General features: G+C 67.3%; 52 protein-coding genes and 2 tRNA genes (2 of these 54 running past the window's edge). 28 read left to right on the plus strand and 26 right to left on the minus strand.

The genetic code is table 11. From position 1 onward, the window contains the following. The 3 genes in view from hemB to ASE67_RS02810 are tightly spaced (each overlapping or abutting the next) and all read left to right on the plus strand, a layout consistent with a single transcriptional unit that may run on beyond the window. On the plus strand, positions 1 to 93 hold the end of the coding sequence (hemB, locus tag ASE67_RS02800; protein WP_055756558.1) for a porphobilinogen synthase. It extends 894 nt beyond the left edge of the window; the window shows 93 of its 987 coding nt (coding positions 895–987); its start codon lies beyond the left edge, outside the window; its stop codon occupies positions 91 to 93. Further along, positions 90 to 620 carry a GNAT family N-acetyltransferase gene (locus tag ASE67_RS02805; RefSeq protein WP_055756559.1) on the plus strand — a complete coding sequence of 177 codons (531 nt, stop codon included), beginning with the start codon at positions 90 to 92 and terminating at the stop codon, positions 618 to 620. The genes hemB and ASE67_RS02805 overlap by 4 nt, the downstream gene beginning before the upstream one ends. Next, positions 617 to 2,812 (plus strand): fused MFS/spermidine synthase, encoded by a 2,196-nt coding sequence (locus tag ASE67_RS02810; RefSeq protein WP_082456938.1) that lies wholly within the window; start codon positions 617 to 619, stop codon positions 2,810 to 2,812. Before ASE67_RS02805 ends, ASE67_RS02810 begins: the two co-directional genes overlap by 4 nt. A gap of 4 nt (positions 2,813 to 2,816) precedes the next feature. On the opposite strand, the gene ASE67_RS02815 is transcribed toward ASE67_RS02810, so the two are convergent. Next, the gene (locus tag ASE67_RS02815; protein ID WP_055756561.1) at positions 2,817 to 3,311 is read right to left on the minus strand and encodes a hypothetical protein; all 495 of its coding nucleotides are present in this window, start codon (positions 3,309 to 3,311) and stop codon (positions 2,817 to 2,819) included. Positions 3,312 to 3,394: 83 nt separating this feature from the next. Between ASE67_RS02815 and ASE67_RS02820 the strand changes: the two genes are divergently transcribed. After that, positions 3,395 to 3,471 (plus strand) — tRNA-Arg (locus ASE67_RS02820). A gap of 136 nt (positions 3,472 to 3,607) precedes the next feature. After that, positions 3,608 to 3,684, plus strand: a tRNA-Arg gene (locus tag ASE67_RS02825). A gap of 59 nt (positions 3,685 to 3,743) precedes the next feature. Here the strand turns inward: ASE67_RS02825 and ASE67_RS02830 are convergent. From ASE67_RS02830 to ASE67_RS02840, 3 genes are read right to left on the minus strand one after another with little or no spacing between them, the layout of a single operon-like run. Beyond that, complete coding sequence (locus ASE67_RS02830) at positions 3,744 to 5,384, minus strand: glycoside hydrolase family 43 protein (RefSeq protein WP_055756925.1); 1,641 nt, start codon at positions 5,382 to 5,384, stop codon at positions 3,744 to 3,746. A gap of 31 nt (positions 5,385 to 5,415) precedes the next feature. After that, positions 5,416 to 6,765, minus strand: coding sequence for a glycoside hydrolase family 27 protein (locus ASE67_RS02835; protein WP_055756563.1), 1,350 nt, complete (start codon positions 6,763 to 6,765; stop codon positions 5,416 to 5,418). A 1-nt stretch (position 6,766) separates the two neighbouring features. Further along, positions 6,767 to 8,350 carry a glycoside hydrolase family 43 protein gene (locus ASE67_RS02840; protein ID WP_082456904.1) on the minus strand — a complete coding sequence of 528 codons (1,584 nt, stop codon included), beginning with the start codon at positions 8,348 to 8,350 and terminating at the stop codon, positions 6,767 to 6,769. A gap of 330 nt (positions 8,351 to 8,680) precedes the next feature. Between ASE67_RS02840 and ASE67_RS02845 the strand changes: the two genes are divergently transcribed. Next, positions 8,681 to 9,421: a FadR/GntR family transcriptional regulator gene (locus ASE67_RS02845; RefSeq protein ID WP_055756928.1), complete on the plus strand. Its 741-nt coding sequence runs from the start codon at positions 8,681 to 8,683 to the stop codon at positions 9,419 to 9,421. A gap of 88 nt (positions 9,422 to 9,509) precedes the next feature. Beyond that, on the plus strand, positions 9,510 to 11,468 hold the full coding sequence (locus ASE67_RS02850; RefSeq protein ID WP_055756565.1) for a sialate O-acetylesterase: 1,959 nt from the start codon (positions 9,510 to 9,512) through the stop codon (positions 11,466 to 11,468). Positions 11,469 to 11,508: 40 nt separating this feature from the next. On the opposite strand, the gene ASE67_RS02855 is transcribed toward ASE67_RS02850, so the two are convergent. After that, positions 11,509 to 12,135, minus strand: a complete 627-nt coding sequence (locus ASE67_RS02855; protein WP_055756567.1) for a hypothetical protein — start codon at positions 12,133 to 12,135, stop codon at positions 11,509 to 11,511. A gap of 125 nt (positions 12,136 to 12,260) precedes the next feature. Between ASE67_RS02855 and ASE67_RS02860 the strand changes: the two genes are divergently transcribed. The 4 genes from ASE67_RS02860 to ASE67_RS02875 are packed head-to-tail and all read left to right on the plus strand — an operon-like array spanning position 12,261 to position 16,628. Continuing rightward, entirely contained in the window at positions 12,261 to 14,486 is a 2,226-nt protein-coding gene (locus ASE67_RS02860) for a TonB-dependent siderophore receptor (RefSeq protein ID WP_235511755.1), read from the plus strand. Continuing rightward, positions 14,483 to 14,797: a hypothetical protein gene (locus ASE67_RS02865; protein ID WP_055756571.1), complete on the plus strand. Its 315-nt coding sequence runs from the start codon at positions 14,483 to 14,485 to the stop codon at positions 14,795 to 14,797. Before ASE67_RS02860 ends, ASE67_RS02865 begins: the two co-directional genes overlap by 4 nt. After that, positions 14,794 to 16,380 carry a PepSY-associated TM helix domain-containing protein gene (locus ASE67_RS02870; RefSeq protein WP_055756573.1) on the plus strand — a complete coding sequence of 529 codons (1,587 nt, stop codon included), beginning with the start codon at positions 14,794 to 14,796 and terminating at the stop codon, positions 16,378 to 16,380. Before ASE67_RS02865 ends, ASE67_RS02870 begins: the two co-directional genes overlap by 4 nt. Then, positions 16,377 to 16,628, plus strand: coding sequence for a DUF3325 family protein (locus tag ASE67_RS02875; protein ID WP_055756575.1), 252 nt, complete (start codon positions 16,377 to 16,379; stop codon positions 16,626 to 16,628). The genes ASE67_RS02870 and ASE67_RS02875 overlap by 4 nt, the downstream gene beginning before the upstream one ends. Here the strand turns inward: ASE67_RS02875 and trmFO are convergent. Further along, positions 16,625 to 17,944, minus strand: coding sequence for a methylenetetrahydrofolate--tRNA-(uracil(54)-C(5))-methyltransferase (FADH(2)-oxidizing) TrmFO (gene trmFO / locus ASE67_RS02880; RefSeq protein ID WP_055756577.1), 1,320 nt, complete (start codon positions 17,942 to 17,944; stop codon positions 16,625 to 16,627). The genes ASE67_RS02875 and trmFO overlap by 4 nt on opposite strands. A 95-nt stretch (positions 17,945 to 18,039) precedes the next feature. Between trmFO and ASE67_RS02885 the strand changes: the two genes are divergently transcribed. Beyond that, positions 18,040 to 18,471 carry a DUF488 domain-containing protein gene (locus tag ASE67_RS02885; RefSeq protein WP_156348489.1) on the plus strand — a complete coding sequence of 144 codons (432 nt, stop codon included), beginning with the start codon at positions 18,040 to 18,042 and terminating at the stop codon, positions 18,469 to 18,471. A 25-nt stretch (positions 18,472 to 18,496) separates the two neighbouring features. Here ASE67_RS02885 and ASE67_RS02890 read toward each other — a convergent pair whose 3' ends face one another. Next, a complete protein-coding gene (locus ASE67_RS02890) occupies positions 18,497 to 18,802 on the minus strand; it encodes a DUF952 domain-containing protein (RefSeq protein WP_055756930.1) in 306 nt (101 codons plus the stop codon). A 38-nt stretch (positions 18,803 to 18,840) separates the two neighbouring features. Continuing rightward, positions 18,841 to 21,624, minus strand: a complete 2,784-nt coding sequence (gene gyrA, locus ASE67_RS02895; RefSeq protein WP_055756580.1) for a DNA gyrase subunit A — start codon at positions 21,622 to 21,624, stop codon at positions 18,841 to 18,843. 99 nt (positions 21,625 to 21,723) lie between these two features. Here gyrA and ASE67_RS02900 point away from each other — a divergent pair, with 99 nt between their 5' ends. After that, complete coding sequence (locus ASE67_RS02900) at positions 21,724 to 22,830, plus strand: mechanosensitive ion channel family protein (RefSeq protein WP_235511756.1); 1,107 nt, start codon at positions 21,724 to 21,726, stop codon at positions 22,828 to 22,830. Positions 22,831 to 22,869: 39 nt separating this feature from the next. On the opposite strand, the gene ASE67_RS02905 is transcribed toward ASE67_RS02900, so the two are convergent. Genes ASE67_RS02905 through ASE67_RS02915 form a run of 3 tightly spaced genes read right to left on the minus strand, consistent with a single transcriptional unit; the run spans position 22,870 to position 26,155 of the window. After that, positions 22,870 to 24,690: a DUF885 domain-containing protein gene (locus ASE67_RS02905; RefSeq protein ID WP_055756582.1), complete on the minus strand. Its 1,821-nt coding sequence runs from the start codon at positions 24,688 to 24,690 to the stop codon at positions 22,870 to 22,872. Between the two features lie 56 nt (positions 24,691 to 24,746). Then, the gene (locus tag ASE67_RS02910) at positions 24,747 to 25,181 is read right to left on the minus strand and encodes an NfeD family protein (protein ID WP_055756584.1); all 435 of its coding nucleotides are present in this window, start codon (positions 25,179 to 25,181) and stop codon (positions 24,747 to 24,749) included. After that, positions 25,178 to 26,155 (minus strand): SPFH domain-containing protein, encoded by a 978-nt coding sequence (locus tag ASE67_RS02915; RefSeq protein WP_055756586.1) that lies wholly within the window; start codon positions 26,153 to 26,155, stop codon positions 25,178 to 25,180. The genes ASE67_RS02910 and ASE67_RS02915 overlap by 4 nt, the downstream gene beginning before the upstream one ends. A gap of 51 nt (positions 26,156 to 26,206) precedes the next feature. Here ASE67_RS02915 and ASE67_RS02920 point away from each other — a divergent pair, with 51 nt between their 5' ends. The 3 genes from ASE67_RS02920 to guaB are packed head-to-tail and all read left to right on the plus strand — an operon-like array spanning position 26,207 to position 29,972. Continuing rightward, positions 26,207 to 27,007: an HpcH/HpaI aldolase/citrate lyase family protein gene (locus ASE67_RS02920; RefSeq protein WP_055756588.1), complete on the plus strand. Its 801-nt coding sequence runs from the start codon at positions 26,207 to 26,209 to the stop codon at positions 27,005 to 27,007. Between the two features lie 37 nt (positions 27,008 to 27,044). Next, positions 27,045 to 28,496, plus strand: a complete 1,452-nt coding sequence (locus tag ASE67_RS02925) for a M28 family peptidase (RefSeq protein WP_055756590.1) — start codon at positions 27,045 to 27,047, stop codon at positions 28,494 to 28,496. Between the two features lie 18 nt (positions 28,497 to 28,514). Further along, positions 28,515 to 29,972 carry an IMP dehydrogenase gene (gene guaB, locus ASE67_RS02930; RefSeq protein WP_055756592.1) on the plus strand — a complete coding sequence of 486 codons (1,458 nt, stop codon included), beginning with the start codon at positions 28,515 to 28,517 and terminating at the stop codon, positions 29,970 to 29,972. Here the strand turns inward: guaB and ASE67_RS18710 are convergent. Beyond that, on the minus strand, positions 29,957 to 30,079 hold the full coding sequence (locus ASE67_RS18710) for a hypothetical protein (protein WP_268795345.1): 123 nt from the start codon (positions 30,077 to 30,079) through the stop codon (positions 29,957 to 29,959). The two genes, guaB and ASE67_RS18710, sit on opposite strands and share 16 nt — an antisense overlap. Positions 30,080 to 30,100: 21 nt before the next feature. Here ASE67_RS18710 and ASE67_RS02935 point away from each other — a divergent pair, with 21 nt between their 5' ends. Together ASE67_RS02935 and ASE67_RS02940 are read left to right on the plus strand one after the other, a co-directional pair. Further along, positions 30,101 to 31,282, plus strand: a complete 1,182-nt coding sequence (locus tag ASE67_RS02935) for an RsmB/NOP family class I SAM-dependent RNA methyltransferase (RefSeq protein WP_055756594.1) — start codon at positions 30,101 to 30,103, stop codon at positions 31,280 to 31,282. A gap of 29 nt (positions 31,283 to 31,311) precedes the next feature. Continuing rightward, positions 31,312 to 31,833: a tetratricopeptide repeat protein gene (locus ASE67_RS02940; RefSeq protein ID WP_055756934.1), complete on the plus strand. Its 522-nt coding sequence runs from the start codon at positions 31,312 to 31,314 to the stop codon at positions 31,831 to 31,833. 27 nt (positions 31,834 to 31,860) lie between these two features. On the opposite strand, the gene rsmA is transcribed toward ASE67_RS02940, so the two are convergent. The 4 genes from rsmA to ASE67_RS02960 all read right to left on the minus strand — a co-directional run bounded on the left by rsmA (position 31,861) and on the right by ASE67_RS02960 (position 37,388). Beyond that, on the minus strand, positions 31,861 to 32,694 hold the full coding sequence (gene rsmA / locus ASE67_RS02945; RefSeq protein ID WP_055756596.1) for a 16S rRNA (adenine(1518)-N(6)/adenine(1519)-N(6))-dimethyltransferase RsmA: 834 nt from the start codon (positions 32,692 to 32,694) through the stop codon (positions 31,861 to 31,863). After that, positions 32,691 to 33,689, minus strand: coding sequence for a 4-hydroxythreonine-4-phosphate dehydrogenase PdxA (pdxA, locus tag ASE67_RS02950; RefSeq protein ID WP_235511758.1), 999 nt, complete (start codon positions 33,687 to 33,689; stop codon positions 32,691 to 32,693). The genes rsmA and pdxA overlap by 4 nt, the downstream gene beginning before the upstream one ends. 13 nt (positions 33,690 to 33,702) lie before the next feature. Then, a complete protein-coding gene (locus tag ASE67_RS02955) occupies positions 33,703 to 35,064 on the minus strand; it encodes a peptidylprolyl isomerase (RefSeq protein WP_235511759.1) in 1,362 nt (453 codons plus the stop codon). A gap of 86 nt (positions 35,065 to 35,150) precedes the next feature. After that, entirely contained in the window at positions 35,151 to 37,388 is a 2,238-nt protein-coding gene (locus ASE67_RS02960; RefSeq protein ID WP_055756600.1) for an LPS-assembly protein LptD, read from the minus strand. Between the two features lie 170 nt (positions 37,389 to 37,558). Between ASE67_RS02960 and ASE67_RS02965 the strand changes: the two genes are divergently transcribed. The 3 genes from ASE67_RS02965 to ndk all read left to right on the plus strand — a co-directional run bounded on the left by ASE67_RS02965 (position 37,559) and on the right by ndk (position 40,028). Further along, complete coding sequence (locus ASE67_RS02965; protein WP_055756938.1) at positions 37,559 to 39,028, plus strand: leucyl aminopeptidase; 1,470 nt, start codon at positions 37,559 to 37,561, stop codon at positions 39,026 to 39,028. 58 nt (positions 39,029 to 39,086) lie between these two features. Then, the gene (locus ASE67_RS02970) at positions 39,087 to 39,524 is read left to right on the plus strand and encodes a DNA polymerase III subunit chi (RefSeq protein WP_055756602.1); all 438 of its coding nucleotides are present in this window, start codon (positions 39,087 to 39,089) and stop codon (positions 39,522 to 39,524) included. 81 nt (positions 39,525 to 39,605) lie between these two features. Next, complete coding sequence (gene ndk / locus ASE67_RS02975) at positions 39,606 to 40,028, plus strand: nucleoside-diphosphate kinase (RefSeq protein ID WP_055756604.1); 423 nt, start codon at positions 39,606 to 39,608, stop codon at positions 40,026 to 40,028. 240 nt (positions 40,029 to 40,268) lie between these two features. Here ndk and ASE67_RS02980 read toward each other — a convergent pair whose 3' ends face one another. From ASE67_RS02980 to purM, 4 genes are read right to left on the minus strand one after another with little or no spacing between them, the layout of a single operon-like run. Beyond that, complete coding sequence (locus ASE67_RS02980) at positions 40,269 to 40,871, minus strand: hypothetical protein (protein ID WP_055756607.1); 603 nt, start codon at positions 40,869 to 40,871, stop codon at positions 40,269 to 40,271. Further along, positions 40,868 to 41,119, minus strand: a complete 252-nt coding sequence (locus ASE67_RS02985) for a hypothetical protein (protein ID WP_156348491.1) — start codon at positions 41,117 to 41,119, stop codon at positions 40,868 to 40,870. The genes ASE67_RS02980 and ASE67_RS02985 overlap by 4 nt, the downstream gene beginning before the upstream one ends. Positions 41,120 to 41,124: 5 nt before the next feature. After that, positions 41,125 to 41,694 carry a phosphoribosylglycinamide formyltransferase gene (gene purN / locus ASE67_RS02990; RefSeq protein WP_443025515.1) on the minus strand — a complete coding sequence of 190 codons (570 nt, stop codon included), beginning with the start codon at positions 41,692 to 41,694 and terminating at the stop codon, positions 41,125 to 41,127. Continuing rightward, positions 41,687 to 42,793 carry a phosphoribosylformylglycinamidine cyclo-ligase gene (purM, locus tag ASE67_RS02995; protein ID WP_055756613.1) on the minus strand — a complete coding sequence of 369 codons (1,107 nt, stop codon included), beginning with the start codon at positions 42,791 to 42,793 and terminating at the stop codon, positions 41,687 to 41,689. The genes purN and purM overlap by 8 nt, the downstream gene beginning before the upstream one ends. A gap of 59 nt (positions 42,794 to 42,852) precedes the next feature. Between purM and ASE67_RS03000 the strand changes: the two genes are divergently transcribed. The 4 genes from ASE67_RS03000 to ASE67_RS03015 are packed head-to-tail and all read left to right on the plus strand — an operon-like array spanning position 42,853 to position 48,390. Further along, a complete protein-coding gene (locus tag ASE67_RS03000) occupies positions 42,853 to 44,091 on the plus strand; it encodes a hypothetical protein (protein WP_055756616.1) in 1,239 nt (412 codons plus the stop codon). Further along, positions 44,088 to 44,726, plus strand: coding sequence for a hypothetical protein (locus ASE67_RS03005; protein ID WP_055756618.1), 639 nt, complete (start codon positions 44,088 to 44,090; stop codon positions 44,724 to 44,726). The genes ASE67_RS03000 and ASE67_RS03005 overlap by 4 nt, the downstream gene beginning before the upstream one ends. After that, a complete protein-coding gene (locus tag ASE67_RS03010; protein ID WP_055756620.1) occupies positions 44,723 to 46,897 on the plus strand; it encodes an RNA degradosome polyphosphate kinase in 2,175 nt (724 codons plus the stop codon). Before ASE67_RS03005 ends, ASE67_RS03010 begins: the two co-directional genes overlap by 4 nt. Next, positions 46,894 to 48,390 carry a Ppx/GppA family phosphatase gene (locus ASE67_RS03015; protein ID WP_235511760.1) on the plus strand — a complete coding sequence of 499 codons (1,497 nt, stop codon included), beginning with the start codon at positions 46,894 to 46,896 and terminating at the stop codon, positions 48,388 to 48,390. Before ASE67_RS03010 ends, ASE67_RS03015 begins: the two co-directional genes overlap by 4 nt. A 135-nt stretch (positions 48,391 to 48,525) precedes the next feature. Here ASE67_RS03015 and ASE67_RS03020 read toward each other — a convergent pair whose 3' ends face one another. Both ASE67_RS03020 and rnd read right to left on the minus strand, forming a co-directional pair. Then, the gene (locus ASE67_RS03020) at positions 48,526 to 48,813 is read right to left on the minus strand and encodes an I78 family peptidase inhibitor (RefSeq protein WP_055756621.1); all 288 of its coding nucleotides are present in this window, start codon (positions 48,811 to 48,813) and stop codon (positions 48,526 to 48,528) included. Beyond that, positions 48,810 to 49,985: a ribonuclease D gene (gene rnd, locus ASE67_RS03025; RefSeq protein WP_055756624.1), complete on the minus strand. Its 1,176-nt coding sequence runs from the start codon at positions 49,983 to 49,985 to the stop codon at positions 48,810 to 48,812. Before rnd ends, ASE67_RS03020 begins: the two co-directional genes overlap by 4 nt. A gap of 113 nt (positions 49,986 to 50,098) precedes the next feature. On the opposite strand from rnd, the gene aspS reads away from it, so the two are divergent. Continuing rightward, a complete protein-coding gene (gene aspS / locus ASE67_RS03030) occupies positions 50,099 to 51,895 on the plus strand; it encodes an aspartate--tRNA ligase (protein ID WP_055756941.1) in 1,797 nt (598 codons plus the stop codon). Positions 51,896 to 51,939: 44 nt separating this feature from the next. On the opposite strand, the gene ASE67_RS03035 is transcribed toward aspS, so the two are convergent. Beyond that, positions 51,940 to 52,566, minus strand: coding sequence for a carbonic anhydrase (locus tag ASE67_RS03035; RefSeq protein ID WP_156348492.1), 627 nt, complete (start codon positions 52,564 to 52,566; stop codon positions 51,940 to 51,942). Between the two features lie 107 nt (positions 52,567 to 52,673). On the opposite strand from ASE67_RS03035, the gene lipA reads away from it, so the two are divergent. Beyond that, positions 52,674 to 53,600, plus strand: coding sequence for a lipoyl synthase (lipA, locus tag ASE67_RS03040; RefSeq protein WP_055756943.1), 927 nt, complete (start codon positions 52,674 to 52,676; stop codon positions 53,598 to 53,600). Continuing rightward, positions 53,600 to 54,100 carry a type II toxin-antitoxin system RatA family toxin gene (locus ASE67_RS03045; protein WP_055756628.1) on the plus strand — a complete coding sequence of 167 codons (501 nt, stop codon included), beginning with the start codon at positions 53,600 to 53,602 and terminating at the stop codon, positions 54,098 to 54,100. Before lipA ends, ASE67_RS03045 begins: the two co-directional genes overlap by 1 nt. Here ASE67_RS03045 and ASE67_RS03050 read toward each other — a convergent pair. The 3 genes in view from ASE67_RS03050 to ASE67_RS03060 are tightly spaced (at most 4 nt apart) and all read right to left on the minus strand, a layout consistent with a single transcriptional unit that may run on beyond the window. Then, positions 54,022 to 54,561 carry a CinA family protein gene (locus ASE67_RS03050; RefSeq protein WP_055756945.1) on the minus strand — a complete coding sequence of 180 codons (540 nt, stop codon included), beginning with the start codon at positions 54,559 to 54,561 and terminating at the stop codon, positions 54,022 to 54,024. The two genes, ASE67_RS03045 and ASE67_RS03050, sit on opposite strands and share 79 nt — an antisense overlap. Positions 54,562 to 54,565: 4 nt before the next feature. Further along, a complete protein-coding gene (locus ASE67_RS03055; protein WP_055756630.1) occupies positions 54,566 to 55,081 on the minus strand; it encodes a hypothetical protein in 516 nt (171 codons plus the stop codon). Further along, positions 55,078 to 56,127, minus strand: partial view of a bifunctional 2-C-methyl-D-erythritol 4-phosphate cytidylyltransferase/2-C-methyl-D-erythritol 2,4-cyclodiphosphate synthase gene (locus tag ASE67_RS03060; protein ID WP_055756632.1) — the 3' portion only. The gene runs 93 nt beyond the window's last position; 1,050 of the gene's 1,143 nt are visible here — the last part of the coding sequence; the start codon falls outside the window, past its right edge; it ends in the stop codon at positions 55,078 to 55,080. The genes ASE67_RS03055 and ASE67_RS03060 overlap by 4 nt, the downstream gene beginning before the upstream one ends.

Below are 56,127 nucleotides of genomic sequence, written 5' to 3' on the forward strand. Positions count from 1 at the left end.
GTGCTGGAAACGCTGCTGGCGTTCAAGCGCGCGGGCTGTTCGGGGGTGCTGACCTATCACGCCGCCCACGCCGCGCGGTTGCTGGGCGCATGATCGATACCGAGCGGCTGGTCCTTCGCCCCTACGAGGTACGCGATCGTCCGGCGATCCTGTCGCATGTCGCCGATGCGGAGGTCATGCGGTTTCTGGTCGCACTGCCGACCGAAGCGGATGTCGACGCCGCGATCGCCCGGCAGAACGGGTATCAGCGCGATCACGGCTATTGTTTCTGGAGCGTCGAGGAGCGGACGAGCGGTGCGTTCGTCGGCGTGTGCGGGCTGAAGCCCGGCGCGCTTGGCACCCCGGTCGAAGGGGCGGTCGAAATCGGCTGGCGGTTCGGGCGTGACCATTGGGGATGCGGTTTCGCGCGCGAAGCGGCGGCGGCAACGCTGGACTGGGGGTTCGCCAACCTGCCGGTCGATCGGATCGGTGCGATCACCATTCTGCCCAACACCCGCAGCTGGGGGCTGATGGAGCGGATCGGCATGCTCCGCGATCACGCCGCCGATTTCGATCATCCGATCCTGCCCGACGACAGCCCGTTCAAACGCCACATCACCTATTGGAAAACACGTTCGTGACGACGCCCGACCGGACTGCCGGCTGGCCGATCCGCTGGATCTTCATCACCACGATCCTGGCCGGATCGTTCCTGCTGTTCCTTGTCCAGCCGATGGTGGCGCGCATGGCGCTGCCGCAGCTGGGCGGGGCGCCGGCGGTGTGGAACTCGGCGATGCTCGTCTATCAGGCGCTGCTGCTCGGTGGCTATGCGTACGCCCATCTGCTGGGCAAGCTGATGCCGAAGGCGCAGGCGGCGGTCCATATCCTGCTGCTGCTCTGTGCGGCGGTGTGGCTGCCGATCGGGGTCAATACGACGCCGACGCCCGCCGCGATCGATCCGGCGCTGTGGACGCCGTGGTTGCTCGCCGCATCGATCGGGCCGCTGTTCTTCGCCGTGTCGGCACATGCGCCGCTGCTCCAGCGCTGGTTCGCCTTCGTCTGTCCGGGGCGCGACCCCTACGCGCTCTATGCCGCATCGAATGTCGGCAGCTTTGCCGGCCTGCTCGCCTATCCGCTGCTCGTTGAACCGCTCCTGCCGCTGCGGGTGCAAAGCTGGGGGTGGAGCATCGGTTATGCGCTGCTGTTCCTGCTGGTGATCGGCTGCGGCTGGCTGCTCCCGCATCGCCGGGAACAGGCGGTTCCGCTGGAAAAGGGCGATGCGCCGGGTAGACGCCGCGTCCTGCACTGGATCGTGCTGGCGCTGGTGCCGTCGGGGCTGATGCTGGCGACGTCGACCTTCCTGACGACGGATATCGTCGCCGTGCCGCTGCTCTGGGTATTGCCGCTGGGGCTGTATCTATTGAGCTTCACCGTGGCGTTTGCGGCGCGGCGTGGCCTGGCCGATGCGATCACCCGCTATGCGCCGATCACGATCCTTGTCTTTGGCGGCATGATGATCGGCGGCAATCATGCATTTCCGCTGCTGAGCGCGCTGGCCGCGCTCCTGTTGCTGTTTGCGGTGTCGGTGACGCTCCATGCGCACATGTACGCGTTGCGGCCGGCGCCGGGGCGATTGACGGGCTTCTATCTTGCGATGTCGGTCGGCGGGGCGTTGGGCGGGGCATTTGCCGGGCTGGTCGCGCCGGTGCTGTTCGACTGGACCTATGAATATCCGCTGCTGATCCTGGCGGCGGGCATGCTGGCGCCGCTTCCGTTCCTGTTGCCGGCGACCCGGCAATTATGGGTCGCGGGCGGCGTGAAGCTGCGCGTGGCGACGATCCTCGTCATCGGTGCGCTGGTCGCAGTCGCGATGGCCAACCCCGGTGGCATGTTGGGGGCCAAGCCCGACGCCGCCGCCTTCTTTGCAATCGTCGCGGTCGGGCTGTTCGCGATCGGTGCGCGTGCGCCGTTCGTCTTTGCGCTGGCGTCGGCGCTGTTCGTATTTGGCGGCTATCGCGCGATCAGCCTGTCGCTGGAGCCGGGCGCCCGGACGCGAAGCTACTTTGGGGTCTACACGATCATGCGGGGGCAGGGCGTCAACGAACTGCAGCACGGCACGACGCTGCACGGCATTCAACTGACCGGCACGCCCGCGCGCGAGCGTACGCCCACGACCTATTACGTCCCGAACTCCGGCGTGGGGGAGGCATTGCGCGCCGCGCCTTCGCTTTATGGTCGTTCGGCACGGATCGGGATCGTCGGTCTGGGGACAGGGACGCTCGCCTGCTATGCCCGACCGGGACAGCATTGGCGCTTTTACGAGATCGATCCGGTCGTGGTACGGATCGCGCGCGATTCGGGTGCCTTCACCTTCCTGCGCCGCTGTGCCCCCGATGCGCAGATCGCGGTCGGCGATGCCCGGCTCACGTTGTCGGAGGAGCCGGCGGGCAGTCTCGACCTGCTCGCGCTCGACGCCTTTTCCTCGGACGCGGTGCCGATGCACCTGATGACGCGTGAGGCGTTCGACACCTATGGCCGGGTGCTCGGGCGGCGCGGGCTGCTGCTGGTGCATGTCTCGAACCGCTATCTGGACCTGGGACCGGTCGTGGCGCGGACGGCGGTGGGGTGGACCGGGGCGCAGCTTGCTTATCAATCGAAGTCTACGGACCCGAACGACACCGGTTCGCTGTGGATCGCGCTGACGCGCGACCCGGCGGTGTTGAGTGCGTTGCTGGCATCGGGCGGGCAGTGGGAATCGCTGCCCGCGACCGACGCCGCACCATGGACCGACGATTATGCGTCGATCCTCCCGGTGCTGCGCGCGCTGCGCTAAAGTCTCAGCGGAGTCGTTTGGTCAGGGTCGCGATCGTCTTGCGCTGGGCGGTGGCGTCAGCGTTCGCCTTGGCCAGTGCAGCGTCGAGCGCGGGGTAGGGCGGGGCACCTGCCGCCGCGCGATCGACCGCCAGCCGTTCCAGCTCGGCCAAGGGCACGTCGATCGCGGTTCGGGCGACGTCGAGTTCGGCCAGCGCCACCTGCGCGCCCAGCCAGCGTTCGCTACCCTCCGCACTGCCCGTGGCAGCACCGACCGTCTTGCCGACGCGCGTGGCCGCCGTGTCGAACGATGCCTTCGCGGCCGTGGCCTCGCGCGCCAGCGTCGCGATCTTCGCGTCGAGCGCCGCGTCGGGGGTTGCCACCGGGACCGGGCGCACCGGTTCGGCCAGGCTGATCTTTTCGATCGGTCGCGGCAGCAACGAGGGATAATCCCCCGCCGGCGCGGCGCAGGCCGACAGCAGGGCGGCGGACAGGACGAACGGGAATGCGAAGCGGGTCATGGCCCACCGATACCCACGCAAAAAAATTGGCACAACGGGGTTGCCAGCCGTAAGGTCGGACTGTAGCAGGCGACCTCCACCGGGCACCCGTAGCTCAGCTGGATAGAGCATCAGACTACGAATCTGAGGGTCGGACGTTCGAATCGTTCCGGGTGCGCCATGGAAAGCCCCGTCAAGTCAGTCGACTTGGCGGGGTTTTCTTTGTCCGGATCGGGACGATCGACGGCGGTGCAAATTTCCCTGCCGAAACGACTTGCCAGACCGACAAAGCCTCTCTAACAGGCGGCCTCCACCGGGCACCCGTAGCTCAGCTGGATAGAGCATCAGACTACGAATCTGAGGGTCGGACGTTCGAATCGTTCCGGGTGCGCCATGGAAAACCCCGCCAGGTCAGTCGACTTGGCGGGGTTTTCTTTGTCTGCGTGCGGCCGATCAGCGTTGATAGGCGTAGGGGCCGACGACGGTGCCGGTGAAGCCGCCGGCCATCCGGGTGCTGAGGAAGCGGATATCGACATCCTTGGCCAGCGTGCGGGTCTGGCCGCCGACCGCATAGTCGACCGCCATCGTCCCGCGATCTGCGCGGAGCGTCAGCGTGACCGGCGCGGTGCCGCCTAATGGAGTGCTGGCCACCAGCTGCTCGGCGCCCCTGGCACGGGTGTAGAGCGCGACGACCGGCTTGCCCGCGATCCGGGTAAGGCCGAAGAACAGGTAACTTTCGTCGCTCTGCAACGCGACCAGCCCGGCGCGGTCGCCGTCACTCCGGGGGGTGAAGCGGACGGTCGTCGCCATGGTCACGATGTGATGCTGCTGCCGTCGCCCGACGAACCCCGGCACGCCGGTCTGGTCGCCGATCGCCGCACCGCCGTCGATCAGCAATTCGCCCTTCGCCAAACGATAGACCGGCGTCTTCGGGGTCCGCACGCCGATCCACTGCATCGCGAGCGTGCCGCCGTCGAATTCGTCGGCATAGCGGAAATCGCCGCTGGTCGGCAGCTTCGGCGCCGGCTGGCGTGGCAGGTTCGGGCGCTTGCCGACGAACGGCACGCGCTGTCCGGCGGGCAGGATCGTCGGCCAGCCATCCTTCCATGTCACCGGCAGCAGAAACGTCTCGCGCCCGATATTGTAGTAATCGTCGCCATAGGGACGGACGGCCAGGAAGGTCGCCCACCAGTCGCCATTCTGGGTCTGGACCAGTTCGGCATGCCCCGCCGCCGAGATCGGATCGGCACGGTCGTTGGGCAGATCGCGCTGCGTCAGGATAGGGTTACCGGACCAGGGCACGAACGGCCCGCGCAAATTCTTCGACCGGAACACCACCTGCGAATGGTTGACGCTGGTGCCCCCTTCGGCGGCGGTCAGATAATACCAGCCATCCTTGCGGAAGATATGCGGCCCCTCGATCCACACCGGCTTTTTCGACAGGTCGACGCCGCCGTTGATAAGCTGCGTCGATTCGCCGACCATCTTGCCTGCGCGCCAGTCATATTCCTGCACCCATATCGCGCGGTGCCCGTCATAGCGCGGAGGTTCGTCGGGCGCGCGGTTATTGACGATATAGGCCCGGTCGCCCTCCCAATAGATCGACGGGTCGATCCCCTCGAACGGCAGCCAGATCGGGTTCGACCACGGGCCCTTCGGGTCCTTGGCGGTGATGACGAAGTTCCCGCGGCATTGAACGCAGGTGTTGACGATGTAAAAGGTGCCGTCGTGAAAGCTGATGTCGGGGGCGAACACCGCCTCCGATACCCGCCGTCCGCTGAAATCGAGCTGTTCGGGCCGGTCGATCGCATTCGCGATCTGGATCCAGTTCACCAGATCCTTCGAATGAAAGATCGGCAGCCCCGGATAATGGGCGAAGGACGACAGCGCGAGATAATAGTCCTCCCCCACCCGAATGACCGACGGGTCGGGATAATAGCCCGACAGGATCGGGTTGCGATATTGGTCGGGACCCGGCGTCGCCCGCTCGACGCTGCGCCCGTCATAGGTGAAGCGGCTGAACCGCGCCGGTTCGGCCTGCGCCGCGCCGATACTGGCAGTCAGGAGCAGGCCGGTCATCAGGGTACGCAGCATCGGCAGGTCTTTCGGCTGGATCGGGAAGGGATCAGGCGGTCGCACCGTCGAGGCGGAGCAGCGCGGCGCCATGGGGCGGTACATCGGCCTCGACCCGGCTGGCGGCGGTCCCGACATCGCGACGCGCCCACAGGTCGCGTACCCGGACGGGACCGCGCAGGTTCAGCCAGCGCAGGTCGACGCCCGGCCGCGACGGCTTGTCGCCCGGATTGAACAGCGCGAGATAGGTCGAGCCGGTCGGGCTGCGCGCGGTCCAGGCGCGCATGCCGTCCTGCACATGCAACGGGCGGTTGGCGGAACTGGCCTGGTTGACCGCGATCACCTCCGGATTGGTCAGCAGGTCGAGCGTCGGCGCGTCGAGATGGCGCAGGTCACCCCCCATGATGAGCGGCGACCGCGCGATCGACCAGAGCGTCATCAGCGTACGCTGTTCGGCGGGCGTAAACTTCGTATCGCGCTGGCCCAGCGCCAGCCGGCCGAGCGGCAGCATGTCGGCATCGGGCCACCCGCCGGGACCGGCGAAGCGCTGCCAGTTTTCCAGCCGGACGAACTGCGCGTCGAGCAGCGGCCATTCGTCCCAGAAATCGTCGCTGATCCGCCACATCTGCGCATGCGCCCGCACATGGTCGGCGCTGGAAAGCGGGGTTTCACCGGGCGACAGGCTCAGCAGGATCGGGCGGCCGGATCGGGCGATCGCCTTGCTCGCCGCCTCGATCTCCGGGGCGTGTGCGTCATAGGGGCGGCTCATATCGTCCATCTTGACCAGGTCGACGCCCCAGTCGGCATATTGCGCGAACACGCTGTCGTAATAGGCCTGCGCGGCGGGATGGCGCATGTCGACGCCGTACATGTCGCTGTTCCACGAACAGATGCTGGTCCGGTCGGCAATGTCCTGCGCACGATAGCGGGTGCCGAGGATGGGCAGGTTCCGGCGCACCGCCTCACGCGGGATGCCGCGCATCAGGTGGATGCCGAATTGCAGGCCCATCGCATGCACCCGGTCGGCGATGGCACGAAAGCCCCTGCCATCGGCGGCGGAGGGAAAGCGCTTCGGATCGGGTTGCAGCCGGCCATGGGCGTCCAGCACCGGCACCGCATCGGCGCGGTAGGCATAGCCGGTCGCGCCCGGTTCGTACCACTGGATATCGATGGTGAAGATCGAATAGCCCGCCGGCAATAACCGATCGCGCATGATCGTCGCGGTTTCCAGCGCCTGCGCTTCGGTGATCGTGGTGGCGAAGCTGTTCCAGCTGTTCCAGCCCATCGGCGGCGTCTGCGCCAGGCGCGGCTTCGCACGCGGCGCGGCGATCGCGGCGTGGGCAGCGGCCGGCGCAATGGCGGCACCGGCGATCAGGGTGCGGCGGGTAATATCTGCGGTCACGTCACTTGCTCCGTGGGGTGTCGGCCGGCGGCGCGTGCAGCGTGAAGCTGTCCACGTCGAGATAGCCGTCGCCGGGCGTCGGGTTGTAGCAGGACAGCGCCATTTGCTGCCCCTGGAAGGTACCGGTGCGCCATGCGAAGGCGAGCGGGAGATCGCCGCCCGCCGCCTGCCACCGCACCCCGTCGCGACTGTACGACAATCGCGCGCGATCGGTGGTGAAGTCGAGGTCGAGGGCGATCCAGAGGGTGGTGCCCGCAAAGGGCGTAGCCGGCATCCGGTTCCGGACCACCGGACCCTGCTCGGTGCTTTCGACCATATCCATCGTCAGCATGGCCGCGCCCCGTGCGTTGCGCGTAACGGCCAGGGTCGCGCTATATTGCCCGAACGTCCCGAAGCCGCAGCGATCCCCCGCCGCAACATGGCGGACGTCGAGCTCTACCTCCGCCCGGCTGCGCGGGCCTTGCGCCTTTTGCGTCAGCGTATTTCGTGCCGACCAGAGACCGGCGGATCGCGTCGGTCGCAGGCGCAGGAAACCGGGCCGTTCGCTGAGCGACCAGCGGCTGTCGTCCGGATTATGGTTCCACTGCCACTGTGCGCCCAGCTGCCGCGTCGAAAAATCGTCCGACGTGGCCGGTTCGGCAAAGAGCGCACCCGCGATCGGCTTCGTCGCCCGCGCCGGCACGCGGTTTGGCGCGTCGGGCGTGCCCCATACAGGCCAGTCGTCCTGCCAGAAGATCGGGCTGATATTCGTCGTCCGCCCGATCGCACCGGCATCCAGCATGACGAAGCCGACCCATTTGCCATCGGCGGTATCGACCAGCGCGCCCTGATGCCCGCCGCTGCGATCGTCGATCTGCGGTCGCGTCTCCCATGGGCCATACAGGCTGCGCGCGCGGGATACCGTCAGGCCCAGTCTTCGGGGAATGGCGTTAAACAGATAATAGTATGCGCCGCGCCGGATGATTTTCGACCCTTCCGCCCCGGCGTTGTAATGCACCTTGCGATCGTCGATCACCCGTCGATAGGTCGGATCGAGCTTTAGCAGGCGGATCGTGCCGTCCGACCCGATCGATGTCGCGATATAACCGGTGCCGTCGGGTTCGATGACCAACCCCGGATCGAACGCCGCCCGGTCCAACTCGTTCATCGACCACGGCCCCCGCGGATCGCGCGACCGATAGATGCGCGTATTCTGACCGACCGGGGTCACGACGATATAGAACATGCCGTCGTGGTGCCTGAGGCTGGCGGCGAACAGCCCCCGGCGATAGGCGTCCTTGCCATCGGCCAGTCGATATTCGGGCCGATCGTCGAGCCGCGGGACCACATGGCTGAAAATCCGCCAGTTCACGAGGTCCTTCGAATGCAGCAGCGTCAGGCCCGGCGCATTGGCAAAGGTCGTGGTGACGAAATAATAATCGTCACCGACGCGAATGATATCGGGGTCGGGATAATCCGCGAACAACACCGGATTGCGGTAGGTGCCGTCCCCCTGGTCGGATCGCCACACCTGCGCCGCTGCCGTGCCGCCGGTCAGCAGCGCGGTCGCCAGCATGGCCGCGCCCATGGTCATCGATCCCCGCATCGTCCCTCCCGTGAACGCGGTGTCTGACGTCCGCTATTAGTCTGGCTATTTGCTGGAGTATGATCGGTCAACGTCTTTTGTAGGCGAGCATCGCCGGGCGGATGGGCGTTCGAAGCACTTGTCGCCAATCGGGATTGCGCCGTCTGCGCCACATGGTTTGACGGCGACGTTTCGCATGCCTAGCGTGCTGATCATCCCGTTCGTACGAGCGGCAACGACAGATTAGTTGTACAAATCGATCCGGTCGCTCGAACGATGTGCAGCGGTGCCGACAACAAAGGAAACGGCGTGAAGACGGATGACGCACTGGACGATGGTGCCACCGCGGCGATGGATGCGGCCGGCGTGCTGGGCGAACCGGCCGGCCCCTCGCGGAAAGGGTCGGGGCGCCGGTTGCGCGGGGCGGTGGCGCATTATCTGGGCACGGCGATCGTCTCCGGACGGATCGCGCCGGGCGAACTGCTGACCGGTGAGGTCGCCAATGCCGAGGCGCTGGACGTATCGCGCAGCGCGTACCGCGAGGCGGTGCAGGTGCTGACCGCCAAGGGGCTGGTCGAAAGTCGGCCGAAGATCGGAACCCGCGTCCTGCCGCGTCGCCGCTGGAACTTCCTCGACCCGATGGTCCTCGCCTGGGCGTTCGAGGGGGAGCCGAACATCGCGTTCGTGCGCGGCCTGTTCGAACTGCGCTCGGTCGTCGAACCGGCAGTGGCCCGGCTGGCCGCCGAACGGCGCGACAAGGACGATATCAAGGCGCTGAAGACCGCGCTCGCCGGGATGCGTCGCCACACGCTCGCGACCGAAGCGGGGCGGTCGGCCGATCGCGATTTCCACGACGCGCTGATCTACGCCACCCATAACGAGACGTTCGTCGCGCTCAGCGCCAGCATCGGTGCCGCGGTCAACTGGACCACGCAGTTCAAGCAGCGGCAACGCGCGCTGCCGCGTGACCCGGTGCCCGACCATGCCCGCGTGTTCGACGCGGTGGTGGCGGGCGATGCGCGCGCTGCCGAGGAAGCGATGAACGCGCTGGTATCGTTGGCGCTGGACGATACCCGGTCAGCGATGGGCTGATTGCATTCGCTCACTCGCTGCGACGCATGGCTGGCGCCGGCATCCGGCCTTTGCCATGGTAGCGCTCACAGCGAATCGGGGAGAGGGAATGCGTTCGTTCACGGGATGGGCGGTGGGTCTGACCGCCGCATTGCTGGCAGGAAGCGCGCCGGCCTTGGCACAGGCGACCGCGCCCAGCTTTGCCAATATCTTTGCGGATCACGCCGTGTTGCAGCGCGACCGGCCGATCACCGTCTGGGGTACCGCTGCGCCCGGTGAGACGGTGACGGTCAGGCTGGCCGAGCGCAGCGTGACGGCGGTCGCCGGGCGCGACGGCAAATGGCGCGCGGTCCTGCCGGCGATGAAGGCGGGCGGGCCCTATACCCTGTCGGTCGGCGGCGCGGCAGGGACGCCGGCGCAGCAGCTTTCGGACGTGCTGGTCGGCGACGTGTTCCTGTGCGGCGGACAGTCGAACATGGAATTCCAGATTCGCCACGCGACCGGGCTGGAGGTCGTGCCGTCGTCGAACGACGCGCAGCTTCGCTTCGTCACCATTCCCGATACCAGCGTGCCCGCTCCGGCCGCCGATCTGCCGGCGCGTTCCGAATGGAAGGCCGTGTCGCCCGAAACCGTCGGCGACGCATCGGCGGTCTGCTATTTCATGGCGCGCTCGCTGCGCTCGACCGAACAGGTTCCGATGGGCTTCATCGCCTCCGAATGGGGCGGCACGCGGATCGAAAGCTGGATCAGCGCACCGTCGCTCGGCAAGCTGCCGGGCTTTGCAGACCGATTGGCGACGGTCGCGACCTTCGGCTCCAACCCGGCCGCCGCCGTCGCCGGGGAGGGCGCACGCCGCGAAAAGCTGTGGGAGACGATCGACCCGGCCGCGCGCAAGGAACGCCCCTTTCGGGACGCGGCGTTCGACGATCGTAGCTGGGCGACGCTCCCGGCCGATGACGGACAGCTGCCCGCCGCCGACCGCGCGGGGCTGGAGGGCGTGGTCTGGCTGCGCACCACGGTCGACCTGACGGCGGAACAGGCCGCGGCGGCGCAGCGCATCCAGCTTGGCCCGATCGGCAAGTTCGACGAAACCTATATCAACGGTCGCTATGTCGGCGGTGGCAGCGTCGACTGGGTATGGCGCAACTACGGCGTGTCGGGCGGAACGCTTCGGGCCGGACGCAACGTCATCGCCATCCGGGTGGTCGGCGCCAATGGCCGCATGGCCTTCACCAACACGGCCAATCGTATGATCGGCCTGAAGGACGGCGGCACCGTCGCGCTGAACGGTCCGTGGCACTATCGCATCGGCAGCCCGATCCGCGATGCGCAGGTCGCACCCGCCCCGTGGGAAGTGCCCAACAGCCTGACCACGCTGTATAACGGCATGATCGCGCCGCTGTCGGGCTACGGCCTGAAGCTCGCCGCCTGGTATCAGGGCGAATCCAACGCCGGCGAGGCAGGCGCCTATCGCGGGCTGCTGACGACATTGATGGCAGACTGGCGGCGGACCTTTGGCCAGAGCGACCTGCCGTTCTTTGTCGTGCAGCTGACCGCGTTCGGCAAACCGCAGACCGTGCCAACCGATTCAGGCTGGGCGGCGCTGCGACAGGCGCAGGCGGAGGCGGTCGCCGCCGATGCGAACGCCGGCTTGGCCGTCACCCTCGACGTCGGCGACCGGTTCGACATCCACCCGGCACAGAAGAAGGTCGTTGGCGAACGCCTCGCCCGGCTGGCGCGCGTTATCGCCTATCGCCAACCCGGCCTGCGCAGTGGCCCGGAGGCGACAGAGGCGATGCGACAGGGAAGCGACATCGTGGTCCGCTTCCGCAACGTAAGCGGCGGGCTACAACGCTATGGCGGGGCATCGGCGATCGGGTTCGAACGCTGTGCCGGCACGACCTGCAGCTTCGTCGACGGGACGGTGCAGGGGGACGCGGTGGTCCTGCCCGGTGCCAACCGGCCGGAGGTGACGACGATCCGCTATGCATGGTCGGATGCGCCCTTCGTGAACCTGTTCGACGGGGCCGATCTGCCCGCTGCGCCCTTCACCCTGCCGGTGCGATGAAGCGTGGGGCGGCGGGGCACGACCCCCGCCGCCCGTCCCATCACCGCACCATGAATGTGGTCGTGGCGATATGGTGCAGCTTGTCGACCGGGCCGCCAGCGACCCGCAGCCGGCCGGTTTCCGCCTGCGCCGCGCTCAACAGATACCGGCCCTTCACGCCGACGGGCACGGTGATCGTGCCGTCCTGGGCTGCGGTCAGTTCGACGCTCTGCCGTTCTGGCGTCACCAGCGTCACCTTCGCCCCGCCGACCGGCGTTCCGTTGCGGCGAAGCGCGAACCGGTCGCCACCGGCGGCCAGTGGTGCGATTTCATAAGCCATGCGCGTGCCCGTCTCGCGGCGGCCGGCGCGGGCATAATAGACGACGCCCTCCTTCGCGCCGGGCTCGCCCCATGGCTGGAACACTGCATCGTCGGTCACCCGAACATCGCCCGGCGGCACCGCCGCCTCGATATAGCCCGACCGGCGGCTGAGGCGCGGCGATACCTGTCCGACGATCCTGGGCGCCGTCAGCTTTGCAAACTCCGGATCGCCGCCGGCCGGCATCGCTTCGGCCGGTTCGCCCAGATAGATTCTCGCCGGGCCGATGCCGTCGCGCTCCACCCAGATTTCATGTCCACTTGCCGCCGCCGGTATCACCAACGCGATCACCATCGCCCATCCTCGCATCGAACCTCTCCTGTAAGATGGCATCACCCATAGTAATAATGAGAGTAGGTCGCAATAGCGTTGCTATTCCAGCCTGTGCCGAATAGGAGGCTGCATATTGAAAGTGAGTCGCAGCAGGGGGCGGGGTGAAGCATTCGGTACGATCGACGGCGCTAGTCGGCATGGCGGCATGGCTGCTGCCGGCGACGCCAGCGTTTGCGGAGCCGCTGGGCGAAGAGCCGGTCGAAGACCAGCGCGGTGAAGAGATCGTCGTCGTCGGCAAAAGCTATGGCCAGGTGGTGGGCAAGACCGTCACCCCGCTGAAGGACGTTCCCAATACGATCACCGTCATCGATCAGGAACAGCTCCAGCAGCGCAACCTGTTCACGCTCGAAGATGCGCTGACGGCCACCAACGGGGTCACGATTACCGGGGTCAGCAGCGAGGACCCATCCTATCTGTCGCGCGGCTTCACCATCAACAACTATCTGGTCGACGGCGTGCCGACCCTCTCCCTCGGTTTCCCGGCGGTGGTGCCGGACCTGTTCCTGTACGACCGGGTGGAAGTGTTACGCGGGCCGGCGGGGTTGTTCAGCGGCGCGGGTAATCCGGCGGGGAGCATCAACCTGATCCGCAAGCGTCCGCTGGACGAACGTCGGATCAGCGCGCTTGCCGGCTATGGCAGCTATCGGAATATCCGTGTCGAGGTCGACATGTCGACACCGATCGACGACCGGTCGGGCATTCGGCTGGGCGCGATGGTGCAGGATCACGACCAGTTTTTCGACGTCGCCCACCGCTATCGGTTTGCCGCCTATGGCGTCGCGGATGCTCAGATCGGCGACGCCACCACGCTGACCGTCGGCGGTAATTACGACCTGTTCAAACCCGCGATCCAGTCCGGCCTGCCGGGCATTGTCGGCGGGGCGGACGGCAGCGACGGGCGGCTGCTCGACGTGCGCCGCTCGACCTATCTCGGCGCCGACTGGAACCGGTTCCGTTCCGAAAGCTGGTCGGGGTTCGTCGAACTGGCGCACCGGGTCAGCGATCGCTGGACACTGCGCGCCACGGGGCTGCTGACCGACGTCGATCGGATCGACATCTACAGCTATATCGGCAACCAGCCGATCACGCCGACCGATGGCCGCACCAGTCACATCGCCTATCGCGGCGACAGTGCGATGCAGACCCGATCGTTCGATTTCAATGGGGTAGGGAGCTTTCCTGCCTTTGGGCGCGAACACACGCTGATCGTCGGTGCGGATTATCAAGCGACGTCGGCGACCTCGGATTTCACCCGTCTGTCGAATTATGCCCGGATCGACGTCTTCGATCCCGTGTCGCCCGCCGAACCGCCGCTCGACCCTTACGGCCCGCTTCCCGCTTATCCGGGGCCGGCCGGCCCGGTGACGCAGGTCTATGGCGGTTCGGCGACCGAGGTGGAGCAATATGGCCTGTACGGCCAACTGCGGCTGAGCCCGTTGGCGGGAGTTACGCTGGTCGGGGGTGGGCGCCTGACGTGGTGGGACACGACCATCACCACGACGCGGGTCGCGAGCGGGGCGATCCCGTTGCCGACCCGCTACGGCTTTGACGAGCGCTTCACCCCCTATGCCGGGGTGGTGTGGGACGTGACCGGCGATCTGAATGTCTATGCGAGCTATGCCGACAGCTTCACGCCGCAATCGGCACCTGGGCGGGTGCGCCCCGATGGCCGGGCGCTGGAGCCGTTGATCGGCGATCAATATGAGGCGGGCAGCAAGCTGTCGCTAATGGACAAGCGCCTGCTGCTGTCGGCGGCGGTGTATCAGATCACGCAGAACAACCGGATCATCAACGATCCCAACACCCCGACCCTGGTGTTCCAGACCGGCAAGGTCCGTGCGCGCGGCGTCGAGGCAGAGGCGAGCGGCGAAATCCTGCCCGGCTGGCGGATCAACGGCGGCTACAGCTTCACCCGCACCGAATATCTGGCCGATGCCAATCCGGTGCTGGAGGGATTGAGCCTGTTGCCGGTAATACCCGAGCACATGGTCAAGCTGTTCACCAATTACGAAGCGGGCGACGGTCCCCTTGCCGGAGCCAGTATCGGCGCGGGCGTGACGTGGTTCGATGCGACGTGGAGCGGCAACCCGGCGGCCTACAATGCCAACGGCACGCTGCGCACGCGGTCGACCATCGTCCGGCAGGGTGCCTATGCCGTTGCCGACCTGCGTGCCGGGTATAAATTGTCAGAGCGACTGTCGCTGGCGGTCAATGTCAACAATCTGTTCGACCGTAGCTATTACGCACGCATTTCCTCCACCGGCCGGGGCAATTATTACGGGACCCCGCGCACCGTGTTCGCCAGCATCCGGGCAGAGCTGCCATGAGCGCCAGCGGACGGGTGCGCGATGTGCTGTGGCGGCGGGTCGGCGACAATGCGCTGCGGTTGATCGCGGCACTGCCGGTCGGCTATGCCGTGGCCAGCCTGTGGTCGATGGCGCTGGCCCGCATCCTGCCGGGCGATCCCGTGCAGGCGACGGTCGCCGCAGCGCTGATCGCGCTGGTCCTGTGCGCGCTGGCCGCGATGTGGGCCTATGCCGCACGCAGCGGCTGGCGGGCGCTGTGGACGCTGGTCTTGGCGGGCACCGTGGCGGGCGGCATCTGCTGGGGATCGGTCGCGATCTGGGGGCGGCTGTGAGCAAAGGGTTCCGCCAGTCGCAATCGACGCTCCACATCTGGTCGGGGCTGCTGCTCGGCTGGCTGCTGTTCGCGGTGTTCGTCGCCGGCACCGCGGCCTATTGGCGGGAGGCGCTGAACCGTTGGGCGCGTCCCGAACTGGCCCGGATCGACAGCACCGACCGCGTGGTCGACGGCGCGGTGACGTTCCTGACGCGCACGGCACCCGATGCGCAAAGCTGGTTCATCTCCGTGCCGACGCCGCAGAGCGCCGGGGCCGAATTGTTCTGGGTGCCGCAGGTCAAGCCCGGCGACGAACCGCGTGGCCGGCGGGGACGGCGCGACACCCGCGCCTTCATCGGCAGCGACGGGCAGGAGGGCAGCGCGCGTGAGACCCGGGGCGGCGACTTCTTCTACCGGTTTCATTTCGACCTGCATTACATGCCGGTCTTCTGGGCGCGCTGGATCGTCGGCATCGCCGCGATGTTCATGCTGGTCGCGATCTTTACGGGGATCGTGACGCATAAAAAGATCTTCCGCGATTTCTTCACGCTGCGCCGGGGCAAGGGGCAGCGATCATGGCTCGACGGGCATAATGCGACGGCGGTGCTGGCGCTGCCGTTCCACCTGATGATTACCTATACCGGCCTCGTCACGTTGATCGCGATGCTGATGCCGTGGGCGATCGTCGCCAATTACAGCGACGAATCAAAGCTCTATGCCGCCGTCTTTCCCGAAGCACCCGCCGTCGAACGGATCGGCCGCCCGGCACCGCTGACCGATCTGGTCGCGGTGCTCCACGACGCGGAACGGCGGATGGGCGGGACCGTCGGCTATGTCAGCGTCTTCAACCCCGGCGACGCGGCGGCACGGATCACGCTCACCCGATCGGGCACATCGATGCTGTCGGCGCGCAGTCCCGCCATCGCCTATGACGGCGCGACCGGCCGCATGTTGTGGCAGGCCCCGCCGCCGGGCGGCGCGGTCGAGACGCAGGGGGTGATGGTCGGCCTCCATGCCGGGCGGTTCGGTGATTATCCGATGCGCTGGCTGTATTTCCTGTGCGGCATCGCCGGGTCGCTGATGGTCGCGAGCGGGCTGGTGCTGTGGACGGTGAAGCGTCGCGAACGCCTGCCCGATCCTTCCCGGCCGCCATTCGGATTCCGCGTGGTCGAACGGCTGAACATTGGCTTCGTCGCCGGCTTCCCGCTGGCGATGACGCTCTATCTCTGGGCCAACCGCCTGCTGCCGATCGGTCTTGGCAGTCGTGCCGATGCGGAGGTCAATGCGATGTTCGCCGGCTGGGCCGCGATCTTCGCGTATGCGCTCACCCGGCGTCCGGCACGGGCGTGGGTCGAACTGCTGGCCGTTCAGGCAGCGCTGCTGATCGCGTTGCCCCTCTACGACATCGTGGCGCTACCTACCGGATTGTTCGCGACCATCGCGGCGGGTGACTGGGTGCTGGCGGGTGCGGATTTGACGTTCCTTGCGCTCGGCGCCGGGTTCGGCTTTGCCGCATGGCGCGTCCATCGCTTCCGTCCGAAAGCGCGGCGCGCCCCCCGAAACACCCAGGGTATCCCGTCGAACCTGGCACCGGCCGAATGATCGTCCTCGCCCTTCTGAGCGCGCTCGGTGCGTTCGCCCTGCTGGCGCTGGCCAGCGACCGGCATCGCCACCGCTGGCCCGGCGGAGCGGTCGCGTGGCGGCGGCGTGGCGGCTGGGCGCTGGTCGCGCTGACCTTCGCCACCGCCTTTGCCGCATGGGGCCCGGTCTATGGTGCGATCGGCGCGGTCGGTTTGCTGATGCTGGGGGCGGGGGTCAGTTTCCTCGCCCTCAACCTGACCCAGCGTTAGAGTGCGGCCGCCGCCCATTCCCCGAACGCATCGCGGGCGCGGGCGGTATACATCTTCTTGCGGTCGGCCTTCTTGGTCCGGCCGGGGATCGGCGGCATCAGCCCGAAATTGACGTTCATCGGCTGATAGGTCTCCGCCACCGCTGCGCCCGTGATGTGGTGGAGCAGCGCTCCCATCGCGGTTTCGACCGGCGGGGGGGCAAGTTCCTTACCCGCCAGTTCGGCGGCGGCGAAGCGTCCCGCCATCAGTCCGACGGCGGCGCTCTCCACATAGCCCTCGCACCCGGTCATCTGCCCCGCAAAGCGCAGATGCGGCCGCGCCTTCAGCCGCAGCGTCGGGTCGAGCAATTCGGGCGAGCGGATGAAGGTATTGCGATGCAGCCCGCCCAGCCGGGCGAATTCGGCATTTTCCAGCCCCGGAATGGTCCGGAACAGCCGCACCTGCTCACCATGCTTCAGCTTCGTCTGAAACCCGACGATGTTCCAGAGCGTACCCGTCGCATTGTCCTGCCGCAGCTGGACGACGGCGTGCGGCCAGCGCCCCGTGCGCGGATCGTCGAGGCCGACCGGCTTCATCGGCCCGAAGCGCAGCGTGTCGAGCCCACGCTCGGCCATCACCTCGATCGGCATGCAGCCTTCGAAATAGGGGACGTTCTCCCACTCGCGAAACTCGGCCTTTTCGCCGGCGATCAGCCCGGCGTGAAAGGCCTCATACTGCTCGCGGTTCATCGCGCAGTTGATGTAATCCTTGCCATCACCCTTGTTCCAGCGGCTCTGGAACCACGCCTGTTCCATGTCGATCGAATCGAAATGGACGATCGGAGCGATCGCGTCGAAGAAGGCGAGCGCCTCCGCGCCGGTTGCCCCGCCGATATCGCCGGCAAGGCCGGGCGCGGTCAGCGGGCCGGTGGCGACGATCGTCATGCCCGCATCGGGCAGCGTGTCGATCCGCTCACGAACGATGGTGATGTTCGGATGCGCCGCCAGCGCGGCCGTGACTCCTGCCGAGAAACCGTCGCGATCGACCGCCAGCGCCGACCCGGCCGGCACCTTGTATTCGTCGCCCTTGGCCATGATGAGCGAGCCCATCGCCCGCATTTCCGCATGGAGCAGCCCGACCGCGTTCGATTCGGCATCGTCCGATCGGAAGCTGTTCGAACAGACCAGCTCGGCCAGATCGTCGCCCTGATGCGCCGGGGTCGTGTCCCCGCCGCCACGCATTTCCGACAGGCGGACCCTGGCCCCCGCCTGCGCCAACTGCCAGGCTGCTTCGGAACCGGCGAGGCCGCCACCGATGATATGTACGTCGTACTGCATGGCAGGCGTCTAGGCCGACGAACGACAACGGGCAATGAACGTACGCCGCGGACCATCGTTTTATGGACGGAATGCCGGAGCGACAGGATGAACGCATGAAGATCTACACGATCGGCTATGAAGGCGTGACCGTTGCCGAATTCGTCGCCGCGTTGCAGGCGGCGGGAATACGCCGCGTGATCGACGTGCGCGCGTTGCCGCTGTCGCGCCGGCCGGGTTTCTCCAAATCCTCGCTGGCGGCCGAACTGGCGACGCACGGTATCGACTATGCGCATCTGAAGGCGCTCGGCACGCCGAAACGCGGGCGCGATGCGGCGAAGAAGGGCGATGTGGCGACGCTGCGCGCGGTCTATGACGAGCAGCTGGAACTGCCCGAAGCACAGGCGCAGGCCGCGATCATGCTCGGGTTGGCTGCGGAAATGCCCTCGGCGCTGCTGTGTTTCGAACGGGAGCCGGCGCATTGCCACCGGACACTGTTGCTCGAAGCGGTCGGGCAGGCGGCGGAGGTGGTGGAGTTATACGCGTAAGTCCTCCCCGTGCCGGGGAGGAAGTTCAGCCCGTGACCGGTCGCTTGACCTTGCCCGCCTCGTCCCGGTGCAGCGGCCCGTAGGCGACCACCGCATCCAGCGTCAGCGGCGCGTAAAGGTGCGGGAACAGCTGCCCGCCCCGCGACGGTTCCCATTTCACCGCGTCACCCAGCGCCGCCAGATCGACTTCCGCCACGTGCAGGTCATCCTGCCCGGCGAAGTGCTTGTCGACCGTCTCGGTCAGCTGGTCGAGGGTCGACAGATGGACATAGCCATCGGCCAGATCGACCGGCGCGCCGGCAAAGCTGCCGTCCTTCTCCAGCGTCGCCATCTGATCGCCGGTCAGTACCTTGAATGCGGTGGCGGGCTTCACTCCTCGATGTCCGATTCGCTGATCGTGTCGGGCCCGGTACCGTCGTCGAGCATGATGTCGCCCTCGGCGGCTGGCATCGCGGCGCGTTCCTCCGCGACGATCGCCTCGGCTTCGTTCTCCGGCGTCTCGTCCTCGTCGATCTTGGCGGCCGACACGACCTGTTCGCCGAAGCCGACGCGGAAGATCGTGATCCCCTGCGTGTTGCGTCCGGCAACGCGGATATCGCCGACCGTGGTGCGGATCAGCTTGGCCTGATCGGTCACCAGCATCAGCTGCTCGCCATTATGCGCCGGGAAGCTCGCGACGACCGGCCCGTTGCGGTCGGAGGTCACGATGTTGGTGATCCCCTGGCCCCCGCGTCCGGTACGGCGATATTCGTATGCCGAGGTGCGCTTGCCAAAGCCATTGGCGGTGACGGTCAGGATGAACTCCTCGGCCGCTTCGAACTCGCCCATGCGTTCCGCCGACAGCGTAACTTCACGGTCGCCTTCCTTCCACGGCGCGGCCTTCAGATACGCCTCGCGCTCCTCAGCCGTCGCCTGGAACCCGCCCAGGATCGACAGCGAGATGACCTCGTCGCCGGTGCCCAGCGAGATACCGCGCACGCCGGTCGAGGTGCGGCTCTGGAATTCGCGCACGTCGGTGGCGGCAAAGCGGATCGCCTTGCCCGCCTTGGTCGCCAGCAGCACGTCGTCGGTTTCGGTCAGCAGCGCGACGCCGATCAGGCGATCGTCGCTATCGTCGTCGAACCGCATCGCGATCTTGCCCGCCGTCGGGATATTCGCAAACGCATCCATCGAGTTGCGGCGGACGGTGCCGTTGGCGGTGGCGAACATGACATGCAAGTCGGCCCAGCGGTCCTCGTCCTCGGGCAGCGGCAGGACGGTCGAAATCGTCTCTCCGGCGGCCAGTGGCAGCAGGTTTACCATCGGACGGCCGCGCGTCGCGGGACCCCCTTCGGGCAGGCGCCACACCTTCATGCGGTACACCTTGCCGGCGGTCGAGAAGAACAGCACCGGGGTGTGGGTGCTGGTCACGAACAGGTTCGTGATCGCATCCTCGTCCTTGGTCGCCATGCCGGCGCGGCCCTTGCCACCGCGCTTCTGCGCGCGGAACGCGTCGAGCGGGGTGCGCTTGATGTAGCCCTGCACCGTTACGGTCACGACCATGTCCTCGCGCTCGATCAAATCCTCGTCATCGATGCCGTCGGCGGCACCTGCGATTTCGGTGCGCCTGGGCGTCGCAAATTCGGCGCGGACGTCGACGAGTTCCTGCCGCATAACGGCATAGAGCTTGGCGCGATTGGCGAGGATATCGAGCAGATAGCCGATCGACCCGGCGAGTTCCTTCAGTTCCTCGCCGATCTCGTCGCGGCCGAGCGCGGTCAGGCGGTGGAGGCGCAGGTCGAGGATCGCGCGAACCTGCAGTTCCGACAGCTGGTAATAATCACCGGTCGTGTCCGATTCGACCGCCTCGACCAGCTTCAGGTAGGGCGCGATCTCGGCCACCGGCCATTCGCGCGCCAGCAACGCGGCGCGGGCGGCGGCGGGGCTTTCCGACCCGCGGATGATCCGCACCACTTCATCGAGGTTGGTGACCGCGATGACGAGGCCCAGCAACAGGTGCGCCCGCTCGCGCGCCTTGGCCAGTTCGTACTTCGAACGGCGGGTGATGACCTCTTCGCGGAAGCCGACGAACGCGTCGATGATCTGCGACAGGTTCAGCAGCTCGGGACGGCCGCCCCGGATCGCCAGCATGTTCGCGGCAAAGCTCGACTGCGCCGGGGTGTGCCGCCACAGCTGGTTCAGCACGACATCGGGGGTCGCATCGCGCTTCAAGTCGATGACGATCCGTACGCCTTCGCGGTTCGATTCGTCGCGAATGTCGCTGACGCCCTCGATCCGCTTGTCCTTGGCCGCCTCGGCGATCTTTTCGACCAGACCCGACTTGCCGACCTGATACGGAATTTCGGTGAGTACGATCGAACGCCGCTCGCCGCGCGCCTCGACGATGTGGCGCGAACGCAGGATGATCGAGCCGCGTCCACCGGCATACGCCGCGCGCGCCCCAGCCCGACCGAGCATCATCGCGCCGGTCGGGAAGTCGGGGCCGGGCACGATCTCGCACAGTTCCTCATGGGTCAGCGGCTCGCCGCCCTCGACCCGGCGGTCGATCGTCGCGAGGCAGGCATCGACCACCTCGCCCAGATTGTGCGGCGGGATATTGGTCGCCATGCCGACTGCGATGCCGCCCGCGCCGTTGATGAGCAGGTTGGGGAACCGCGCGGGCAATACCGCAGGCTCGCGCTCCGACCCGTCATAGTTCGGCACGAAATCGACGGTATCCTTGTCGAGATCGTCGAGCAGCGCCATCGCCGACTTGGCAAGGCGCGCTTCGGTGTAACGCATCGCGGCGGGCGGATCGGGGTCCATCGATCCGAAATTGCCCTGACCATCGATCATCGGCAGGCGCAGCGACCATGGCTGCGCCATGCGTGCCAGCGCCTCGTAGATCGCGCTGTCGCCGTGCGGGTGATATTTACCCATCACGTCACCGACGATGCGTGCCGATTTGCGATACGGCTTACCGGGAACGAACCCGCTCTCCTGCGCGGAGAACAGGATGCGGCGATGCACCGGCTTCAATCCGTCGCGAACGTCGGGCAACGCACGGGCGACGATCACGCTCATCGCATAGTCGAGATAGCTCGACCGCATCTCGTCCACGATCGAGATGGGGGCGATATCGGATGGGTCGGCGATCAGCGTCGCGTCTGTCAAAGTTCGATGCTTTCGGGGAATGTTTCGGTTGGGCGACAACCTAGCCGGTCGGGTCGCGAAAGCCAAGTCTTGCGACCTTGGCATACCCCGTTTCGGAACATGGTGCGGCGCAACGTGTTGGCGGGGGTGATGCGCGAGCTACACCGTTTTCTGAACACCCTGCCACCGGCGGCGGTCGACCTGGGCACCATTGCCCTGTCGCTGCTGGCCGCGTTGCTGCTGCACGCCGCGACGTTCCGCGTCCTGCGCCGCTTCGCCGCGCGCACGCCGGGGTCGGTCGATGACGTCTATGTCGACCATGCGTGGCGGCCGATGCGGTGGATATTGGTCGCGATGGCGCTGGCCAGTGTCCGCCGCCCGCTCCGCTTGCCCGAACGATGGGATGACCTGTGGACGCAGATGGCCGGGCTGACCGTGCCGCTGCTGATGGGCTGGTTCGCGATCGCGATGATCCGCGCATCGGTACAGGCGATCGAGGTCGCGACCGACATCACCGTCGCCGACAATCTGCAGGCCCGCCGGCGGCGGACGCGTAGCGCCATCCTCGGCCGCATCGCGATCATCGCGATCGGCTTCATCACCGTCTGCCTGATGCTGCTGTCGATCCCGAGCATCCGGTCGATCGGCGTGACGCTGATGGCGTCGGCGGGGCTTGCCGGGCTGGCAGTCGGTGCCGCTGCCCAGCCTGCGCTCAAGAACATCATCGCCGGCGTGCAGATGGCGTTCACCGAACCGATCCGCATCGACGATGTGGTCATCATCGAGAACGAATGGGGCCGGATCGAGGAAATCCGCCTGACCTATGTCGTGGTCCGATTGTGGGACGAACGGCGACTGGTGGTGCCCGTCTCCAAATTCCTCGAATCGAGCTTCCAGAACTGGACGCGCACGACCAGCGGGCTGCTCGGCTCCGCGTTCTTCTGGCTCGATCCGACGACCAACATTCCCCGCCTGCGCGAAAGGTTCGAGGAACTGGTGAAGGCCGATCCGTTGTGGGACGGGCGGGCATATGTGTTGCAGGTGACCGATACCAAGCCCGACGCGATTGAGGTCCGAATCCTCGCCACCGCTTCGGACGCGGCGCGCGCGTTCGACCTACGCTGTTCGCTGCGCGAGGGGGTGCTGGCTTATATCCGCGACGAGATGCCCGAGGCGCTACCGCGGCGGCGGGTGGCGGTGGATGGACAAGCTGCCCAGCCCAACTGACCGTCATTCCGGCCATCACCGGAATGACGGAGTACGGCTTTAGGGCTTTCGCGCCGCCACGAACGCATCGACGTTTCGCCCAAGCACGGTCATCGGCACCCCGCCGCCCTGTACCACCAGATCGTTGAACGCCTTGAAATCGTAACGCGGCCCCAGCGCGGTCTTTGCCCGGTCGCGGAGGCGGTTGATTTCCGAATGGCCGACCTTGTAGCCGCACGCCTGGCCCGGCCACGAACAATAGCGGTCGACCTCGCCCGACACTTCCTCGACGCTCGACCCGTTGGTGGTGGCGAACCACTGCACCGCCTGTTCGCGGGTCCAGCGCTTGGCATGCAGCCCGGTGTCGACGACCATGCGGCAGGCGCGGAACGCGATCGACTGGAGATAGCCCAGCCGCCCGACCGGATCGCCCTCGTACGCCCCCAGTTCGTCGCCCAGCTGTTCGGAATACAGCGCCCAGCCTTCGGAAAAGGCGTTGAACTGCAACAGCGACCGGATCAGCGGCAGGCGGAAGCTGTATTCGCCCTGCCACACATGGCCCGGAATCGCTTCGTGATAGACCAAGGTCGGCAGCGAATAGCGGGTCCACAGCTCGGTCGTGCGCAGGTTGATCCACATCTTGCCCGGCACCTTGCCGTCGATCGACCCCGCCCCACCATAGGCACCCGGCGCACCGGCTTCCTCGACCGCCGGGATGCGCTTCACCTCGACATTGCCCGGTGCCAGCGTGTTGAAGGCGCGGGGCATCCGGGCGCGGATATCGCTCAGCCGGTTCTGCACCAGCGCCATGATCTGCGCGCGGCCGGCATCGTCATTGGGGAAGGTGTAGCGCGGGTCCTTGCCGAGCGCCGTCATGCGTTCGCCCACGCTGCCCTTGGTATAGCCCAGCGATTTCAGGATCACGTCCATCTGCGCCTGCAACGCCGCCAGTTCCTCCTTGCCGCGCGCATGGACCTCGTCCGGGGTCATCGTGGTGGTGGTCGACGCGCGCAGCGCCCAGGCATACCAGGCATCGCCATCGGGCCGCGCCCACATGCCGGCGTCGGATTTCGCCTGTCTCCGGCTGGCGCGGATCGTCGCGAGTTGCCGTTCGAGCGCGGGCTTCACCCGGTCGCGGGCGATCGCGGTTGCCCTTGCGGTCCAGTCGCCGGGAATGGCCTTCGTCCGACGCGACAGCGAGGTCACGATGTCCCAGCCGGCCGGATCGCCCGACACCGATTGCTCGAGCTGGCGGATCGTCTTGTCGAGCAGGAAGTCCGGCGGCACCACGCCGAGCGCGAGGGCAGCGCGCACCCGCTGCGTCTCCCCGTCCAGCTGGCGCGCATAATCGTCGAGCCGTGCCAGATAGGCGTCGGCATCGGCGCGCGTGGCGATGCTGTGATCGCTGTCGAGGAAGCGCGGCACGTCGAGATACGCGCCGACATTCTGGATCACGACATAGGGCGTGTTGCGCCACCCCCCGACCGCCACATCGCCATAGGGCAGGGCAAAGCCGTCGAGCGCGGTTTCGAACGCGGTCTTCACCACATCGATATCGGTGCGCGTCGCGGTGGAAAGCGGCGCGGTGTCGATCCGCTTCAGCGTGGCGACATGCCCGCGCAGGTGATCGGCGATGGCCCGCTGCCCCGCCGCCGACCGGTCACCCAGCCGCGACTTCAGCGCCGCCCGCGCGCCGGTATCGATGCCGAGGCTGCTGGCCGCCTCCGGCGAATCGAGCAGCATGGCGTCGGCGATCTTCGACAGGCTGGCCTCCGCCGCCTTGTCGGCCGGAGCGGCAGCACTCTGTGCGCGAACCGGCAACGCGGCGGTCAGGGTCGAGGCGGCGGCACCGGCGATCCAGTCGCGGCGGGTGAGTTCCATCGGGGCATCCTTGCAGGGCTGTTTGCGCCTACGTGTCCCGCGCCGCGCCGGCCGCGTCAATCGTCGGCGACGACGCTGAGCACTGCGCCGGACACGCCGACGATGCGGACCCGCGTGCCGATGCGCAGGTCGGGGCCCCGCGCGATCCATTCGCTGTCGCCGACGCGTACCCGGCCGGTGCCACCGGCGATCGCTTCGACGACGACCACCGTCTGCCCGATCAGCCGCGCCCCCCGATCGTTGAGCAGAGGATCGTCGCTGTCGACCGGATAATCGGTGTACCAGCGCCGCCCGACCAGCACCGTCACCACGCTCCACGCCCCGAACACCGCCAACTCGGCCGGCAGGGTCAGCGCAGGGAACAGCAAGGTCAGCAGCCCGGTAATCCCCGCCGCAAGGGCGATGAACACCAGAAACACGCCCGGCACCGCCAGCTCCGCCACGCCCAGCGCGACCGCCAGCAGCAGCCAGGCATAGCCGCTGTCGATCATCGCGCGGGCGGTTCGAACGGGCCGGCGGGGCGTTCGCGGGTCGGCTGGGCAGGGGCGGGCGCCTTGCTCTCGCTAAGCGCTTCCTTCGCCAGCTGGCCGATACCGCCCAGCGTACCGATCAGCTGCGTCGCCTCGACCGGGAACAGGATCGTCTTGGCATTGGGGCTGGTGGCGAACTTGCCCACCGCCTCGACATATTTCTGCGCGATGAAATAGTTGATCGCCTGCGTACCGCCGGCCTCGATCGCGTCGCTGACGACCTGCGTCGCCTTCGCTTCCGCCTCGGCCGCGCGTTCGCGGGCTTCTGAATCGCGGAAGGCGGATTCGCGCCGCCCTTCGGCTTCCAGGATGCGGGCCTGCTTCTGCCCCTCGGCACGCAGGATTTCGGAGGCGCGCGTTCCCTCCGCCTCAAGGATGTTGGCGCGCTTCTCGCGCTCGGCCTTCATCTGGCGGCCCATCGCGTTGACGATATCGGCGGGCGGGCGGATGTCCTTGATCTCCACGCGGGTGATCTTCACGCCCCACGGGTTCGTCGCATGGTCGACCACGCCCAGCAGCCGGGCGTTGATCTCGTCGCGCTTCGACAGGGTTTCGTCGAGGTCCATCGACCCCATCACCGTGCGCAGGTTGGTCGTCGTGATCTGTTGCAGGGCGACATACAGGTCGGACACCTCGTACGCCGCCTTGGCCGGGTCCAGCACCTGGAAGAACACCACGCCGTCGGTCGACACCATCGCATTGTCGCGGGTGATGATCTCCTGCCCCGGAATGTCGATCACCTGCTCCATCATGTTCACCTTGCGGCCGACGCGATAGAAGAAGGCGGGGTAGAAATTGAACCCCGGCTTGGCGACCGCGGTAAAGCGGCCGAAATGTTCGATGGTATATTGATGCCCCTGCGTGACGATTTTTACGCTCGCGAACAGATACAGCAAGACCATCGCCACGATCGCCGCAATCAGGCCCAAGAGCATCGGTCATCCCCTGCTTGTGTTTTGTCCAACGCTGTCTAGCATGACCGCGTGATGGAACCAGCGATAACCCTTGCCCCGCGTAGCGTTTTGTTCGTGCCCGCGATCCGGCCCAGCATGGTCGCGAAGGCGGCGGGACTGGCCGCCGACCTGATCGTCCTCGACCTTGAGGATTCGGTGCGCAACGCGGACAAGGTGACGGCGCGCGAAACGCTGCCGGTATCACTGGAACTGCTGCACGGGCGCGGCGCCGCCGTGCGGATCAACGCGCCCGATACGGTGCATTTCGCCGCCGATCTGGCCGCGATCGCCACCGCAGGCGTCGCGCTGACGGTAGTGCCCAAGGTGCAGTCGCCCGACGACCTCGCCCTGCTCGATGGCCGTCCGGTACTGGCGATGATCGAAACGGCGCGGGGCGTGCTGGCGGCGGCGTCGATCGCGGCGACGCCGGGCGTCGTCGGGCTGATGGTCGGCACCAACGACCTTGCCGATTCGCTGCGGTTGCCGCTGGGTGCGGGGCGGGGGCCGCTGGCCTATGCGTTGCAGGCGGTTGTCCTTGCGGCGCGCGCGGCCGGCGGCTGGGCGATCGATGGCGTGTTCAATGCGCTGAACGATCGCGACGGGCTGACGCGCGAATGTGCCGACGGGCGCATGACCGGATTCGACGGCAAGTCGCTGATCCATCCCGATCAGATCGCGGTCGCCAACACCGCCTTTTCACCGACACCGTCCGAATTGGAGGAAGCCGGCGCGATCGTCGCGGCTGCGCGCGGTGGTGCCGAACGGTTCCAGGACCGGATGATCGAGGACATGCACGTCGAAATGGCACGCCGGATGCTGCAACGCGCGCCTTGACGCTTGCCCGTAACGGTTCGGGTCGATAGTGGGGCGCATGACGCTCCGCCCGATCCTCGGACTCGCCGCCCTGCTGTGCAGCACGACGTCGGTCCTGGCCCAATCGATCACGCCGCAGATGCTGCGTGGCCATGTCGCCGTCCTTGCCAGCGACGCGTATGAGGGGCGCGAACCCGGAACCCCCGGCGGCGACCGTGCCGAAGCCTATGTGCTGCAGGCGTTCGCCGATGCCGGCCTGAAACCCGGCGCGCCCGATGGCCGCTGGCGACAGGAAGTGGCGATGGCCGAACACCGCGCCGGATTGGTCAGCGCGACCGTTCAGCAGGGCGGGCGCAGCACGCCCCTGTCCGCCGACCAGATTGCCGGCCTTGGCCTGTCCCCGACCACTGCGATCCGGCGTGCGCCGCTGTTCTTCGTCGGGCGGGGTGCTCCCGATCAGATGACGGGTACCAACCTAAAGGGCGCGGTCGCCGTCGTCATCGGCGGCACCGCGCCGGACGCGCCGCAAGTGCCTTCGGCCGATCGCAACGCGGCGCTGCTGGCGGCAGGCGCGGTCGGCGTCCTGCTGATCGCGCCGCCGAAGACGCCATGGGCGGACATCACGCCCGGCTTTTCAAGCGCGACGATCGTCGGCACCCCGCGCCGTCCCGACTTCAGCGGCGTCGTGCCGGCAGCCCTTGCCGAAACGCTGTTCGGCCGCTCCGCCGCCGATCTGCGCAAGGCCGCGATCGCGCCGAACTTCCGCCCGTTCCGGGGCAAGGCGACGATCGACATCGCCGCGACCGGCACGACCCGCCGCTATACCACCGCCAACATCGTCGGCATGATCCCGGGCACGCAGCGTCCGAACGAAGCCGTCCTGCTGTCGGCGCATTGGGACCATATCGGCATCTGCCGCCCCGAAGGCGCGCCCGACCGGATCTGCAACGGTGCGGCCGACAATGCCAGCGGCACCGCGATCCTGATCGAAGTGGCACGGGTGCTTGCCAAGGGGCCTCGCCCGGCGCGCAGCCTCTATTTCGTCGCGACCACGGCGGAGGAGAAGGGGCTGCTGGGCGCCGACGCCTATGCCGCCGCGATTGCCGACACCCCGCTGAAGGTCGTGGCGAACCTCAACATCGACACGACCGCGATCATTCCCACCGGCACGCCGGTCGCGATCGTCGGGCGCGGCAACCATCCGAAGATCGACGCGATCGTCGACGAAACCGCCCGGTCGCTGGGCCGCAAGGTCGATACCGACACCGAAGCGAACATTATGATCCAGCGGCAGGACGGCTGGGCGTTCGGCAAGCGCGGCATCCCCGCGATCATGGCGACCGGTTCGGTCAGCGACATGAAGCAGCTGTTCGCCTATCTCGACGGCTCGTACCACAAACCCAATGACGACCTCGCGCACATCGACCTGTCGGGTGCCGCCGAGGACGCCGACCTGCACGTGGCGCTCGCCCGCGCGCTTGCCGATCCCGCCCGCTACCCCGCCAACTGATACGAGACGACGCTTCCCATGGATATCACCCTCGGCCTGACCTTCGACGACGTGCTGCTGGTTCCGCAGGAATCGGACGTGCTGCCCAGCCAGGCCGACCCGCGCACCCGCGTCGCCCGCAACCTGGCGCTCAATATCCCGTTCCTGTCGTCTGCGATGGACACCGTGACTGAAGCCGACATGGCGATCGTCATGGCGCAGCTGGGCGGCATCGGCGTGCTCCATCGCAACCTGACCATCGAGGAACAATGCGCGGCGGTGCGCGCGGTCAAGCGCTTCGAAAGCGGCATGGTCGTCAACCCGATCACCATCACCGCCGACGCCCCGCTGTCGGCCGCCCGCGCGCTGATGGAACGCCACCGGATCAGCGGTATCCCGGTGGTCGAGGCATCGGGCAAGCTGGCCGGCATCCTGACCAATCGCGACGTCCGCTTCGCGGAAAACCCCAACCAGCCCGTTGCCGAGCTGATGACCCACGAAAACCTCGCGACCGTCCGCATCGGCGTCAGCCAGGAGGAAGCGCGTCGTCAGCTGCACCAGCGCCGCATCGAAAAGCTGCTGGTGGTCGATGATGCCTATCACTGCGTCGGTCTCATCACCGTCAAGGACATCGAAAAGGCGGTAACCTATCCCAACGCGACCAAGGACGGCACCGGCCGCCTGCGCGTCGCGGCCGCCACCACGGTCGGTGACAAGGGCTATGAGCGGACCGAGGCGCTGATCGATGCCGAATGCGACCTGATCGTCATCGACACCGCGCACGGCCATAACCGGCAGGTCGCCGAGGCGGTCAAGCGGGTGAAGGCGATCGCGCCGCACGTACAGGTCATCGCCGGCAACGTCGCGACCGGCGACGCCACCCGCGCGCTGATCGATGCCGGTGCCGACGGCATCAAGGTCGGCATCGGCCCCGGATCGATCTGCACCACCCGCGTCGTCGCCGGCGTCGGCGTTCCGCAGCTGACCGCCGTCATGGACGCGGCGAAGGCGGCGGCGGGCACCGGTGTTCCGGTGATCGCCGATGGCGGTATCCGCACCTCGGGCGACGTTGCCAAGGCGCTGGCTGCCGGCGCGTCGGCGGTGATGATCGGATCGCTGCTGGCCGGCACCGAAGAGGCACCGGGCGAGACGTTCCTGTATCAGGGGCGCGCGTACAAGAGCTATCGCGGCATGGGATCGGTGGGTGCCATGGCCAAGGGGTCGGCCGACCGCTATTTCCAGCAGGATATCAAGGACCAGCTGAAGCTCGTCCCCGAAGGGATCGAGGGGCAGGTCGCGTTCAAGGGCCCGGCAAAGGACGTCATCCACCAGCTGGTCGGCGGCGTGAAGGCGGCGATGGGCTATACCGGATCGCACACCATCACCGACCTGCAGGAGCGTGCCCGCTTCGTCCGCATCACCAATGCGGGCCTGCGCGAAAGCCATGTCCACGACGTGACGATCACCCGCGAGGCACCGAACTACCCGACGCGCTGATCGGGCACATCGTTCGGACACAGGATCGACCGCGCCCCCGGCTCGCCGGCGGGCGCGGTTTCGTATCCGACTGGATTGACATAGGTTATCTTGGTAGCGTCGCGCATGGATTTTCAGGACCTTCTGCAATGAACCCGGCTGCGCGTACCCAGGCGGCGATCGACCTGATCGACGCGATCATCGATGCCGCGCGTGGCGGCGGCGCTGCGGCGGATCAGGTGACGAAGCGCTTCTTCGCCGCGCGACGCTATGCGGGGTCGAAGGATCGGCGCGCGATCCGTACGCTTGCCTATGACGCGGTGCGGCGTTTCGGCGCGGTGCCGGTGTCGGGCCGTGCCACGGTCGTCGCGATCGCCGATGGCGATCCCGATCTCGCGGCGACGTTCGACGGGTCGTCCTATGGTCCGCAGCCGATCACGGCCGACGAACCGCGTGCCGAACCGGGCTATGCCCCGGCATGGCTGGTGGATGCCTTTCGCGCGTCGGGGCTGGACGATAAAGATCTGGCCGCGCTGCTGGAGCGCGCGCCGCTCGACATCCGGGTCAACCGCCTGCGCGCCGATCGCGACGCCATCCTCGCCGAACTGGGCGGCGATCCGGCCGCCGACCTGCCCGATGCGATCCGCCTGCCGCCGGACACCCCGCTCGACCACGACGCTGCGCTGCATGACGGTCGTGCGGAGGTGCAGGATTTCGGTAGCCAGATCGTGTCGCTCGCGGTCGGCGCCTTGCCCGATGGCCTGGCGATCGACCTGTGCGCGGGCGGCGGGGGCAAGACGTTGGCCATCGCCGCGCAGATGGCAGGCCGCGGCCGCATCCTCGCAACCGATACCGACCGCGCGCGTCTGTCGCGCCTTGCCCCGCGCGCCGCGCGTGCCGGGGTGACGATTGCCGAGCCGCGCCTGCTCGATCCGGGCAGGGAAGCGGCGATGCTGGCCGATGTCGCGGGGCAGGCGGACTGCGTGATGGTCGATGCGCCCTGTTCGGGAACCGGCACATGGCGCCGTAATCCCGAAGCGCGCTGGCGGCTGACGCCCGAACGGCTCGACCGGGTGGTGGCGACGCAGGCGCGGCTGCTCGACGTCGCCGCCGGACTGACGTCGCCGAGCGGGACCATCACCTATGTCGTCTGCTCGCTGCTCGATGCCGAAGGGGCGGGGCAGGTCGATGCGTTTCTGGCGCGCCATGCCGGATGGCGTGCGCTGCCGCTTGCATTGCCGCGCGGGCGCGTCCACGGTCGGGGAATGCGCCTGACCCCGGCATCCGACTCTACCGACGGCTTCTTCGTCGCACGGCTCGGCCGGGCCTGAGCGTGTCAGTCCTTAGGTCGGAGATGTTGATGCGGTTCACCTCGGTTGCGGTCGCGGGGGCACTCGTGCTGGTCTGCGCATCGGCGTCGCTGAGCGGCCAGCGCCCCGATAACCAGATCGATCCGCGCTCGATGGCGCTGCTCCAGCAGGGGCGCGCGGCGCAGGCCGCCGGCGACACCGCTGGCGCGACCGGCCTGATCGAAAGTGCGCTGGTGATCGATCCGCGCAATCGTGCCGCCTACATCAGCCTCGCCGATATCGCGCGGGTGCAGGGCCTGCCCGGCAAGTCGATCCGCCTGTACCGCGAAGCGCTGAGCCTTGAGCCTAACGACGTCGCCGCGCTGAAGGGCGAGGGCGAGGCACTGGTGCAGAAGGGCGCGGTCAATCGCGCCCGTGACACCCTGGCCAAGTTGAAGACCGTCTGCGGTGCGACGTGCCCGGCGGCGAACGAACTCGCGGCCGTCATTGCGAAGGGACCGCCGGTTACCGCCACGGCGCAGCAGACTCCTCCCGCCGTTCCGGGCACCCCGGCACCAGCGACGCCGCAATAGGTACTGTCGTCAGGAGGTCCCGGCCTCCTAGGCCGACAGAACCCGCGCCATCGCGACGAACTCGGCCACCGAAACCGTCTCCGCGCGGCGGGTCACATCGATCCCGACCGTTTCCGCTGCCTCGATCGCGCCCGGCACCGCCTTCAGGCTCTGCCGCAGCATCTTGCGCCGCTGGCCGAACGCCGCCGCGGTCAACCGTTCCAGTACCTTCAGCGCCACGCCGTCGGGCGCATCGGTCGGCACGACATGCACCACCGCCGACATGACCTTGGGCGGCGGCGTGAAGGCGCTGCGATGGACCGGCATCGCGATCCGCGCCGTGCTGCGCCATTGCGCCAGGACGGCGAGCCGCCCATAGGCATCGTCATTGGCGCTGGCCACGATCCGGTCGGCAACCTCGCGCTGGAACATCAGCGTCAGGCTCTGCCACCATGGCCGCCAGTCGGCGGACAACCACCCGACGAACAGCGCGGTGCCGACGTTGTAGGGCAGGTTGGACGCGATATGCGGTCGCCCCTCGAACAACGACGGCGCATCGACCTCCAGCGCGTCGCCTTCGATCACGCGCAACCGTCCGGGAAAGGCCGCGCCCAGTTCCTCAAGCGCCGGGATGCAGCGATGGTCGCGCTCGATCGCAGTCACCTTTGCCCCGGCCAGCAGCAGCGCGCGCGTCAGGCCGCCGGGGCCCGGCCCGACCTCCAGCACCTCCTGATCGTGCAGGTCGCCGGGCACCCGCGCGATCCGGTCGAGCAGCTGCTGGTCGAACAGGAAATTCTGCCCCAGCGCCTTGTTCGCCGACAGGCCGTGGCGCTGGATCACGTCGCGCAAGGGGGGCAGCGCGGTGAGCGGGGCGAGCGTCATGCGGCGGCGGCGCGGCGTGCGGCGGCTTCGCCGGCCATGCGGATCGCGGCGATCATCGCGCCCGGCTCGGCCACATCCTGCCCGGCAATGTCGAACGCGGTGCCGTGGTCGGGCGAGGTCCGCACGATCGGCAGGCCCAGCGTGATGTTCACGCCATCGTCGAAATGCAGCGTCTTGATCGGGATCAGCGCCTGGTCGTGATAGGCGCACAGGGCGGCATCATATTTCGCCCGCGCGCGCGGGTGGAACATCGTGTCGGCGGCCAGCGGCCCGACGATATCGATCCCCTCGGCCTGCAACTGCGCGACCGCCGGTTGCATCACCTCGATCTCCTCGCGGCCGATCGCACCGCCTTCGCCGGCATGGGGGTTCAGCCCGGCCAGCGCCAGCCGGGGCGCATCGATGCCGAAGTCACGGACCAGCCCACGCGCCGTCGCCCGCGCCCGCGCGACGATCAAGTCGACGGTCAGCGCGGTCGGCACGGCGGCCAGCGGTTCATGGATGGTGATCGGCACCACCCGCAGCGTCGGCCCGGCCAGCATCATCACCGCATTCTCCCGCGACACGCCGCAATGTTCGGCGACGAATTCGGTCTGGCCGGGATAGTTGAAGCCGATGCGATAGAGTTCGGCCTTCGAAATCGGCGCGGTTACCAGCCCCGACGCGGCATCGGACCGTGCCAGCCCCGCCGCCATTTCCAGCGATTGCAGCGCGCACCGAGCACCGCCGATATCGGGCCGCCCGGGGACGATCGCGTCGCCGTCGATGACCGATACGACGGGCAGGGCGCGGGGGAAGACGCGCGCCGCATCGCGCGGATCGTCGATCCGTTCGACCGGGCCGGTCCAGACCTGCGACACCGCCCGGACATCGCCGACCGCGAAGAAACAGGGCAGCGCCTCGCTGTCGCGGCGCGCCCATGCCTTTGCGATCACTTCCGGGCCGATGCCGGCCGGATCGCCCATCGATATCGCGAGCGGCGCGACCATCGGCATCCGACCCGCCGCCTCAGCGATACTCGATCACGGCGTCGCGCCGCAGGTCGCGCATCATGCGCTGCGCCCGCAGATTGACGCGCTCCTGCTCCAGCCCGGCCTGGATCTGCGCGGCGGTGGGAATGCCCGCGGTGCGCGGATCTTCGCGACCGCACAGGATCAGCACGCGCACGCCGTCCTTGGGCGAACCGAAGGGCGGGGTCGCCTGTCCGACGTTCAGCTTCAGGATGATGTCCTGCAACGCGGGCGGCAGGCTGCGCAGCACCACCGCGTCGTTGTCGACCACCTCGGCCTTCTGTGCCTGCGCAATCTTGGTTGCATCACCGCAACCGCGGATCGCCTGCGTCGCTTCGGTGAAGGCCGCAACCTTTGCACTCGCCTGCGCTTCGGTCGTGCCGGGGGCGAACGGCAGGAACAGCTGGCGCAGCGCCAGCTTGGCGTCGCGCGGATCGGCCATCAGCACCTGCCGCTTGTCGGCAAGGTACAGGATCGAATAGCCACCCGGCACCTCGATCGGGCCGGCGATCTGGCCGACCTGCATCTGGGTCGCGGCGCGCTGCAGCTGGTCGGGCAGCATGTTCAGGCGCACGAAGCCCAGGTCCCCGCCGACTGCGCGGGTCGATGCTTCGGAGAAGTTGCGCGCGAAATATTCGAACGGTGCGCCCTGGCGAATCTGCTCGATCATCTTCTGCATCGCCGCCTGCACTTCGGCTGCGCGATCGGGCGTTGCCGCCATGTAGATTTCGCGAAGGCTGTATTCCTCGGTGCCCTTCGATTCCTCCATCCGCTTGATGACGGCGGCGACTTCCTCCTCGCCGACGTTCACGAACGGTTCGACCTGCCGGCGCAGCAGCCGGCTCCACGCCAGCTCGCCCTCGATCTGGCGACGCAGCGAGCGATCCGACGAGCCGACGGTGCGCAGATAGGCGCGCAGCTGCTCGGGCGTCTGCTTGAAGCGCTGCTTGGCCAACCGGTCGAAGCTCTGTTCCAGCTCGGCCGACGTGACGGTGATATCCTTGGCCTTCGCCTGCTGGATCTGCAGCGTCTCGTCGATCAGCTGGCGCACGACCTGCGCGCGCAGCACTTCGCGGTCCTCGGCGCTCAGCTTGTAATCGTTGAGGGCGACGATCAACGCCATGCGCTGATCGACGTCGGTGCCGGTCAGCACCGTGTCGTTCACGATCGCGGTCGGCTTGCGGATATTGGGGTCCAGCTTGCCGAAGATCGTCGGGTTGCCCGGCAGGTTCAGGTTCGCGCCGGGCACGTCCTGACCGTCGTTGACCGTCTGGGCGGCCAGCGTTGCGGCGGCGGCGATCGCGACGAAACCGGCGATCGAACGGCCGATACGGCCGGCATTCACGATGTTCTTGGTCACTTGGTCGTCATATCCCATGCGCGGATGGTCAGGGCGGTGCCGCATCATTGGGGCAATTGCATGGCCCGCCGCGCCTGAACAGAGCCTTATCGTCCCAGGTTCTTCAATGCCAGCGTTACCAGATAGCTGCTGCCGTTGCGCGCGTCGCCGATCCGCTGGTAATCGCGCTTCCACGTCAGGCCCAGCCGCAGGCAGTCGTCCTCATATTGGACACCCACGCGGTGGCGGATCGGATCGAACCCGTCGGAAATCGACAGCGAATCCTCCGATTTGTCGGTCAGGTCGATCGTGGCCGATGCGAAGGCCGACCAGAACGGCCCGAACGCCGCCCGCCCGGCGACACGCACTTCCTCGCGGTCCTGCAAATCCTCCAGCTCGTCGATATCGCGGTTCAGCCGCAGATAGCCGACCTGGAAATAGGTCCGCCGGCTGCCGATCGTCGCGTCCAGCTCGTTGCGGCGGATCTTCGCCCCGTCCTTGTCTAGCCGGTAGCGATGGGTGAAGGTCACGAATTCGCGGAAGCGGATATCGGTGCGGCCGACGATATCGGAAAACCGGTCGTCCAGCCCCGTACCACTCGGCAGGATGCTGGCACGCTGGCTGGTGCGATAGCTTTGCCCGACCGTCGCCGACACCGCCACGCCCGGCAGGTCGAGCGCATAGTCGATGCCATAGGTTACGCGCGACGAATCCTCGAACCGGTCATATCCGGCGAAGCGGTTGAGCGCGAAGAGGTTCGAATCCTCCAGATCGACCGCCCGCGCATCTTCGTTCGGCACGGCCAGATTCGCGATCTTGGGCGACGCGACCAGTTGCACGCGCGGGGAAATCCGCTGGGTCCCGCGTCCGATCGCCCCGATGAACGGCCAGCGGACATCGACCGCCACCGCCGCGATCCCGCGCGGCGTAAAGCCTTCGTCCCCGCGGTAGCTCAGCACCGCGGTATCGATGGTGTCGTGCGCATTATACGCATCGGCCCGGCCATAGGCGGTGAAGGTCACCTCCTGCCCCAGCGGCGTATAGCGCGTCAGGTCCCACCGCGCGGAGACGAAGGCACGCTGCGTGTCCTGTCCCTCGCTCCGGCCGATCGCCAGCGTGTTCAGCTGCACCTGCGCGACGCCGCCCAGCAACCCGTTGAAGCGGCGGCGATAATCGAGTTCGGGCAGCGCGACCGGCTGCATCCCCTGATTGTCGCCGACACGGAGCGTCTGTACCGCCCAGCCGCTGATCGACAGCATCGAATCGCGATCGATCCGCTCGACGGTCACATTGTTGCGCAGCCGGTCGTCGCGCGAAATGTCGTAGCGGCGCAGGAACGTCTGGTCGGTGGTGTAGCGCAGCGATCCGGACACGCTCCAATTCGGATCGAGCTGGAACCGGCCAACCGCATCGACATAGCCGCGGAACGACCGTTCGGTGCCGGTGGGCGATGCGCCCAGCACCAGATCGTCGCTGCGGCGGCTGATCGTGCCATAACCCTGCACCCGGTACGCACCCTTGGCCGACAGCGACCGGTATTCGGCCTGCAGCATGGGCAGCACGGCGGTAAAGACGTGCGGGGTGATCGTCAGGTCGCGATTGGGCGCGAGGTTGATGTAATAGGGGACCGCGACTTCCAGCCCGTTCACCCGGTCCAGCCGGATCGACGGCGCGAGCAGCCCCGAATCGCTGCCATCGCCGATCGAATGCGAGAAGGACGGCAGCGGAATGGTCGGCAGGCCGAAGATGGTGAGGCCCGCCCCGGTATAGCGGATGCGCTTGCGCGTCGGGTCGTAGCGGACCTTCAGCGCGGTGATCTTCCACGACGGTTCCTTGGGACACCCGGCGGAATTGGTGACGGCGCACGGGGTATAGGCCGCGCTTTCGACCGTCACGACGCCGTTTTCCGACCGGGTGCCGCGCTTGGCCGCGATCCGCCCGCCTTCGTCGAGGACGACCAGCATGTTGTCGACCACGCCGTCCTTCAGGCTGTCGGTCAGTTCGATCCGGTCACCATAGGCCACGTCGCCTTGCGGGTTGGTGACGGCGATGTTGCCGTCGGCCACCACCTGTCCGGTCTTGCGGTTCCACGTCACGCGGTTGGCGCGCAGCCGGTTGCCCTCGCGCAGCAGCCGGACTTCGCCGGTCGCCGTCACCACATCGGTATTACTGTCGTAGGTCAGCAGGTCGGACGAGAAATCGATGTGGTCCTGGGTCGCGGGTGTCGGCAGCGCGCTTTCCGGCGGCGGGGGCGGCAGGCTGCGATCCTGCAGATCCTGTGCGACCGCAGGGCCGGCGATCGCCAGCGAAAGGCCAAGGGCAAGCGACCCCAACGAACGCTTCACTAGTCTCGCTTCCCCAAACCGTTGCCGTCCGACGTGCGGACGTTCGTTCCGCGCTATTGCATCGTGCGGGCGGAACCGCAATCGCCCTTGGCCCGCTTTACCTGCCGGTCGCGACGCGCCTAGAAGGTGCCCGCGCCCCGTGCGCCAAGATCCAGAGGAAACCCATGTCGATTTCGATCCAGTTCGCGCCCCAGCGGGGCACCGCCACCGCCCTCGTCCTGCCCATCGCCACCGGCGGGCTCGACCGGATCGACGCGGCGGGCCTGGAGCCGCACGTCGCGACACTGGTCGCCGGTGCCGCGCGTGCCGGACGCTTCGAGGGCGAAGCCGGGTCGATCGCGGAAATCTTTGTCCCCGGCGAAGGCGACAGCGCCGGCCGCGTCATCCTGCTCGGCATCGGCGACGGGGAAGGGCCGGCGCTGGAAAAGGCGGGCGGCGCGCTGACCGGACGCTTCCTCGTTTCGGGTCTGACCGACCTGACCGTCGACTTTACCGGCAGCGACGTGTCGGCAAAGGCGATCGCGCGCTTTGCGGCAACGGCGGCGCAGCGCGGCTGGCGGCAGGACGGCTATCGCACCAAGCTGCCTGAAAAATCGAAGCCGACGCTGACCGGCCTGACCATCGTCGGCGCTCCGGACGGGATCGACGACGCGTTCGTTGCGGCCGACGCGCTGACCAAGGGGCTGGACCTCACCCGCACCCTCGTTACCGATCCGCCGAACATCCTGTACCCGGTCAGCTTCGTCGAGAAGTGCCGCGATCTTGCGGCGCTGGGCGTCGAACTGACCATTCTCGACGAACGGCAGATGGCCGAACTGGGCATGGGCGCGCTGCTGGGCGTCGGCCTAGGCTCGGAAAAGGAATCGCGCCTGCTTGCCATGCGCTGGAACGGCAAGGGCGAGGGCGATGTCGACGTCGCGCTGGTCGGCAAGGGCGTGACCTTCGACACCGGCGGCATCTCGCTGAAGCCCGGACCCGGCATGGAGGACATGAAGTGGGACATGGGCGGCGCGGGCGCGGTCGCGGGTGCGATGAAGGCGCTGGCCAGCCGCAAGGCGAAGGCGAACGTCATCGGCGTCGTCGGCCTCGTCGAGAACATGCCCGACGGCAAGGCACAGCGCCCTGGTGACGTGGTGACGTCGATGTCGGGCCAGACGATCGAGGTGCTGAACACCGACGCTGAAGGGCGGCTGGTGCTGTGCGACGTGCTGACCTGGGTCCAGCGGACGCACAGGCCGAAGACGATCGTCGACCTCGCGACCCTGACCGGGGCCATGATCATCAGCCTCGGCAGCGAACATGGCGGCCTGTTCGCCAATGACGACTCGCTCGCCGACGAACTGCTGGCGGCGTCGCGCGAATCAGGCGACCTGCTGTGGCGCTTCCCGTTGTCGCCGGCCTATGACAAGCTGCTCGACAGCCCGATCGCCGACATGAAGAATATCGGCCCGCGCGGCGCAGGCTCGATCACCGCCGCGCAGTTCCTGAAGCGCTATATCGAGGATGGCGTGCGCTGGGCGCATCTCGACATCGCCGGGATGGTCTGGGCCGACAAGCCCGGCAACCACCACGACAAGGGCGCGACCGGCTTCGGCGTGCGCCTGCTCGACCGGTTCGTGGCGGATAATTTCGAAGGCTGACCGAACCCACCCTTACCCGTCATCCCGGTGAAAGCCGGGATGACGGAGGCGAACGGAAATGAAAGTCGACTTCTACCACCTGACCCGCAGCCCGCTCGACCGGGTACTGCCGCGCATCGCTCAACGGCTGCACGACGATGGCGAGCGCCTGTTGCTGTTGTCCGATGACGCCGACCAGCGCCGCCACCTCGACATGCTGCTGTGGACCTACGCCCCCGACAGCTTCCTGCCCCATGCCGAGGCCGGGGCAGGTGACGACGCGCTGCAAGCGGTGCTGATCGCCCCCGAACCGACCGACGCCAACGCCGCACGCAACGTCGCGATCGTCGACGGGCGCTGGCGCGACGACGCGCTGACCTTCGACCGCGCGTTCCACTTCTTTGGCGAGGATCACATCGCGTCGGCACGTGCCGCTTGGAAGGGGCTGGCCGACCGCGAGGACGTCGAGCGGCGGTACTGGCGGCAGGGGGATGGCGGCTGGGAACAGGCGGCGTAACGCTTGCCTGTCGCGCGTCGCCCGACTAGGGGGACCGGCGACAAGCCTTCCAACAACCAGAACGCAGGAGCCGCGACCGCCATGGCCGCTACCCGTACCTTTTCGATCATCAAGCCCGACGCGACCCGCCGCAACCTGACCGGCGCCGTCACCAAGATGCTGGAGGAAGCCGGCCTGCGCGTCGTCGCTTCGAAGCGTATCCAGATGACCCGCGAACAGGCCGAAGGCTTTTACGGCGTGCACCGTGAGCGTCCCTTCTTCAACGACCTCGTGTCGTTCATGATCTCGGGCCCCGTCGTCGTGCAGGTGCTGGAAGGCGAAAACGCCGTGCAGGCAAACCGCGACATCATGGGCGCGACTAACCCGGCCAACGCCGATGCCGGCACGATCCGCAAGGAACTGGCCGAATCGATCGAAGCGAATTCGGTTCACGGTTCGGATTCGGAAGAGAATGCGAAGATCGAAATCGACTTCTTCTTCAAGCCGGAAGAAATCATCGGCTGATTTCAGCCCCGGCTGAAATGCGAAAGGCCCGCTTCCGATGAGGAGGCGGGCCTTTTTCGTTTGCTGCCAAAAGAAAACCGTTCGGTTCTAGCTTGTCGAGAACGTGTGGCAAGCCAACCCCCCGTTCGTTCTGATTAGCCATTGAGCCTGTCGAAATGGCGTATCGAAGGACTGCCGTCTAAGTGCTTCGATATGGGTCTTCGACTTCGCTCAGCCCCTACTCAGCACGAACGGGAGGCGCTATCCCGCCAACCGCCCCAATTCCTGCGCCCACAACGTGTCCAGTCGCCGCGCCACGCCGCCGCTCGCACCCTCACGTCGTGCCAACGCAACGAGGTTCAGCGACCGCCCGCCAACGATCCGTCCATGGGTGGCAAATACCAGATCGTAGATCGCGCTCGACTGCCGCTGGGTATCGCCGTCCCACCATGTCGCGGTCACCGCGACCGGCAACCGACCCTCGATCGCATCGGCCCCGCCATCGGTGATCGCCAGCAACGGCGCGCGCACCCAATCGGCCGCGATCGCGACATCGCCGACCGCCGACTTGGCCGGGACCTTCAGCGCGGGCGGGAACGTCACGTCGATCCGTTCGATCCGCCGGTCGGCCGCGCTCAGCACCAGCCGCTCGCCGTCGCCATCCGGCGTTGCGACGATCGCAAGCGCGGTCTTCGCCTTTGCCGAGGACACCCGCTCGGCCGCACGCTCGGCATCCGCCGTCCGTCGTTCGGACACGTTGTTCCACAGCGTCAGCCCGCCGATCACGACACCGGCCACCGCCACGCCTTCGGCCAGCGTGATCCAGCGCCGCCGCTCGGCCCGCGCGTCCTCGGCGTCGCTCACCGTCCGCCGGCCTCCAGCAACGCGCGCGGCGCGGCCAGTTCCCATGCATGGGCGACGGCATCCTCGATGGCCACGAGATCGCTGTCAGCGTCGATCACGCTCCAGCCGTCGTCGCCGCGCACGGTCGCGCTGTCACCCACGATCCGCACAAAATCATTGCCCTCGACCGTAAAGACCGTCGCCTCGCCCGCTTCGCGTTCCTGCGTTTCCGGCAACACCTTCGCGGCTTCACGGATCAGGTCGAGCATCTCGGTCATCGCGTCACGAACTCCGCCAGGGTTTGCGGGTAGAGGCGATGTTCCTCCACCAGCACCCGCGCCGCCAGGATATCGGCGGTATCGTCGGGCAGGATCGGAACGCGCGCCTGGGCCAATACGCTCCCGGCATCCAGCTCTTCGGTGACGACATGCACCGAACAGCCCGCTTCGGCATCGCCGGCCGCGATCGCCCTTGCGTGGGTGTCGAGCCCTTTATACGCCGGCAGGAGCGAGGGGTGGATGTTCACGATCCGGTCGCGCCACTTCGCAACGAAATCCGCTGACAGAAGCCGCATATAGCCAGCCAGTGCGATCGTCTCGACCCCCGCGTTCCGCAGCGCGCCGTCGATCGCCGCCTCATACTCCGCCTTCGGGATACCGCGGGGCGAATGGGCGAAGGTCGCGATGCCCTGTTCGGCGGCATGGGCCAGGCCGGCGGCATCGGGCTTGTCCGACGCCACCAGCACGATCTCATACGGGCAATCGGGGGCGCGCGCCGCTGCGACCAGCGACGCCATGTTCGATCCCCGTCCCGAAATCAGGACCCCGACGCGGTGCTTAGCCAAGGTGTGTCGCGCTCCAGTCGGCACGCGCGCTCCACGTCTCCGCGCTGCCCTTCACGGTGCAGCCCTTGTCGCCCGCCTCGACCGTGCCGATCCGTACGACCGTCTCACCCGCTTGCGACAGCGCGGCGGCGACCGCATCGGCGTCTTCGGCCGCGACCAGCACCGCCATGCCGATGCCGCAGTTGAACGTCCGCGCCATCTCTTCCGGCTCGATATTGCCCTGCGCCTGCAGGAACGCCATCAGTCGCGGCTGTTCCCACGCATCGGCATCGACCTGGGCATGGGCACCCTTGGGCAAGACGCGCGGGATATTCTCCAGCAGCCCGCCGCCGGTGATGTGCGCCAGCCCATGAATGCGCCCCTCGCGCAGCAGCGGCAGCAGCGACTTCACGTAGATTTTGGTCGGCGCCATCAGCGCGTCGATCAGCAGCACGTCCTGATCAAACAGGGCAGGGCGGTCGAGCTTCCAGCCCTTGTCCGCCGCCAGTCGCCGCACGAGCGAGAAGCCGTTCGAATGCACCCCCGACGATCCGAGGCCGAGAATCACGTCGCCGACCGCCACCTTGTCGCCGGTCAGCAGCTGTTCGCGCTCGACCGCGCCGACGCAGAAGCCGGCAAGGTCGTAATCCTCGCCCTCGTACATGCCCGGCATTTCCGCCGTCTCGCCCCCGATCAGCGCGCAGCCCGCCTGACGGCACCCTTCCGCGATCGAACCGACCACGCGTTCGGCGGTTTCGGCAACCAGTTTGCCGGTCGCATAGTAATCGAGGAAGAACAGCGGCTCGGCACCCTGCACGATCAGGTCGTTGGCGCACATCGCGACCAGGTCGATACCCACGCCGTCATGGGCATTGTGCTCGATCGCCAGCTTCAGCTTGGTGCCGACGCCGTCATTGGCCGCGACCAGCAACGGGTCCTTGAACCCGGCAGCCTTGGGGTCGAACACCCCGCCGAACCCGCCCAATTCCGGATCCGCGCCGGGGCGCCGGGTCGATTTCGCCAACGGCCCGATGGCACGGACCAGGGCATTGCCCGCCGCGATCGATACGCCTGCCTGTGCGTAGGTATAGCCGCCGCCGCGGTCCGCTTCGTTGCTCATGTCGCCCGGTTAGCTACATCGCGCTTGGATTTCCACGCCTGCTTCGTCAAAAGGCAGCCATGACTTCGTATCAGCCCCGCCGCATCCTTGCCGCCGTCGCCCTGGGCGTCGTCGCCACCGGCGCGGTCGTGGCGCAACAGGGCGGTGTCGCCGCCGTCGACAGCTCGGGCAGTTTTGAGGTGAACGGGGTCCGCGTCGACGTCGCCGGCCCCTCCGCCGACGCCGCGCGCACCGCCGGCTGGCGCATCGCCCAGCGCAAGGGCTGGCAGATGCTGTCGCAGCGGCTGACCGGCCAGGCCCGCTCGCTGCCCGATGGTACGCTCGATTCGCTGGTGAGCGCGATCGTCGTGGAAAGCGAACAGATCGGCCCGAAGCGCTACATCGCGCGCCTGGGCGTGCTGTTCAATCGCGGGCGCGCCGCGTCGATCCTCGGCATCGCCGGCGTGTCGGAACGCAGCCCCGCCATGCTGGTCCTCCCCCTCATCTGGGACGGCGGCACCGGCACCGTGTTCGAACGGGCGACCCCGTGGCAGGCGGCATGGGCGCGCTTCCGCACCGGGGGCAGCGTCATGGATTATGTCCGCCCCAGCGGCACCGGCGCCGACGGCCTGCTGCTGAACGCCGGACAGGTGACCCGGCGCGGACGCGGCTGGTGGCGCACCGTCCTCAACCAGTACGGCGCATCCGACGTGCTGATCCCGCAGGTCCGGCTGTACCGCCAATGGCCCGGCGGCCCGGTGATCGGCACCTTCACCGCCGGCTACGGCCCCGACAACCGCCTGCTCGGCAGCTTCTCGTTGCGCGTCGATCAGGGCGATGCGATCCCCGCGCTCCTCGACGAAGGGGTCCGACGGATCGACGCCATGTATCAGCAGGCGTTGCAGGCCGGCACGCTGCGCCCCGATGTCGTCCTCGCCGCCCCGCCGCCGGGCACGCCGGTCATCCCGGTCGAGGAAGAGGCCGTCGACCCGGCGCTGCCCGATCCCACCGCCACGCCGACCGCCGCGCCCGCGACCGAAGCGATCACCCTGTCTATCCAGGCCGATACGCCGAACGCAGCCGCCGTCGAATCGACCGAAGCGGCATTGCGCGCGGTACCCGGCGTCCGCGCCGCCGCAACCTCCAGCCTGGCACTGGGCGGTGTCTCGGTGCTCCGCGTCACCTTCGACGGTGACGCCGCGATCTTCGCCGCCGCGCTGGAGGCACGCGGCTGGCAGGTACAGCAGGGCGACGGCGCGCTGCGCATCCGCCGCCGCGCCGCCCCAACGCCCCCGCCGCCGAGTACGCCGCAGGGATGACCCAATCGCGTATCGGTTCGGCACAGCTTTCCTTCTCCCTCGAACTGCCCGCCGGCGCCCGGCAGGACCTGTTCCTCGTGGGGCCGTCGAACGAAGCCGCCGTCCACCATCTCGACCATTGGGAAACGTGGCCGGTCAAGGCCGCGCTGCTGGTCGGCCCGCGCAAATCGGGCCGGACATTGCTCGCCCGCTCGTTCGTCGCGCGCAGCGGCGGCACGATCGCCGACGACGCCGAACGCTGGAACGAGACCGAACTGTTCCACGCCTGGAACCGCGCGCAGAGCGAGGGGCAGCCGCTGCTGATCGTCGCCGATGCCCCGCCGCCGATCTGGCGGATCGGCCTGCCCGACCTGCGCTCACGCATGGGGGCGACGCCGGTGTTACGGCTGGAAGCGCCCGATGAACTGCTGATCGAAACACTGCTGCAATATCTGTTCGACAGGAAGGAACTCGTCGCCGCGCCGGATGTCGTGCGCTGGCTTGCCCGCCGCGTCGAACGGAGCCACCTTGCGGTGCTTCGGATCGTCGAGGCTTTGGAGGAAGATGCAATGTTGCGCTCGACGCGCCGTTTGACGATCCCGACCGCGCGCGCCGCGCTCGGTTCCAGCCCGCTGTTGCTGGACCGCCTGCTGTGAACGATCCGGTCCCCTCCGCCCGCACCACCGTCGCCGCTGCGCCCGAAGCACGCTATTTCAACCGCGAGCTGTCGTGGCTGGCGTTCAACCGCCGCGTGCTGGACGAGGCGTGCAACCCCGACCATCCGCTGCTCGAACGGCTGCGCTTCCTGTCGATCTCGGCGACCAACATCGACGAATTCTTCATGGTCCGCGTGGCGGGCCTCAAGGGGCAGCAGAACCAGGGCGTGGGCCATGAATCGGTCGACGGCCTGACGCCCTCGCAACAGCTGGCCGCGATCACCGTCGATGCCGCCGGGCTGGTTGACAGCCAGCAGCGCATCTGGCGCGATATCGCCGCCAGCCTGGCCGAGGCCGACGTGTTCGTGCTCGGGGCCGATGCGATCCATGGCGACACCGAAGTCTGGCTGGAACGGCATTTCCGCGAACAGGTCTTCCCGGTCCTGACCCCGCAGGCGCTCGACCCGGCGCACCCGTTTCCCTTCATCCCGAACCTCGGCTCGGCGATGCTGTTCGACCTGATCCGCCGCTCGGACGATGTGGAGGTGCGCGAAGTCGTGCTGCTGCCACCGGCCATGCCGCGCTTCGTCCGCCTGCCGGGCAAGGCCGCGCGCTATGTCGCGATCGAGACGATCCTGCGCCATTTCTCCAACCTGTTCTTCCCCGGCTACACCGTGCGCGCGTCCGCAGCGTTCCGGGTCATCCGCGACAGCGACATCGAACTGGAGGAAGAGGCCGAGGATCTGGTCCTGTACTTCCGCACCGCCATCAAGCGGCGGCGGCGTGGCCGGATCATCCGCCTCGAAATCGAATCGGGCATTTCCGACGAACTGGTCCAGCTGCTGCGCGACGAAATGGGTGGCAGCGATGCGCTCATCACCGAAACCGGCGGGTTCCTTGGCATCGGCGACCTGTCGATGCTGGTGGCGGAGGACCGCCCCGACCTGAAATTCCCGCCGTTCAGCCCACGCTTCCCCGAACGTATCCGCGAATATGGCGGCGACTGTTTCGCGGCGATCCGGGCAAAGGATATCGTCGTCCACCACCCGTACGAAACCTTCGACGTGGTGCTGGCTTTCTTGAAACAGGCCGCCGCCGACCCCGATGTCGTCGCGATCAAGCAGACGCTGTACCGCGCGGGCAAGCAATCCGCCGTCGTCGCCGCGCTGGTCGCCGCTGCGGAGGCGGGCAAGTCGGTGACCGCCGTCGTCGAGCTGAAGGCCCGCTTCGATGAAGAGCAGAACCTGAACCTCGCCTCGGTCCTCGAACGCGCCGGGGTGCAGGTCGTCTACGGCTTTATCGAGTGGAAGACCCACGCGAAAATCTCGATGGTGGTCCGGCGCGAAGAACAGGGCTATCGCACCTATTGCCACTTCGGCACCGGCAATTATCACCCGATCACCGCGCGTATCTACACCGACCTCAGCTTCTTCACCGCCGACCCGGTGATTGGGCGCGATGCGGCGCAGGTGTTCAACTACATCACCGGCTATGTCGAACCGCAGTCACTGCAACAGCTTGCCATTTCGCCCCGCGACCTGCGCAACCGGCTGGAGGCATTGATCGAGGGGGAAATCCAGACGGCCCGCACCGGCGGCGAAGGTTCGATCTGGCTGAAGATGAACTCGCTGGTCGATCCTGCCCTGATCGACAAGCTGTACGAAGCATCGGCGGCGGGGGTGCAGATCGACCTGATCGTGCGCGGCATCTGTTGCCTGCGGCCGGGCGTACCCGGCATGTCGGACAACATCCGCGTGAAGTCGGTCGTCGGCCGCTTCCTCGAACACAGCCGTATCTATTGCTTCGGCAACGGGCAGGCGCTGCCCAATGACGACGCGCTGGTCTATGTGTCGTCGGCCGACTGGATGCCGCGCAATTTCGACCGCCGCGTCGAATATCTGATGCCGATCAACAACCCGACCGTCCACGATCAGGTGCTCGATCAGGTCATGGTCGCGAACCTGCTCGACACTGAACAGACCTGGGAGCTGGGACCCGATGGCAGCTATCGCCGCGTGGCAAAGGGCGATCGCCCGTTCAACCTGCATCGCTATTTCATGACCAATCCCTCGCTGTCGGGCCGGGGTGCCGCAATCGAGAGCGGATCGGCGACCGTGCCGCAGAAACTGTCGCTGCGCGCGTGGCGAGCGGCACGGGACGGCGCGGCTTGATCCGCCTGCCATGGATCAGCCGCCCGGTCAGCGCGGCGCATAGTGCCATCATCGACATCGGATCGAACTCGATCCGGCTGGTCGTCTATGGCGGGCCGGATCGCATTCCGGCCACGCTGTTCAATGAAAAGGTGCTGGCCGGGCTCGGCCGTTCGCTAGCCGAAACCGGCCGGATCGAGCCGGAGGCGATGGCGCTGGCCAGCACCGCGCTGCACCGGTTCGCATGGCTGACCCGCGAAATGCAGGTCGAGGTCGTCCGCACCGTTGCCACCGCTGCCGTTCGCGATGCGGCCAATGGCCATGAACTGGTGGCACTGGCCGAATCGCTGGGTCTGACGGTCGAGACGCTGACCGGCGAGGAAGAGGCGCAGGCCGCCGGCCACGGCGTGCTGTCCGCCATCCCCGATGCCGACGGGATCGTCGGGGACTTGGGCGGGGGCAGCCTCGAACTGGTCCGTATCAAGAATGGCAAGATCGGCGATCGCGTGTCGTTCCCGCTGGGCGTCCTGCGCATCGGCGCGATCCGCGAACGCCGCGCGGGCGAACTCGACCGGGTGGTGCAGCGGCTGGTGGCCGATGCCGGCTGGACCGGGCGGGGGAAGGGGCTGCCCTTCTATCTGGTCGGCGGATCGTGGCGCACGCTGGCGCGATTCGACATGCACCTGACCGGCTATCCGCTGCCGATCGCGCATGGCTATACCATGTCGCTCGCGCGGATTGCCGAATTGGAGCGGATCATCGCCGATACACCGCGTGCCGACCTGAAGGCCGTGCCGAACCTGTCGGGCGGGCGCGTGCCGACGCTCGACAATGCCACCGCCGTGCTGTCGGCGATGGCGCGACAATTGGGCAGCGCGACGACGATGATCTCCGCCTATGGCCTGCGCGAGGGGCTGCTCTACGCCGCGATGCCCGCTGCGGTGCGCAAGCAGGACCCGCTGATCGTCGCCGCCCATGACGAAGGGGCGCGGCAGGGGCGCTTCGTCGAACATGGCGACCTGCTCCACAAATGGATCGCGCCGCTATTCCCCGACGACGACCCCGCCGCCGTCCGGCTGCGCCATGCCGCCTGCCTGCTGGCCGATGTGGGCTGGCACGCGAACCCCGAATTCCGCGCCGAACGCGGCGTGGAGATCGCGCTGCACGGCAATTGGGTTGCGATCGACGCCGCCGGCCGCGCGATCGTCGCGCAGGCGCTGCACAGCTGTCTGGGCGGCGGCAGCGCGGAGGGGCCGCCCGAACCGCTCGGCCGACTGGCGCCGATCGCCGCGCTGGAGGCGGCGCATCGCTGGGGTCTCGCCATGCGGCTGGGCCAGCGGTTGAGCGGCGGCGTCGCAACCCCGCTGCAACGCACCGACGTCCGCCGCAAACGCGGGCAGGTGGAGTTGGTCGTCCCGACGGCGGACGTGGCGCTCTACGGCGAAGCGGTGCAGAAACGGCATCGCGCGCTGGCGACGGCGCTGGGCATGGACGCGGCGCTGGTCACCCGCTGAAGGCCGCGCTTTCCTACACTGCAGGGCCTGGCTAGCCTCTGCCCTCGCGCCCGCCATACCAGCCCTCGCGGGAGCGGCGTTCGGAGGATAGTGGCACAAACAGTGTGCGAGTGTGAACTTTGTGAACTTTGGACGTCAGCCGCAGCGAAATCCGGTCACGACGCCCTTCTCATCGAGGTCGATGTTGAGCCGGCCGGGCTGGAAATCCATCGTCACCGCCATGCCCGGCCGGATCACGCGGACGTTGGTCAGCCCCGACTGCTTCTTCGCCTCGGCCTCGACCGCTGCTGAGAACGGCCTGCCGACCAGCGCCGCCAGAATGCTGGTATCGCACGAATCGGCCAGAGCCGGCGCGCTTTCGCTCGGTTTCGTCGTCGCGCACGCGCCCAGCGCCAATGCTGCGATCAGGATGGTCGGCTTCATTCCACTACCTCCGCTCGGGTCATCTTCAGCTTTCCTCCCAGCACGGTGAACCCCAGCTGACCCTCGACCAGCGCCAGCGCATCGCAGCCGAATTGTTCGAACCGCCAGCCGTTCAGGATCGACAGTCCCTCGCGCTGCCCGGCGGCCAGCGCTTCCAGATCGTCCGACCGCGCCAGCAGCCGCGACGCGACCTTGATCTCGTTCGCGCGGATCTTCAGCAGCAGTTTCAGCAGGTCGGCGACCAGCGCCCCTTCCTTGCCTAGCGCCGGCTTGCGCTCGTCGCGGCCAGGCATCTGGTCGGCGGGCAACGGCTTGGCATTCGCCAGCGCGTCCATCATCCGCCCGCCGATATCGTTATGCGCCCACGCCGCCGACAGCCCGCGTACTTTCGCCAGATCGCTCTGCTTGCGCGGCGGGTTGCCGGCCAGGTCGGCGATTGTCTCATCCTTGACGATGCGGCCGCGCGGCAGGTTCTTGCCCTGCGCCTCCAGCTCGCGCCACTTGCCCAGCGCCTTCAGCCGGCCCAGCACCTCGGGCTTGCGGCTGTTCACCCGGATGCGCTGCCACACCTGCTCGGGGTCGTTGAAATAGTTGGAGGGGTCGGCGATCCGCTCCATCTCTTCATCCAGCCACAGCCCGCGTCCGGTCTTGCGCAACTTGCCGAGCATCTTGGGGAAAATCACCGAGAGATGCGTCACGTCGGCGATCGCATAGTCGATCTGCCGGTCGTCCAGCGGGCGGCGCGACCAGTCGGTAAAGCGCGCGCCCTTGTCGACCGTGATCCCCAGATAGGCATCGACCAGGTTCGAATAGCCGACCTGCTCCCCCTGGCCCAGCGCCATCGCCGCCACCTGCGTGTCGAACATTGGGAAGGGGGTCTTGCCGGTCAGGTTATAGACGATCTCGATATCCTGCCCGCCGGCATGGAAGACCTTCAATACCTCGTCGTTGTCGGTCAGCAGCTCGAGCAGCGGGGTCAGGTCGATGCCCGGCGCCATCGGGTCGATCGCGGCGGCTTCCTCGGTATTGGCGATCTGGATCAGGCAGAGTTCCGGCCAATAGCTGTTCTCGCGCATGAATTCGGTGTCGACGGCAACGAAGTCGGACTGGGCGAGGCGGGTACAGAGGGCGGCGAGGGTCGCGCTGTCCTCGATCAACGGATGGATGTGCATCGGCTCCGCATAGCAAGGGTTCCGCGCCTTGACAAAAGGGGGTGAGGGGGGGAAGCGGCGCGCATCCGAATTATCCCAGACTGGGAAGTTTCCCGGCCATAAGGTTCCGAATGATGCACGCCTATCGCACCCATAACTGCGGCCAGCTGACCGACGCGAACGACGGCGATACCGTCCGCCTGTCGGGTTGGGTGCATCGCAAGCGCGACCATGGCGGCGTGCTCTTCATCGACCTGCGCGACCATTACGGCATTACCCAGATCGTTGCCGACAGCGATTCGCCAGCGCTCGCGCTGCTCGAATCGGCCCGCACCGAATCGGTGCTGACGATCGACGGCAATGTGAAGCTGCGCAGCGAGGCGACGAAGAACCCGAACCTCGCCACCGGCGCGATCGAAATCTACGCGCGCTCGGCGACGCTCCAGTCGGCCGCACAGGAGCTGCCGATGCCGGTCGCGGGCGAAGCCGAGTACCCGGAAGACATTCGCCTTCGCTATCGCTTCCTCGACCTGCGTCGCGAGCGGCTGCACGCGAACATCCTGCTGCGCTCGAACGTCATCGCGTCGCTGCGCCGCCGGATGATCGATCAGGGCTTCACCGAATTCCAGACGCCGATCCTGACCGCGAGCAGCCCCGAAGGCGCGCGCGACTATCTGGTCCCCAGCCGCGTCCATCCGGGCAAGTTCTACGCGCTGCCGCAGGCACCGCAGATGTTCAAGCAGCTGCTGATGGTCGCCGGCTTCGACCGCTATTTCCAGATCGCACCCTGCTTCCGCGACGAGGACGCCCGCGCCGACCGGTCGCCGGGCGAGTTCTACCAGCTCGATTTCGAAATGAGCTTCGTCACGCAGGAGGACGTGTTCGCCGCGATCGAACCCGTTCTGCACGGCGTGTTCGAGGAATATGCGAACTGGCAGGGCAAGGGCCGCACCGTCAGCCCTCTTCCCTTCCAGCGCATCCCGTACCGCGAATCGATGCTGAAATATGGCAACGACAAGCCCGACCTGCGCAACCCGCTCATCATCACCGACGTATCGCAGCACTTCGTAGGGTCAGGCTTCGGCCGCTTCGCTTCGATCGTCGAGGCAGGCGATGTCGTGCGCGCGGTGCCGGCGCCCAAGACCGCCGACAAGAGCCGCAAATTCTTTGACGACATGAATGCCTGGGCACAGTCCGAAGGGTTCGCCGGCTTGGGCTACGCCACGCGCAGGGGTGGCGAATGGGGTGGCCCGATCGCCAAGAACCATGGCGAGGAGGGCATGGCGAAGATCGCCGAGGCGCTCGGCCTTGGTCCCGATGATGGCGTTTTCTTTTCTGCGGGCAAGGAAGCACAGGCGGCCAAGCTCGCCGGCCTTGCCCGCACCCGCGTTGCCGACACGCTGGGCCTGATCGACGACAAGCGGTTCGAGTTCTGCTGGATCGTCGACTTCCCGATGTTCGAATATGACGAGGACGCGAAGAAGGTCGATTTCAGCCACAACCCCTTCTCTATGCCGCAGGGCGAGATGGAAGCACTGGAGACGATGAACCCGCTCGATATCCTCGCCTATCAGTACGATATCGTGTGTAACGGCGTGGAGCTGTCGTCGGGCGCGATCCGGAACCACCGCCCGGAAATCATGTACAAGGCGTTCGAGATCGCCGGCTACACGCAGGAAGACGTCGACACGAACTTTGCGGGCATGATCAATGCGTTCAAGTTCGGCGCCCCGCCGCACGGTGGTTCGGCACCGGGCGTCGACCGCATCGTCATGCTGCTGGCCGACGAACCGAATATCCGGGAGGTCATCACCTTCCCGATGACGCAGAAGGCCGAGGATCTGATGATGGGTGCGCCGAACTACGCGACGCCCAAGCAGCTGCGTGAGCTGAATATCCGGGTAACCGCCGACGGCCCGAAGGAGGGCTAAAGACGTTTCGCGGGGCGGGGGATGACCCCGCCCCGCGATCCGATTCAGGCGTTTTCGAACGTTTCGCCTTCGAGCACGCGCAGGCGCCCGTCGTCGATCGCGAACACCGCGCCGTGTAGCTTGAGCGTGCCGGCCTCGACCCTTTCCTTCACGAACGGGAAGGTCATCAGGTTGTTGAGCGAGACCTTCACGCCTTCCTGTTCCAGCGCCTTCTGGCCCTCGGGCCCGGTGCCATGCTCGGCCACGACCTTTTCGCGTGCGTCGTCGAGCAGGTCGATCCAGTGGGCGACGAAGCCGCCTTCGCCCGGCTTGGTATTGGCGAGCGATTGCGTCAGGCACGCATTCACGCCGCCGCACGCGCCGTGACCCAGCACCAGGACTTCCTCGACTTCCAGCTTCGTGACGGCGAACTCCAGCGCCGCCGACACGCCGTGCCGGCCGCCGTCATCCTCGAACGGCGGGACCAGATTGGCGACGTTGCGGACCACGAAAATCTCGCCCGGACGCGCACCGAAGATAGTCGCCGGATCGACGCGGCTGTCGGAACAGGCGATCACCATTACCTTGGGACTCTGCCCGGTGGCGAGTTCGCTCCAGCGTTCGCGTTCCTGCTGCCATTCGGTGCCGCGGAAACGGTAATACCCTTCCTTGAGGTCGCTGAAGTGCATCAAAGAATCTCCATCAAAAGTTGTGCTCTTCCCTCGCGCGCTATGACGCATGGGCGCCGGGAATGTTGCAGGCGGTTGTTCGTTTGCCCGCGCATCGCTATCTGACGCCCATGAACGAAATGACGCCGCTCCCCCGCCCGCAGCGCGAACGCAAGCCCGACTGGATTCGCGTAAAGGCCCCGACTGGAAAAGTCGTTGCCGAAACCCGCGCGCTGATGCGGTCGAAAAGCCTGACGACGGTGTGCGAGGAAGCGGCCTGCCCCAATATCGGCGAATGCTGGTCGAAGAAGCACGCGACCGTCATGATCCTGGGCGACACCTGCACCCGCGCCTGCGCCTTCTGCAACGTGAAGACGGGCATGCCGCGTGCGGTCGACCCGATGGAGCCGCAGCATGTCGCCGAAGCGGCGGCGGCGATGGGGCTGAACCATATCGTCATCACCTCGGTCGATCGCGACGACCTGCCCGATGGCGGCGCGAAGCAGTTCGTGAAGGTGATCGAGGCGATCCGCGCCGCGAACCCGACCACGACGATCGAAATCCTGACGCCCGATTTCCGCAACAAGCATGAAGCGGCAGTCGAGATGATCGTGGCGGCACGCCCGGACGTCTATAACCACAACCTGGAAACCGTGCCCCGCCTGTACCCGACGATCCGTCCGGGTGCCCGCTATTACGCGTCGCTGCGCCTGTTGGAGAGCGTCAAGAAGCTCGATCCGTCGATCTTTACCAAGTCGGGCGTCATGCTGGGGCTGGGCGAGGAGCGGATGGAGGTCCATCAGGTGATGGACGACATGCGCTCGGCCGATATCGATTTCCTGACGATGGGCCAGTATCTGCAACCGACGCCGAAACACGCGAAGGTCATCGACTTCGTGACGCCCAAGGCGTTCGACAGCTATGCCGCGATCGCCCGTGCGAAGGGCTTCCTGCTGGTCGCATCGTCGCCGCTTACCCGGTCGAGCTATCACGCGGGCGACGATTTCGAACGGATGCGGGCCAACCGCGACGCCAAGCTGGGCGTCGTCCGCGCGTAATGCCGAAGCATAGCGAAACCCGGCATCTGCCCTATACGCCGGAGCAGATGTTCGACCTGGTGGCGGACGTCGGTCGCTACAGCGAGTTCCTGCCGTGGGTCAGCGCGATCCGGGTGCGGTCGGACAGCGCGACGGAGATGGTCGCCGACATGATCGTCGGCTTCAAGGGCTTGCGCGAGAGCTTTACGTCGAAAGTGCAGAAGGAGCGCCCCGGCCATCTGCGCGTCGATTATCTCGATGGGCCGCTCAAATATCTGAACAATGACTGGCGGTTCAAGCCGGACGGGCAGGGCGGCACGCTGGTCGAATTCTGCGTCGACTTCCAGTTCAAGAACCGCGTGTTCGAGATGCTGGCAGGTCAGGTCTTCGACCGGGCGCTCCGCAAGATGATCGGCGCTTTCGAGGATCGCGCCGCCCAGCTTTACGGCGATTCGTCGACGGGTTCCTCCGGGGCGACATCGGGCGGCAGCAACAGTTCGAGCGCGCACAACGCCGCCTGAAGCCGGATCGTCCCGCGGCCCAGATCACCGAACTGGCGCAGGTCGGCGACGACCTTTGCCGGATCGCCACCCTTTTCGGCGCGTGCAAATACCACGGTGCCGACCGGCTTCTTCTCGCTGCCGCCGCCCGGCCCCGCGACGCCGGTGATCGCCACCGCCACATCGGCCTGCGTCACTTCCAGCGCGCCTTGCGCCATGCTCCACGCCGTCGCGATCGATACCGCGCCGAACGTCTCGATCACGTCGGAGCTGACCTTGACCAGCCCGATCTTGGCCTCGTTCGAATAGGTCACGAACCCGGCCTCGAGCACGTCCGAACAGCCGGGAATTTCGGTGATCGCGGCAGCGACCAGGCCACCGGTGCAGCTTTCGGCCAGCGCGACGCGGCGTCCGGCGGCGCGATTTTCCTCGACCACGCGGCGGGCGGCTTCGACCAGTTCGGGGGGGAGTATGCTATCCATCACATCAATTCCGGGCGGCCTGCCGACACAAGGGCAGTCGCATCTGGGGGTTGGGGCGGTCGGCGTCGACCTGGGCAAACAGCACGATCAGGCCGGCGACATTACGGGGCGGCAGCGCCTGTACCAGATTGGCGGCGCGTTCGATCCTGGGGCAGTCGGCGGCGTCGATATTGCCGACCACCATCGGTGCGACCAGCGACGCCACGATCGGCGCGGCGAACGCCGAATCGAGCAGCTGGATCGCCTGTGGCGCGGTCAGGCGCGACAGCGCCGCCTTGGCCTGTGGCCAGGCTGCGTCGGTTTCGGCTTCATACCGGGACAGGAACGGTCCGCCGCTCCGGCGCAGAAGCGCGGTCGGCGGCAGGGCATTGGCACAGCGGGCGCCGGCCTGCCGGATCAGTTCCGGCGCGACGAACAGCACCAGCGCCTCGGCCTCTGCCGTGGTGACGCAGGCTTGCGTGGCCTGTACCGGCGCATTGCCACAGGCAGCCAGCGCCAGCAGCGCGGCAAGCCGCTTCATGCCGGCACCCGCACGGTGCAGATCGCCTGCGCAGCGATCCCTTCCTGTCGGCCGGTAAAGCCCAGCCGCTCGCTGGTCGTCGCCTTGATGCTCACCTGCCGCTCGGCAATCTCGAGCAAGGCCCCCACCCGCGCGCGCATCGCCGCGCGGTGCGGGCCGATCTTCGGCGCTTCGCAGATCAGCGTCAGGTCGACGAAATCGATGATGCCGCCCTCGGCCCGGACCAGCGAGGCGGCGTGCCGGAGAAACTGCCCCGACTCCGCGCCACGCCATTGCGGATCGCTCGGCGGGAAGTGCGTTCCGATATCGCCCGCACCGATCGTGCCGAGCAGCGCGTCGGTAATCGCATGGAGCGCGACATCCGCATCGCTATGCCCCGACAGGCCGCGATCGTGCGGGATCAGCACCCCGCCCAGCCACAATTCCTCGCCCGCTTCCAACCGGTGGACGTCATAGCCGGTGGCGCTGCGCGACACGAGCGTCGGCAGCATTCGGGCTTCGGTGGCGGCGAAATCGGCCGGAAAGGTGATCTTCTCGAGCATGCTGTCCCCTTCGACCATCACCACGTCCAGTCCGATAGCCCGCAGCATCTGGGCGTCGTCGGTTGCCTCGGCGGTCGCATCCCACGAGGCATGGGCGTCACGAATGGCACCGGCTGCAAAGGCCTGCGGCGTCTGTACACGGAACAACCGGTCGCGCGGCACTACGTCACCCAGCGCCGCGCCGCCCATCGCCAACGTATCGGCAACCGGCAGGACCGGCACCGCGCCGGGCGCATTGTCCAGCGCCGCCAGCAACCGCTCGATCACGGCCCCCGGCAGGAACGGCCGCGCCGCGTCATGGATCAGCACCCGGCCGGCGTCGCCGATCGCCGCCAGCCCGGCGGCGACACTCTCGCGCCGCGTCGCCCCGCCGATGACGAACTCGACCTCGCCGACCGTCGCGCGCAACAGCGCTTCCTGACCTGCACCGATCACGACCAGTACGCGGTCAATGCCGGGATGCCCCGCCAGCGCCGCATGGGCATGGGCGATCATCGCCCGTCC

Origin of the sequence: Sphingomonas sp. Leaf23 (assembly GCF_001421585.1) — a bacterium.
GTDB lineage: Bacteria > Pseudomonadota > Alphaproteobacteria > Sphingomonadales > Sphingomonadaceae > Sphingomonas.

What these genes read in the sequence shown, in the direction of transcription:
- ASE67_RS02805 (WP_055756559.1), top strand. Translation starts at nt 90, where the DNA reads ATGATCGATACCGAGCGGCTGGTCCTTCGCCCCTACGAGGTACGCGAT.
- ASE67_RS02815 (WP_055756561.1), bottom strand. Translation starts at nt 3,311, where the DNA reads ATGACCCGCTTCGCATTCCCGTTCGTCCTGTCCGCCGCCCTGCTGTCG.
- ASE67_RS02830 (WP_055756925.1), bottom strand. Translation starts at nt 5,384, where the DNA reads ATGCTGCGTACCCTGATGACCGGCCTGCTCCTGACTGCCAGTATCGGC.
- ASE67_RS02840 (WP_082456904.1), bottom strand. Translation starts at nt 8,350, where the DNA reads ATGCGGGGATCGATGACCATGGGCGCGGCCATGCTGGCGACCGCGCTG.
- ASE67_RS02845 (WP_055756928.1), top strand. Translation starts at nt 8,681, where the DNA reads ATGGATGCGGCCGGCGTGCTGGGCGAACCGGCCGGCCCCTCGCGGAAA.
- ASE67_RS02850 (WP_055756565.1), top strand. Translation starts at nt 9,510, where the DNA reads ATGCGTTCGTTCACGGGATGGGCGGTGGGTCTGACCGCCGCATTGCTG.
- ASE67_RS02855 (WP_055756567.1), bottom strand. Translation starts at nt 12,135, where the DNA reads ATGCGAGGATGGGCGATGGTGATCGCGTTGGTGATACCGGCGGCGGCA.
- ASE67_RS02865 (WP_055756571.1), top strand. Translation starts at nt 14,483, where the DNA reads ATGAGCGCCAGCGGACGGGTGCGCGATGTGCTGTGGCGGCGGGTCGGC.
- ASE67_RS02875 (WP_055756575.1), top strand. Translation starts at nt 16,377, where the DNA reads ATGATCGTCCTCGCCCTTCTGAGCGCGCTCGGTGCGTTCGCCCTGCTG.
- trmFO (WP_055756577.1), bottom strand. Translation starts at nt 17,944, where the DNA reads ATGCAGTACGACGTACATATCATCGGTGGCGGCCTCGCCGGTTCCGAA.
- ASE67_RS02885 (WP_156348489.1), top strand. Translation starts at nt 18,040, where the DNA reads ATGAAGATCTACACGATCGGCTATGAAGGCGTGACCGTTGCCGAATTC.
- ASE67_RS02890 (WP_055756930.1), bottom strand. Translation starts at nt 18,802, where the DNA reads ATGGCGACGCTGGAGAAGGACGGCAGCTTTGCCGGCGCGCCGGTCGAT.
- ASE67_RS02900 (WP_235511756.1), top strand. Translation starts at nt 21,724, where the DNA reads ATGGTGCGGCGCAACGTGTTGGCGGGGGTGATGCGCGAGCTACACCGT.
- ASE67_RS02905 (WP_055756582.1), bottom strand. Translation starts at nt 24,690, where the DNA reads ATGGAACTCACCCGCCGCGACTGGATCGCCGGTGCCGCCGCCTCGACC.
- ASE67_RS02910 (WP_055756584.1), bottom strand. Translation starts at nt 25,181, where the DNA reads ATGATCGACAGCGGCTATGCCTGGCTGCTGCTGGCGGTCGCGCTGGGC.
- ASE67_RS02915 (WP_055756586.1), bottom strand. Translation starts at nt 26,155, where the DNA reads ATGCTCTTGGGCCTGATTGCGGCGATCGTGGCGATGGTCTTGCTGTAT.
- ASE67_RS02920 (WP_055756588.1), top strand. Translation starts at nt 26,207, where the DNA reads ATGGAACCAGCGATAACCCTTGCCCCGCGTAGCGTTTTGTTCGTGCCC.
- ASE67_RS02925 (WP_055756590.1), top strand. Translation starts at nt 27,045, where the DNA reads ATGACGCTCCGCCCGATCCTCGGACTCGCCGCCCTGCTGTGCAGCACG.
- guaB (WP_055756592.1), top strand. Translation starts at nt 28,515, where the DNA reads ATGGATATCACCCTCGGCCTGACCTTCGACGACGTGCTGCTGGTTCCG.
- ASE67_RS18710 (WP_268795345.1), bottom strand. Translation starts at nt 30,079, where the DNA reads ATGCGCGACGCTACCAAGATAACCTATGTCAATCCAGTCGGATACGAA.
- ASE67_RS02935 (WP_055756594.1), top strand. Translation starts at nt 30,101, where the DNA reads ATGAACCCGGCTGCGCGTACCCAGGCGGCGATCGACCTGATCGACGCG.
- ASE67_RS02940 (WP_055756934.1), top strand. Translation starts at nt 31,312, where the DNA reads ATGCGGTTCACCTCGGTTGCGGTCGCGGGGGCACTCGTGCTGGTCTGC.
- rsmA (WP_055756596.1), bottom strand. Translation starts at nt 32,694, where the DNA reads ATGACGCTCGCCCCGCTCACCGCGCTGCCCCCCTTGCGCGACGTGATC.
- pdxA (WP_235511758.1), bottom strand. Translation starts at nt 33,689, where the DNA reads ATGCCGATGGTCGCGCCGCTCGCGATATCGATGGGCGATCCGGCCGGC.
- ASE67_RS02970 (WP_055756602.1), top strand. Translation starts at nt 39,087, where the DNA reads ATGAAAGTCGACTTCTACCACCTGACCCGCAGCCCGCTCGACCGGGTA.
- ndk (WP_055756604.1), top strand. Translation starts at nt 39,606, where the DNA reads ATGGCCGCTACCCGTACCTTTTCGATCATCAAGCCCGACGCGACCCGC.
- ASE67_RS02985 (WP_156348491.1), bottom strand. Translation starts at nt 41,119, where the DNA reads ATGCTCGACCTGATCCGTGAAGCCGCGAAGGTGTTGCCGGAAACGCAG.
- purM (WP_055756613.1), bottom strand. Translation starts at nt 42,793, where the DNA reads ATGAGCAACGAAGCGGACCGCGGCGGCGGCTATACCTACGCACAGGCA.
- ASE67_RS03000 (WP_055756616.1), top strand. Translation starts at nt 42,853, where the DNA reads ATGACTTCGTATCAGCCCCGCCGCATCCTTGCCGCCGTCGCCCTGGGC.
- ASE67_RS03005 (WP_055756618.1), top strand. Translation starts at nt 44,088, where the DNA reads ATGACCCAATCGCGTATCGGTTCGGCACAGCTTTCCTTCTCCCTCGAA.
- ASE67_RS03020 (WP_055756621.1), bottom strand. Translation starts at nt 48,813, where the DNA reads ATGAAGCCGACCATCCTGATCGCAGCATTGGCGCTGGGCGCGTGCGCG.
- rnd (WP_055756624.1), bottom strand. Translation starts at nt 49,985, where the DNA reads ATGCACATCCATCCGTTGATCGAGGACAGCGCGACCCTCGCCGCCCTC.
- aspS (WP_055756941.1), top strand. Translation starts at nt 50,099, where the DNA reads ATGCACGCCTATCGCACCCATAACTGCGGCCAGCTGACCGACGCGAAC.
- lipA (WP_055756943.1), top strand. Translation starts at nt 52,674, where the DNA reads ATGAACGAAATGACGCCGCTCCCCCGCCCGCAGCGCGAACGCAAGCCC.
- ASE67_RS03045 (WP_055756628.1), top strand. Translation starts at nt 53,600, where the DNA reads ATGCCGAAGCATAGCGAAACCCGGCATCTGCCCTATACGCCGGAGCAG.
- ASE67_RS03050 (WP_055756945.1), bottom strand. Translation starts at nt 54,561, where the DNA reads ATGGATAGCATACTCCCCCCCGAACTGGTCGAAGCCGCCCGCCGCGTG.
- ASE67_RS03055 (WP_055756630.1), bottom strand. Translation starts at nt 55,081, where the DNA reads ATGAAGCGGCTTGCCGCGCTGCTGGCGCTGGCTGCCTGTGGCAATGCG.